General features: G+C 60.7%; 45 protein-coding genes, 1 tRNA gene and 1 pseudogene (2 of these 47 running past the window's edge). 27 read left to right on the forward strand and 20 right to left on the reverse strand.

Annotated elements, in window-relative coordinates; genetic code table 11:
- The 5 genes from WDM86_02820 to WDM86_02840 all read left to right on the forward strand — a co-directional run.
- Positions 1 to 52, forward strand: the 3' portion of a protein-coding gene (locus tag WDM86_02820; protein ID MEI9988949.1) for a hypothetical protein. The gene continues 404 nt to the left of window position 1, outside the view; 52 of the gene's 456 nt are visible here — the last part of the coding sequence; its start codon lies beyond the left edge, outside the window; its stop codon occupies positions 50 to 52.
- A 491-nt stretch (positions 53 to 543) separates the two neighbouring features.
- Positions 544 to 1818 carry an RHS repeat-associated core domain-containing protein gene (locus WDM86_02825; GenBank protein ID MEI9988950.1) on the forward strand — a complete coding sequence of 425 codons (1275 nt, stop codon included), beginning with the start codon at positions 544 to 546 and terminating at the stop codon, positions 1816 to 1818.
- A gap of 787 nt (positions 1819 to 2605) precedes the next feature.
- Positions 2606 to 5665 carry an RHS repeat-associated core domain-containing protein gene (locus WDM86_02830; GenBank protein ID MEI9988951.1) on the forward strand — a complete coding sequence of 1020 codons (3060 nt, stop codon included), beginning with the start codon at positions 2606 to 2608 and terminating at the stop codon, positions 5663 to 5665.
- A gap of 283 nt (positions 5666 to 5948) precedes the next feature.
- On the forward strand, positions 5949 to 7844 hold the full coding sequence (locus tag WDM86_02835) for an RHS repeat-associated core domain-containing protein (GenBank protein ID MEI9988952.1): 1896 nt from the start codon (positions 5949 to 5951) through the stop codon (positions 7842 to 7844).
- 9 nt (positions 7845 to 7853) lie between these two features.
- Positions 7854 to 8324, forward strand: a complete 471-nt coding sequence (locus tag WDM86_02840; GenBank protein MEI9988953.1) for a hypothetical protein — start codon at positions 7854 to 7856, stop codon at positions 8322 to 8324.
- Positions 8325 to 9082: 758 nt separating this feature from the next.
- Here the strand turns inward: WDM86_02840 and WDM86_02845 are convergent.
- Positions 9083 to 9924, reverse strand: a protein-coding gene (locus WDM86_02845; protein ID MEI9988954.1) for an IS5 family transposase whose coding sequence is annotated in 2 segments (ribosomal slippage) — positions 9083 to 9537 and positions 9537 to 9924 — 843 coding nt in all. Because the reading frame shifts where the segments join, the coding sequence is not laid out codon by codon here.
- Positions 9925 to 11172: 1248 nt separating this feature from the next.
- Here WDM86_02845 and WDM86_02850 point away from each other — a divergent pair.
- Positions 11173 to 11622, forward strand: a complete 450-nt coding sequence (locus tag WDM86_02850; GenBank protein ID MEI9988955.1) for a hypothetical protein — start codon at positions 11173 to 11175, stop codon at positions 11620 to 11622.
- A gap of 151 nt (positions 11623 to 11773) precedes the next feature.
- Here the strand turns inward: WDM86_02850 and WDM86_02855 are convergent, their stop codons facing one another.
- Together WDM86_02855 and WDM86_02860 are read right to left on the reverse strand one after the other, a co-directional pair.
- Positions 11774 to 12637: a serine protease gene (locus WDM86_02855; GenBank protein MEI9988956.1), complete on the reverse strand. Its 864-nt coding sequence runs from the start codon at positions 12635 to 12637 to the stop codon at positions 11774 to 11776.
- A gap of 137 nt (positions 12638 to 12774) precedes the next feature.
- Positions 12775 to 13767, reverse strand: coding sequence for an IS1595 family transposase (locus WDM86_02860; GenBank protein MEI9988957.1), 993 nt, complete (start codon positions 13765 to 13767; stop codon positions 12775 to 12777).
- Between the two features lie 116 nt (positions 13768 to 13883).
- On the opposite strand from WDM86_02860, the gene WDM86_02865 reads away from it, so the two are divergent.
- Positions 13884 to 14105, forward strand: coding sequence for a DUF6471 domain-containing protein (locus WDM86_02865; protein ID MEI9988958.1), 222 nt, complete (start codon positions 13884 to 13886; stop codon positions 14103 to 14105).
- A gap of 7 nt (positions 14106 to 14112) precedes the next feature.
- On the opposite strand, the gene WDM86_02870 is transcribed toward WDM86_02865, so the two are convergent.
- The 9 genes and pseudogenes from WDM86_02870 to WDM86_02910 all read right to left on the reverse strand — a co-directional run bounded on the left by WDM86_02870 (position 14113) and on the right by WDM86_02910 (position 20183).
- The gene (locus tag WDM86_02870; GenBank protein ID MEI9988959.1) at positions 14113 to 14940 is read right to left on the reverse strand and encodes a hypothetical protein; all 828 of its coding nucleotides are present in this window, start codon (positions 14938 to 14940) and stop codon (positions 14113 to 14115) included.
- 141 nt (positions 14941 to 15081) lie between these two features.
- A tRNA-Arg gene (locus WDM86_02875) sits at positions 15082 to 15158 on the reverse strand.
- A gap of 28 nt (positions 15159 to 15186) precedes the next feature.
- The gene (locus WDM86_02880) at positions 15187 to 15900 is read right to left on the reverse strand and encodes a hypothetical protein (GenBank protein MEI9988960.1); all 714 of its coding nucleotides are present in this window, start codon (positions 15898 to 15900) and stop codon (positions 15187 to 15189) included.
- Between the two features lie 85 nt (positions 15901 to 15985).
- Positions 15986 to 17232, reverse strand: a pseudogene (locus WDM86_02885) (IS256 family transposase).
- 39 nt (positions 17233 to 17271) lie between these two features.
- On the reverse strand, positions 17272 to 17628 hold the full coding sequence (locus tag WDM86_02890) for a hypothetical protein (GenBank protein MEI9988961.1): 357 nt from the start codon (positions 17626 to 17628) through the stop codon (positions 17272 to 17274).
- On the reverse strand, positions 17609 to 17905 hold the full coding sequence (locus WDM86_02895) for a hypothetical protein (protein ID MEI9988962.1): 297 nt from the start codon (positions 17903 to 17905) through the stop codon (positions 17609 to 17611). Before WDM86_02895 ends, WDM86_02890 begins: the two co-directional genes overlap by 20 nt.
- 52 nt (positions 17906 to 17957) lie before the next feature.
- The gene (locus WDM86_02900; GenBank protein ID MEI9988963.1) at positions 17958 to 18479 is read right to left on the reverse strand and encodes a hypothetical protein; all 522 of its coding nucleotides are present in this window, start codon (positions 18477 to 18479) and stop codon (positions 17958 to 17960) included.
- 544 nt (positions 18480 to 19023) lie between these two features.
- Entirely contained in the window at positions 19024 to 19383 is a 360-nt protein-coding gene (locus WDM86_02905; GenBank protein MEI9988964.1) for a lecithin retinol acyltransferase family protein, read from the reverse strand.
- 39 nt (positions 19384 to 19422) lie between these two features.
- A protein-coding gene (locus WDM86_02910; protein ID MEI9988965.1) for an IS5 family transposase occupies positions 19423 to 20183 on the reverse strand; the annotation gives its coding sequence in 2 pieces (ribosomal slippage) (positions 19423 to 19856 and positions 19856 to 20183; 762 coding nt in all).
- Between the two features lie 144 nt (positions 20184 to 20327).
- Between WDM86_02910 and WDM86_02915 the strand changes: the two genes are divergently transcribed.
- On the forward strand, positions 20328 to 20900 hold the full coding sequence (locus tag WDM86_02915; protein ID MEI9988966.1) for a GIY-YIG nuclease family protein: 573 nt from the start codon (positions 20328 to 20330) through the stop codon (positions 20898 to 20900).
- On the opposite strand, the gene WDM86_02920 is transcribed toward WDM86_02915, so the two are convergent.
- A complete protein-coding gene (locus WDM86_02920) occupies positions 20893 to 21507 on the reverse strand; it encodes a hypothetical protein (protein MEI9988967.1) in 615 nt (204 codons plus the stop codon). The two genes, WDM86_02915 and WDM86_02920, sit on opposite strands and share 8 nt — an antisense overlap.
- Positions 21508 to 21610: 103 nt before the next feature.
- Here WDM86_02920 and WDM86_02925 point away from each other — a divergent pair, with 103 nt between their 5' ends.
- The 5 genes from WDM86_02925 to WDM86_02945 all read left to right on the forward strand — a co-directional run bounded on the left by WDM86_02925 (position 21611) and on the right by WDM86_02945 (position 28435).
- Entirely contained in the window at positions 21611 to 21901 is a 291-nt protein-coding gene (locus WDM86_02925) for a hypothetical protein (protein MEI9988968.1), read from the forward strand.
- A gap of 134 nt (positions 21902 to 22035) precedes the next feature.
- Positions 22036 to 22569 carry a sigma-70 family RNA polymerase sigma factor gene (locus WDM86_02930; protein MEI9988969.1) on the forward strand — a complete coding sequence of 178 codons (534 nt, stop codon included), beginning with the start codon at positions 22036 to 22038 and terminating at the stop codon, positions 22567 to 22569.
- Positions 22566 to 23579: a FecR domain-containing protein gene (locus WDM86_02935; GenBank protein MEI9988970.1), complete on the forward strand. Its 1014-nt coding sequence runs from the start codon at positions 22566 to 22568 to the stop codon at positions 23577 to 23579. Before WDM86_02930 ends, WDM86_02935 begins: the two co-directional genes overlap by 4 nt.
- Before the next feature lie 145 nt (positions 23580 to 23724).
- Positions 23725 to 26280 (forward strand): TonB-dependent receptor, encoded by a 2556-nt coding sequence (locus WDM86_02940; protein ID MEI9988971.1) that lies wholly within the window; start codon positions 23725 to 23727, stop codon positions 26278 to 26280.
- Between the two features lie 28 nt (positions 26281 to 26308).
- Positions 26309 to 28435 (forward strand): Atxe2 family lasso peptide isopeptidase, encoded by a 2127-nt coding sequence (locus tag WDM86_02945; protein ID MEI9988972.1) that lies wholly within the window; start codon positions 26309 to 26311, stop codon positions 28433 to 28435.
- Positions 28436 to 28528: 93 nt separating this feature from the next.
- On the opposite strand, the gene WDM86_02950 is transcribed toward WDM86_02945, so the two are convergent.
- Together WDM86_02950 and WDM86_02955 are read right to left on the reverse strand one after the other, a co-directional pair.
- Complete coding sequence (locus WDM86_02950; protein MEI9988973.1) at positions 28529 to 29101, reverse strand: Lrp/AsnC family transcriptional regulator; 573 nt, start codon at positions 29099 to 29101, stop codon at positions 28529 to 28531.
- 62 nt (positions 29102 to 29163) lie between these two features.
- Positions 29164 to 30432 (reverse strand): threonine ammonia-lyase, encoded by a 1269-nt coding sequence (locus WDM86_02955; GenBank protein MEI9988974.1) that lies wholly within the window; start codon positions 30430 to 30432, stop codon positions 29164 to 29166.
- Between the two features lie 384 nt (positions 30433 to 30816).
- Between WDM86_02955 and WDM86_02960 the strand changes: the two genes are divergently transcribed.
- The 8 genes from WDM86_02960 (at position 30817) to WDM86_02995 (ending at position 44240) form a co-directional block, all read left to right on the forward strand.
- Positions 30817 to 31365, forward strand: a complete 549-nt coding sequence (locus WDM86_02960) for a sigma-70 family RNA polymerase sigma factor (protein ID MEI9988975.1) — start codon at positions 30817 to 30819, stop codon at positions 31363 to 31365.
- A complete protein-coding gene (locus WDM86_02965) occupies positions 31362 to 32393 on the forward strand; it encodes a FecR domain-containing protein (GenBank protein MEI9988976.1) in 1032 nt (343 codons plus the stop codon). The genes WDM86_02960 and WDM86_02965 overlap by 4 nt, the downstream gene beginning before the upstream one ends.
- A gap of 104 nt (positions 32394 to 32497) precedes the next feature.
- The gene (locus tag WDM86_02970) at positions 32498 to 35122 is read left to right on the forward strand and encodes a TonB-dependent receptor (GenBank protein ID MEI9988977.1); all 2625 of its coding nucleotides are present in this window, start codon (positions 32498 to 32500) and stop codon (positions 35120 to 35122) included.
- 79 nt (positions 35123 to 35201) lie between these two features.
- Positions 35202 to 37478, forward strand: a complete 2277-nt coding sequence (locus WDM86_02975) for a hypothetical protein (protein ID MEI9988978.1) — start codon at positions 35202 to 35204, stop codon at positions 37476 to 37478.
- A gap of 200 nt (positions 37479 to 37678) precedes the next feature.
- On the forward strand, positions 37679 to 38221 hold the full coding sequence (locus WDM86_02980; GenBank protein ID MEI9988979.1) for a sigma-70 family RNA polymerase sigma factor: 543 nt from the start codon (positions 37679 to 37681) through the stop codon (positions 38219 to 38221).
- Positions 38218 to 39252 (forward strand): FecR domain-containing protein, encoded by a 1035-nt coding sequence (locus WDM86_02985; GenBank protein MEI9988980.1) that lies wholly within the window; start codon positions 38218 to 38220, stop codon positions 39250 to 39252. The genes WDM86_02980 and WDM86_02985 overlap by 4 nt, the downstream gene beginning before the upstream one ends.
- Positions 39253 to 39340: 88 nt before the next feature.
- Positions 39341 to 41884, forward strand: a complete 2544-nt coding sequence (locus tag WDM86_02990) for a TonB-dependent receptor (GenBank protein MEI9988981.1) — start codon at positions 39341 to 39343, stop codon at positions 41882 to 41884.
- A 103-nt stretch (positions 41885 to 41987) separates the two neighbouring features.
- Entirely contained in the window at positions 41988 to 44240 is a 2253-nt protein-coding gene (locus WDM86_02995) for an Atxe2 family lasso peptide isopeptidase (protein ID MEI9988982.1), read from the forward strand.
- Positions 44241 to 44281: 41 nt separating this feature from the next.
- Here the strand turns inward: WDM86_02995 and WDM86_03000 are convergent, their stop codons facing one another.
- Genes WDM86_03000 through hutI form a run of 5 tightly spaced genes read right to left on the reverse strand, consistent with a single transcriptional unit; the run spans position 44282 to position 50050 of the window.
- Positions 44282 to 44860 (reverse strand): HutD family protein, encoded by a 579-nt coding sequence (locus WDM86_03000; GenBank protein ID MEI9988983.1) that lies wholly within the window; start codon positions 44858 to 44860, stop codon positions 44282 to 44284.
- Positions 44857 to 46527 (reverse strand): urocanate hydratase, encoded by a 1671-nt coding sequence (hutU, locus tag WDM86_03005; protein ID MEI9988984.1) that lies wholly within the window; start codon positions 46525 to 46527, stop codon positions 44857 to 44859. The genes WDM86_03000 and hutU overlap by 4 nt, the downstream gene beginning before the upstream one ends.
- Before the next feature lie 15 nt (positions 46528 to 46542).
- Complete coding sequence (hutG, locus tag WDM86_03010) at positions 46543 to 47352, reverse strand: N-formylglutamate deformylase (protein ID MEI9988985.1); 810 nt, start codon at positions 47350 to 47352, stop codon at positions 46543 to 46545.
- Entirely contained in the window at positions 47349 to 48893 is a 1545-nt protein-coding gene (gene hutH / locus WDM86_03015; protein MEI9988986.1) for a histidine ammonia-lyase, read from the reverse strand. The genes hutG and hutH overlap by 4 nt, the downstream gene beginning before the upstream one ends.
- Complete coding sequence (gene hutI, locus WDM86_03020; protein MEI9988987.1) at positions 48890 to 50050, reverse strand: imidazolonepropionase; 1161 nt, start codon at positions 50048 to 50050, stop codon at positions 48890 to 48892. Before hutI ends, hutH begins: the two co-directional genes overlap by 4 nt.
- A 130-nt stretch (positions 50051 to 50180) precedes the next feature.
- Between hutI and WDM86_03025 the strand changes: the two genes are divergently transcribed.
- The 6 genes from WDM86_03025 to WDM86_03050 all read left to right on the forward strand — a co-directional run.
- Complete coding sequence (locus tag WDM86_03025; protein ID MEI9988988.1) at positions 50181 to 51536, forward strand: formimidoylglutamate deiminase; 1356 nt, start codon at positions 50181 to 50183, stop codon at positions 51534 to 51536.
- Complete coding sequence (hutC, locus tag WDM86_03030; GenBank protein ID MEI9988989.1) at positions 51533 to 52252, forward strand: histidine utilization repressor; 720 nt, start codon at positions 51533 to 51535, stop codon at positions 52250 to 52252. Before WDM86_03025 ends, hutC begins: the two co-directional genes overlap by 4 nt.
- Positions 52253 to 52374: 122 nt before the next feature.
- Positions 52375 to 52923, forward strand: a complete 549-nt coding sequence (locus tag WDM86_03035; GenBank protein MEI9988990.1) for a sigma-70 family RNA polymerase sigma factor — start codon at positions 52375 to 52377, stop codon at positions 52921 to 52923.
- A complete protein-coding gene (locus WDM86_03040) occupies positions 52920 to 53927 on the forward strand; it encodes a FecR domain-containing protein (protein MEI9988991.1) in 1008 nt (335 codons plus the stop codon). The genes WDM86_03035 and WDM86_03040 overlap by 4 nt, the downstream gene beginning before the upstream one ends.
- A gap of 156 nt (positions 53928 to 54083) precedes the next feature.
- Positions 54084 to 56636: a TonB-dependent receptor gene (locus WDM86_03045; GenBank protein MEI9988992.1), complete on the forward strand. Its 2553-nt coding sequence runs from the start codon at positions 54084 to 54086 to the stop codon at positions 56634 to 56636.
- A gap of 77 nt (positions 56637 to 56713) precedes the next feature.
- Positions 56714 to 57671: the 5' portion of a prolyl oligopeptidase family serine peptidase gene (locus WDM86_03050; GenBank protein ID MEI9988993.1), read on the forward strand. 854 nt of this gene lie beyond the right edge of the window; only the first 958 of its 1812 coding nucleotides appear in the window; its start codon is at positions 56714 to 56716; its stop codon lies beyond the right edge, outside the window.

A 57671-nucleotide genomic window follows, 5' to 3' on the forward strand; every position in this document is an offset into this window, starting at 1 on the left:
CGTTCCGCAGACAATCGCGTTCGGCCTTGCTGCGATGAATCAGATGCACTGACGACCTCAGAATCGCTGCTGGCGCGCGCAGAATCTGTGTGTCTGGCGATGTGAATCCGGTCGTGAATCGACGTGTCGCCCGCCCGCTTTTTGCCTCTGATCGACGCCGGAATCGCCGCTCGCGTGTCGTCACGACATCGCTCCGGCTGCATGTTTTGCGCGGGGATTTTGCTTCGCGGCGGCATGGTGTTCGCTGGCCGGGAGGGGGTGCGGGGTTGAGGGCCGGGTTTGTGGGTTGAATACAAGATAAAAGGCTCGGCCCACGGTTTGAGCCAAGTGGTTGTCTGCACATCGTTTTTTACGGCACCAAAGGGGTTTGCGATGGTGCCATTGCCAGCCCGCGACGGCTTAAGCGATTGATTTTGTTGGCCTTGAGTGGGTGGCAGGTGTGGGCCGGGTAGCGCCACCCCTCGTTTAAGCCGCTGAATCGTTGATGTCCAGGGCAGCACGGCCGATTGCCTGACCTATGATTCCGACCACGCCCGCGTCGCGATGGCGGTCTATGCCGGCACCGCCTGCGGCGGCACGCTGAGCTCGACCACCACCTACCTCAACGACCCCGCCTCCGGCGCCATGAGCGAACAGCTCGTCGCCGGCGGAACCACCACCTGGCACGATTATCTCAAGGTCGGCGGCGCCATCCTGGGCGAGCGGTTCTACACGGTCGGCGGCGCGACGAGCTGGAAGTACTTCGTGCTGGATCATCTGGGCTCGGTCGCGGTGATGACCGACGACGCCGGCGGCGTGGCCGAGCGCCTCAGCTACGACGCCTGGGGTCGGCGCCGCAACAGCGACGGCACCGACAACGCGGCATGCAGCATCACCTCAACCACGACACGCGGCTACACCGGCCACGAGATGCTGGACAGCATCTGCGAGATCAACGCCAACGCGCGCATCTACGATCCCACGCTCGGAAGGTTCATGAGCCCGGATTCGACGATCCCCGATCCGTTCAACGGCCAGAGCTTCAACCGATACAGCTATGTCATGAACAATCCGCTGTCGATGACCGATCCGAGCGGCTTGGTGGACCAATCACCAAAGGTGAGTCCCAAGCACTGGATCGATCTATGCGGACATGGAGTGTGCGGCACCGGCTCCCTCATAGCCGGCGGCTGTTCCAGTTGCGATATTCGACCGGAGTGGATTCAGGTAGCCGACAAGCCAGTGACTTCCGCATCGCCCAGCGGCGCGCCCGGCGACGTTGGACAATATTCTAATAGCGGCAGTTCATCGGTCGGCATCGGGAGTACAGCGTCTGGAGACGACACAGATGGAGGGTGTGTAGCTGAAATTGAATGTGCCGTCGTCACTGCCCAGAGAAACACAAATAAAGCTGGCTCTCAGTTTGGCAATTATGGGCCTTGGACCTACGGCAGCTCCGGTCCCTTTGTGTGGAAAATGGCCAACTATCGCGGGGTCGAAGGTAGAATCGGCGAAGGTCTCGTAGTTAATTTCAAGGGCTCTGGGCAAGTTCAGTGGAAGCAGAACTACCGTATACAGAGCCCTTATGGAGATACTGGCTGGCAGCACGACGGCGACTATCCCTACTACGACTCCTCAAATTCTCTGGACCTACCTTCGAGCACATTCTGGGATACACCAACGTTGGGAGCTGGCACTGGCTTGGATAATGTGGATTGGTCAGCACAAGACCAAGTTATTGACCTCGCGACAGGTCGTGTCATCTACACCTTCACGTGGGGGTTTTCCACGGATGCTAATGGCATGATTACCCCTAAGGCACCGGAGTTTTCCAAATGAAGAGTCCAGCCGGCTTGCTTGTAGCTACTGTGTTGGCTGCTCTTTGCATCGCCGTCTCATGTGCAAAGGCGGTAGATCGTGCACTGATAATGCCGAACCCCAGCGGCACGCCTGCGCCTGAAAGTGTCCATGAATGGGTACGGCTGCTGAATCTTGGCGGGCGCAATAGCCTTGCGCCCGTGATTTGGGTGTCACCATTTGAGTTCAAAAGAACTGGGATCGAAAGGCTGATCTTGCTCTCACATTCAAATTACCATGGATTTTTGCGCTTCGTAGATAGGTATCGCTGTTCCACTCAAGCAGGCTCGCTGCCCGTAGACGGATCGATTCAGATCGCCCAATTCTCTGAGAGCAGTCGATTCGAAGTGGTTTGCACAATGCCACCTCGAAAAGCCTGCGAATTCTTTGCTAGGTCTCTACAACAGAGATATTTTCTCTCATCCGACTCTGCAATCTCTGATCTGCGCTTTCTCGCAAAAAGTGTGGGATGCTAACGATCAAGAGACACAAATCGGTTTGTTCCAGCAAGCTATTCGAACGGAACGGACATCTACTTCGATTATACACATACGCCGCTTGGGTTGCCCCGAAACGGAGTGTGGTCTGGAACGCCGCGAGAACGAGAAGGAAAGAGAGGGTGGGCCCCTCGGCGGATTTTCGCCGAACAATTATATTGCCAAAGGGCAGCGCTCTTCCGGTCCGCAGAAAACTCTCCCACTCGGACACGCTATCAGGTTGTATAAAATCGGGAGGTGATGCGTATCTCCAAACTCAAAAACAATACGATGTGGCTTCAAGCTCTCGCAGCCTACTACATCCGCAACGGCGTGGACCCTCGACGCGCTGGAGCCGTGCGGCCTGCAACCCGTGTCGTCGGCTTACGCGTGTCGGCGTCAATGGCGGGGCGGCGAGCTGCCCGACCTATGGCGCCTATCTGAAGCAGACCGAGGCCTTCGCGTCGGACGGCGTCACCCAGATCGGCCCCGTCGCCACGGCCTATTACGACGCGCTCGGCCGCGTCATCGCCCAGGACGTGCAGGGCTATGGCGGCGGCGCCAGCCGCACCGCCACGGTCTACGACGCCAACGGCCGGGTCTACGAGACCAGCCGGCCCTATTTCGTGTCGGGCGGCACGCCCAGATGGACGGTCGACACCTATGACGACCTCGGCCGCCTGACGCGCCAGGACCTGCCCAATGGCGGCTATGCCACCGTCGCCTATAACGGCCTGACCGTCTCCACCGCCAACGACCAGGGCCAGACGACCGCCGTCACGCGCAACGCCCAGGGCCTGAACGCCTCGGTGACCGACGCGGCCAGCCACGCGACGTCCTATGTCTACGACGCCTTCGGCGATCCTCTGACGGTGACCGACCCTTCCGGCAACGTCATCGCCAACAGCTTCGACATCCGCGGCAACAAGACCGCCTCCGCCGATCCCGACATGGGCTCCTGGAGCTATGTCCCCGACGTTCTGGGCGAGATCCGGTCGCAGACCGACGCCAGGAGCCAGACCACGACGCTGTCCTACGACCTGCTCGGCCGGGTGCTGGAGCGCAACGAGGCCGGAAGCTACACCGACTGGGTCTATGACGGCGCCGTCCATGGCGTGGGGATGGTGCAGGCAAGCTGCACCTCCGCGTCGAGCAATCCGAGCTGCGCGTCGGCCACCACGGCCAAGACCTTCACCTATGATGGCCTGGGCCGGCCCACGGGCACGACGATCGCCGTCGGCGGCACGAACTATGCCTATGCCACGGCCTATAACGCCACCAACGGGGCCGTCGACACCGTGAGCTATCCCTCCGGCCTGGTGGTGAAGGACCTCTACAACGCCTATGGCTATCTGTGCCGCGTCACCGATAATGGCGGCAGCCACACCTGCGCCACGGGCTCCGACAGCCATGTGCTGTGGACGCTGTCGGGCGCCGACGCCGAGCTGCATCCGACCGTCCAGACCGCCGGCAACGCCGCCTTCTCGACCACCCAGACCTACGACGCCAACACCGGCCTGCTCACCAATGTCCGGGCCGGGGCGTCCGACGCGGTGGCGGCGTTCGACTACGGCTACGACACGCTGGGCAACCTGACCTATCGCTCCGACAACCACCAGGGCATCTTCGAGAAGTTCTGCTACGACGCGCTGAACCGGCTGCAATACTCGGCCACCGGATCCTCCGGCCCCGCCTCCTGCACCAGCGGCGCCATCACCAAGTCGGTCGGCTATGACGCGCTGGGCAACATCACCGCCAAGTCCGATGTCGGAACCTACTCCTATCCCGGCGCCGGCACGGCCCACCCGCACGCCGTGTCGTCCATCGCCGGCACCGTCAACGGCGTGACCAATCCGGGTTACACCTACGACGCCGACGGCAACATGACGGCCGGCGCCGGCCGAACGGTCACCTACACCGCGTTCAACATGGCGGCCTCCATCGTCCAGGGCAGCACGGCCGATTGCCTGACCTATGATTCCGACCACGCCCGCGTCGCGATGGCGGTCTATGCCGGCACCGCCTGCGGCGGCACGCTGAGCTCGACCACCACCTACCTCAACGACCCCGCCTCCGGCGCCATGAGCGAACAGCTCGTCGCCGGCGGAACCACCACCTGGCACGATTATCTCAAGGTCGGCGGCGCCATCCTGGGCGAGCGGTTCTACACGGTCGGCGGCGCGACGAGCTGGAAGTACTTCGTGCTGGATCATCTGGGCTCGGTCGCGGTGATGACCGACGACGCCGGCGGCGTGGCCGAGCGCCTCAGCTACGACGCCTGGGGTCGGCGCCGCAACAGCGACGGCACCGACAACGCGGCATGCAGCATCACCTCAACCACGACACGCGGCTACACCGGCCATGAGATGCTGGACAGCATCTGCGAGATCAACGCCAACGCGCGCATCTACGATCCCACGCTCGGAAGGTTCATGAGTCCGGATTCGACGATCCCCGATCCGTTCAACGGCCAGAGCTTCAACCGCTATAGCTATGTCATGAACAATCCTCTCTCCCATTACGACCCGTCCGGATATGCGCCACAGACACGGACCGTCATCACCAATTGCGAGAAAGACGTGTGCACCGGATCGAAGGTTCCGGGAGGATGCGGCGGCTGCTATATCGGCTTTGGCGCGCAATTTCTCGCGTTCACTTCCGGAGCCTCGGGTGCGGGTCTCGGAGATGCGTGGACCGGAAGCAGCACCGCGACCGGAAGCAGCACCAGCGGCGTTTGGGTGCAAACGTCCGAAACCCTCGTCGGCACGCCGATCGAGACGGTGGTGGTAACCTGCTGCTTCTGGGTGTCGTTCAACTACAGCTTCCCCACGGTGCAGGGATCCGGTGGAAATGAAACCGCGGGCGTAGATGGAGGAATCTTCGGGGTCGCAGGTGGCGCAACAGGACACTGGCCAGGACATGGTGCAACTGGACACTGGGAAGGAGAGCCGCCTCTGGAGAATGGGGGTGAAGGCGTCCTGTTCAACATCGGACTTGCGATTGCCACTTTCGGCGCAAGTATTCCCGAGCAAATTGGAATAAGGGGCGCAGAGGAAACCGGTCTGGAGACGGTGACGCACTTCACCAGTGCAGCAGGTGCGGCGGCAATTGGTGAAGGGGGCACTCTAAATGCAGGCTCCTTCGTAACGACAAGCAATTTGTCGGGAATGAGCGCATCTCAGGTGGAAGGCGCGCTCGAAATCGACGCTGGGAAAGGTGCGTTCTCGACCACGTTTCAAACTCCTGCGTCCAACCTAGGGCCTGCGTTCAACGGGCCGCTCACAAGCGGAGGTGCACCACAGTTCCAGTTGGTGAACCCCACGCAAGTAACGACGTTTGTGCCAACACCATAACTGTGGGACCATATTAGCGATGGGAAAAACAAAGGGTCTTTACAAAGAGGAGTTTCCAAAGGGTTCTAGGGTCCGCATAGCAGGCCGCTCCTTTTTGGAAGAGTTTTCGAGAACTTGGAAGCTCCACAACAAATTGAACCCAGAGCAATTGAATTATGCTGGTCAGATAGCTGTGGTGGAGGATGTGGGATTCTACCATGGAGGTGACGAGCTTTATCGCTTACACGGTGTTCCGGGTATTTGGCACGAGCAATGTTTGGAGGCGATGCCCTAGGGCACTTCCTTGGACCTCTTCATCAGCCGTGGTCGGCATCGTCCACCATATCCGCGACGACGCGGATACGGCTACGACACGCTGGGCAACCTGACCTATCGCTCCGACAACCATCAGGGCGTCTTCGAGAAGTTCTGCTACGACGCGCTGAACCGGCTGACCAACGCGGCCACCGGATCCTCGGGCCCGGCCTCGTGCACCAGCGGCGCCATCACCAAGTCGGTCGGCTATGACGCGCTGGGCAACATCACGTCCAAATCCGATGTCGGGACCTACAGCTACCCAGCCGCCGGCACGGCCCACCCGCATGCGGTGTCGTCCATCGCCGGCACCGTCAACGGCGTGACCAATCCGGGTTACACTTACGACGCCGACGGCAACATGACGGCCGGCGCCGGCCGAACGGTCACCTACACCGCGTTCAACATGGCGGCCTCCATCGTCCAGGGCAGCACGGCCGATTGCCTGACCTATGATTCCGGCCACGCCCGCGTCGCGATGGCGGTCTATGCCGGCACCGCCTGCGGCGGCACGCTCACTTCCACCACCACCTACCTCAACGACCCCGCCTCCGGCGCCATGAGCGAACAGCTCGTCGCCGGCGGAACCACCACCTGGCACGACTACCTGAAGGTCGGCGGCGCCATCCTGGGCGAGCGGTTCTCTGTCGTGGGCGGCGCGACGAGCTGGAAGTACTTCGTGCTGGATCATCTGGGCTCGGTCGCGGTGATGACCGACGACGCCGGCGGCGTGGCCGAGCGCCTCAGCTACGACGCCTGGGGAAGACGCCGCAACAGCGACGGCACCGACAACGCGGCATGCGGCATCACCTCAACCACGACCCGGGGCTTCACCGGCCACGAGATGCTGGACAACATCTGCGAGGTCAACGCCAACGCGCGCATCTACGATCCGACGCTCGGAAGGTTCATGAGTCCGGACCCGACGATCCCCGATCCGTTCAACGGCCAGAGCTTCAACCGCTATAGCTATGTCATGAACAATCCTCTCTCCCATTACGACCCGTCCGGATATGCGCCACAGACACGGACCGTCATCACCAATTGCGAGAAAGACGTGTGCACCGGATCGAAGGTTCCGGGAGGATGCGGCGGCTGCTATATCGGCTTTGGCGCGCAATTTCTCGCGTTCACTTCCGGAGCCTCGGGTGCGGGTCTCGGAGATGCGTGGACCGGAAGCAGCACCGCGACCGGAAGCAGCACCGGCGGCGTTTGGGTGGAAACGTCCGAAACCCTCGTCGGCACGCCGATCGAGACGGTGGTGGTAACCTGCTGCTTCTGGGTGTCGTTCAACTTTGAAAGCTTCAATCAATTCGGCCTCGCCAATTACGGCGCCTCGAACCGCGACCCGACCCCAATAGGTGGCGGTGATACAAATGGCACAAATAGGGTGAATTGGAACGGCATTGGTGAAGCATTTGGGGCAACGGGGTATGCTGTCGACGGGCAAGCAGTGTTCACGAGTGGAGTAGGTCTTTTTGCAAGGGGCGAAGGCGCCGCGGAGGCTTTTGAGCGCGTGGGAACCGTGTTCAAAACTTTCAGCGGAGCGGCTGTAGTCGGGGAGCAGACTTTCGAAGGAATATCAGCAATCAGTAAAGGGGCGCCCGTGGGTGCCACTGCGATTGGCGTTACCGCGAACAGCGTAGCCATTGTCGGAACGTCTATCGGCGCAGATGCACTTATTGGCGCTGGTGTTGGTTCGTTCGCTCCTGGAGTCGGAAACTTAGCTGGCGCAATTGGCGGGACGGCGGTAGGGGCATTGGTCGGTTTTGGCATGCCCAGCCCTTCCGCCACCGGGCAAGCGATATTGCAAGGCTATTCGACCGCAGCGCAAGCCGAACGGTTCAATGAAGAAAATGGCATCCCAATGTATTATCCATTTTGACAGGAAAATATGACAGCGATTGCACATTATCGAAAGTTGAAGGTGTGGTCTCAGATCGGATTCGTGTTGCTGGTACTTATGCTTGTGCCCTATGCAACCTTTTGGAGCTATGGCGGGCATCTTGTAAGTCGTGCCTTGGCCTCCCCGCGCGGCGTATTCGTAATCCCCGCAATTGCGTTTGGCTGGATCGCCGGCTTTTTTGTTTTTCTCGTAATCGCCGCCGTGCTGAAACAACTTTTATATTGTGAAGGCAGGGCTGTCTGGATTGAACAAGGAATGTTGATCTTTGTCCGCAGATGGATCTTCTCGGTGCGATGCGAAGAGATTGCAAAGGTGTCTAACAGCGCCAATGGTCAAGCAGTAGTAGTCCATTTGCGCGATGGCGGAGAAAAGACCTTCCCCGTTGGCTCCTTGAAGGAATCCCCCGCTGAGATAATTGATCGGCTAGCCGATGTGCTGAAATTACCTCCTCGCCAATAGACACAAATGGTTGGCTTAGGCGCGAGCCTTGGCGGTGGATATAATGCAGTCGTCAACGGCGAAAGTGTTGGATATCCCGCGTTGAACTGGCAGTCCCAGACCGGCAATAGCGTTCTGGTAGCAGACGCCGGTCATGTGGCCGGATTTTGGTTTAGCAACGCTACCAGCATGAACCAAACGCGGGGATGATTTTCTTGTGCAGAATCTCACGCTCGGTGTCATCAATTTCCAGTTTGCGCAAAGCGGTAACATTTGTGTGTTCAGTGTCGGGCCTGGGGTGGGCTCGCAACAAGCGAATATCACACAACCCGACGATCCCCGATCCGTTCGACGGCCAGTCGTTCAATCGCTACAGCTATGTCCTCAACAACCCGCTGTCGCTGACCGATCCCAGCGGCTTGGTGGACGAGAGCCAGGAGAGGCACTTCAACAAGTACTGGATCAACGCGTGCGCTCATGCGGTGTGTACGGGCTCGCACGTACCCGGCGGCTGCGTCACCTGCACCGAAATGGTCCTGGTATCCACAAGCAGCATACAAGTGAGTTCCAGCTCGCCCAACGGCGCGGGCCCAAACACGGGCGGCGAAGCGGGGAAATTCGTCGTCGGCGGCGACTTCGGCGTTTCATCGGTCGGCATCGGGAGTACAGCGTCTGGAAATGATCCAAATAGCGCCGGCCCTCCTCCCAATTCTCCGCGTGTGGGTAGATCTGTCTCGGGGGAGGTTGGGCCACTTAGAGCCGATCCGGAAAGAACTGAATCATTTTGAGGGATTTGCGGCAAGTCGCCTGAGCATGATGCGGATCATGGCGAGGCGGATGAAGGCCGCGACGGTTGTGGCGTAGCGCTCGAAGTCGCGCGCCAGGCGTCGGTTGCGGCTGATCCAGGCCAGGGTGCGTTCGACGATCCAGCGTTTTGGCATGACCACGAAGCGGTGGGCATCGCTGCGCTTGACGATCTCGATGACCCAGGTTCCGGTGGCGGCGACGGCATCGGCGGTCTTTTTGGCGTTGTAACCGCCGTCGGCGAAGATACGTTCGATGAAGGGAAACGATCGCCGCGTCCGCTTGTCGAGGACCAGCGCTGCGCCGTCGCGATCCTGGATGTCGGCGCTGTGGACGGCGACGCTCAGCAACAGGCCGAGCGTATCGACGAGGATGTGCCTCTTGCGGCCCTTGACCTTCTTGCCCGCGTCGTAGCCTGAAGGATCGAGCAGAGCCCCCCTTTGAGCGCTCCCTTGGCGCTCTGGCTGTCGATGATGGCGGCGGTGGGGCTGGCCTCGCGGCCTTGGCTCTCGCGCACTGCCACATAGAGCGCGTGATGGATGCGCTCCAACGTCCCGTCCCAGTTCCACAGTTCGAGATAGTCGTGAACCGTGCTCTTGGGCGGAAAATCCTTCGGCAGCGCCTGCCATTGGCAGCCCGTCCAAAGCACATAGAAAATGGCGTTCAAGACTTCACGCACATCCGTCGTGCGCTTGCGCCCGCCGCGCTTGGCCGGGGGTATCAACGGCGCCGCAAGTGACCATTCCTCATCCGTCATGTCGCTGGAATAGCGAAGACCATTGCGTCTCGCCGACAGCCGGTGCTCCGGCTTCCACATCGGGTGCTCCTGTTGCGAATCAGCACCCACAACGGAATCACAACCGATTCACCCGACTCAACTTCTTTCCGGATCGGCTCTAAGCTACACGATGACGCAGCTTTGCAATGAAGCTTTTTGCGGTGCCGACCTGACTCTTCACTACAACGGAAAGGCGCAGAATTTAGACTGGATTCAGACATACAGTGTTCGGAGCGCTTTTCTCGGAGAAGACGGCACTTGGAAATCCGATAGTGACAACCCACCCTTTTTCCCGAACGACTACTCCTCGGGCCCGAACTTCATGGATTGGCCCTCTTGGAGGGGCGACAGAAGCTTCCAGGCTCAAACATCCCTTGTAAGCATGAACGCCGACGGTTCCTACAGTGTTATCACCACCATACAGTGGGGTTACGCTTACACTAATGCGAACGGTTTCGGCCCTAGCGGAGTGACTCTTTATACTCCAGTCATGGCAATCTCCAATGCTACCCAACAGCATTGGCTGAATTCGGTGAAGGCGAAATGAAGAAGGCTCGCATTTCCATTTTTGTCTTGCTGCTTTCGCTGCCAGTCGGGCGGCTGGATGATGCTGATGCGAAGGTATTCTCGGGATTGCCCTCATCTGTGAAAGATCTTCTCCATGGAGAGACTCCTAACAGGGGCGCCAGAAACTGGATTAGGATAATTACGCTGACACCCCGAAGTCGCCCTTCACCAATTATCTTTATCTCTCCAACAAAATTTGACGTACGCAGGCCGCAAGAGTTGATTTTACTGTCACGTCCACAATATCGATCCTTCTCTCGAATCTCGTGGGAGAATCGCTGCAAATTTGTTTCGGACTACGAACCGTCACAGGTTCTTGAGGTCACACAGCGCGCAACCGGGAGAAGCCGCATTCTATGTAGAATGTCCCTCGAAAGCGCCTGCCGGTATCTGAACGAGATAGCGACGATCAAATCATTCGATTGGAATAGTCGTAAGTGGAAACCCCTCCGAAAGGTGCGCTCAATCTTTAGATGCAGGTGACACAAATGAGGCGACCAACGGCGTCTATTTCCGGGCAAAACGACGTTGGGCTGACGGACGTTGCGTCAAAGCCTGGGTTCGGCCCTCACGTAGTTGGACTATCGTTACACCGCACAAGACCTTGCAACCCTGAACCCACACCCGTATCTCAACTTTCTATCCAAAATACCGAAAACCTGCGGTATGTTGGCGCAAACGCCACAAGCAAAATGGCGAGTGCCGCCATAGCTTTAGGCGATGGGCGATGCGTTCATTATCTCGGGTCTGAAAGAGCGCCGGTCTGCCATCGCTGGTGAGATCGCAGACCTCTACAAGCGCCTGGACAAGCTACAGGCAGACCTGGTTCACGTTGACGGCGTGCTGTCCCTGTACGGCCTAGAGCCGTCCGAAATTCCCACCAAGGGCCGGATGCCCGCCCGGTCAACCTACTTTGGCCGGAACGAGATAAGCCGTCGCTGCCGGGACATGCTCCGGCAGAAGGGGGCCATCCGGGCCGATGACGTGGCGGTGCAAGCCATGCTGGATAAGCGGCTAGACCCCGACAAGAACCGCAAAATCCGGACGGACTTCATCCGACGCATCCTTGTATCGCTCCACGACCTGCGGAAGGCAGATACGGTCGAGAAAGTCGGTCATGGGCGCGGGGTGAAATGGATAGCGAAGGAAATGCCCAGTCAAGACGACTAGGCCACCACTCCGCTTTGAGTTAGATTCTGATTTGGCGATCCGCGTGGAGGTGCAAACTCCACGCCTGGATGCATACGCCGCGCCTTGCGAAGCAATCGGCTAGAGCAATCTAACCGAGGGAAGGCGTATTGTCATGCACAAATCTCCGCAGCTACGGATCGACGCCGCAATCTGTGAGAAAGGTGCGCAAGTCTCCCAGCATGACAGCGTGGCCGATAACAAGCTGCACCTGTTGCCGAAGCTCTTCCAATACCATCGCGACGACCTGTGCCTCCGAGAAAGTTCGCGTTTTGCCGTCAGGCGACGTTGCGGTGAAAGTAAATCCAGATGGCTGATTTTGGAGCGCATTGAGCGCCGACAACGCCACGTCGGACAGCGGAGCAATCTTGTTATCTGCAACACCAATTACCTCGCCGGTCTCTACAAGAAGGACCGGGCCGCCAGAATTGCCATGATTGATTGCGGCATTAACAACGAGTTGAGGCACAATTTTATTGGTCTTCGTTCTCACTCCATCGATGCCAGCGATATAGCCAACACTCAGCATCGGCGGAACACCCACGTAGCCAGATGGAAATCCCCAGAATGCAATCTCTGCGCCGTACGCCAAATCAGGGGTATTCGAAATTGGAAGCGGGTTCCCAGAAATTGGAGTCTCTGGCTTCAACAACGCAAGGTCTTTGTCATAATCAGCTCGCATTACCTTTGCGGCCACAAGGGTCTTGTTGTCGGGAAGCGCTATCACGGGGTTCGCGCACCCATCGATAACGTGGGCAGCTGTGATGACATTTCCGCTCTTGTGCAAAAACCCGGTCCCAAACGTCCCATTTTCTTTGCAGATAACTCGGAAGACAGAAGTTACCGCCGCTTGTCCGGTGTGACCGGCAGAATCCGTCTCCAACGGCGCCGCAGTCCCAATCGTCTGCGTCCCTTGCGCATACGCACCTTGCTGCAACGAGCCTAGGAATACTGCGATGACAAATATCGTTGTGGTAGTCATGTTGCATTGCTGCATGGTCCCCTCCCAGAGCGCTCATCTAGCCCAGCCCAGCACCACTTCTGAAACCGTCGCGCAAAGTGCTGTGCTGCCGCCTGTTGATACAAGGCCGATATTCACGACTGGCCGCAATCATCGTTCCAAGTCGAACCGAGTTACGCTGCCTTATGCCGTTGATAGTACCCGCTGAAATCCACCGAAGGCCCACGCTTCAACGCCAATTCCGTCACGCGGCGAACCTGCGTCCCGTTATCGACCCGGCGCGCATCTTCGCGGAATGCGGACTCTTGTGCGTAGCGCAGAAGGTACGGCCCGGCGACGTGATGGAAGTGACCGGCTTCCGCGCGACGGATGCGGGAGAAATAGCTTTCGGCTTGGTTCGTGCAAGCCTCGCCGTCGCTGTAGGCTTCCTGATGGTTGATCCGCTTCATTTCATATTTCGAAGAGAGGCTATCCCAACTTGACGCTTCATCAGCGTTGACAACGGTCCCCATTTCAATGCGCGACTTGATCCAAGACACGGCGGCGCTTTCCGACTTGAACACGGCGGGGAGCGAACGACCGTTGCGCTCGCGAACGATGATAAGGGACTGGCGCTTGCCGTTCTGGTTCGCGGCAAGGCGACGGTCGACGCGATCCTCTTTGCGATTGGCCGGACGGATATAGCCTCCGAAATACGCGCCATCGGTCTCAGCAACCTTGCCAGCGCCGCCGATCTTGCGACCCTTGAACTCTTCCGCCATCGCCTCGCGGACCTTGTGCATCAGAACCCAGCAAGCCTTGTGGGACATGCCGAGATCGCGCGACAGCGCCAGCGCGTTCTTGCCTTTGACTTCGTTCATGGCCACGGCAATCGCGGCCAGGTACGTCCGCAGCGGGGCCTTGTGCGAGGCGAACAGCGTGCCGGACGTGATCGTGAAGTCCTTGCGGCATTCCTTGGCCTTGCACCGAAAGCGGGGTGAGCCCGTGACGCGGCGCGAAGGATAGGCCCCGATGCAGCCGCAGGACGGGCACACTGGCTCGCCGTCCGTATCGGACCAGCGGATTTTGCGGAACGTGGCCTCAGCTTCCGTTTCCGACATCCGAAAGACATCGGCCAGACGGAGCGTCCGGGCGGCTTTCGTTTGGAGGAAATGGGTTTTGGGCACTTGTCACTGTATCCGTTACTTGTGTAACGGATATGGCGGCAATAGGTAGCCTTGTCAATGGCGAATGTAACGGATATGGTGATATTTACGACGTGGCAAAACCGTTAGGATTTCCAATGGCTTCCAAGGTGGATTGGACAGAAAAAACCAAGAATCTCCTGAAATCGGAGATGAAGCGCCACGGCGTGACCTATGACGGGCTGGTGGAACGGCTTAGCAAGATCGGCATAGACGATACCGCCGTGAATATCCGCAACAAGGTCGCGCGTGGCGGGTTTACAGCGGTGTTTCTGGTGCAATGCCTAGAGGCGATGGGCGTGCGGGAGTTACGACTCTAGAGATGCGTTATCTCCATTGCTGGCCATCATATACAAATCGCTTTGAATCGCTTGGCATCGGAAGAACGCCCGCGAGATTTGAATCAGTTATTGGCTCGCTCGTGTAAATAGCTACCGGCTGACCGTTCGTGGTCATGTGCAAGCTCCATACAAATCTCACTTCAACGATCGCGTCCTTAATTGGATTAGCCGGAAGAAAGATATCGGTCTCTTTCGTCGCCTTTCCTGGGATGACATTTACGATGCAATATTGAACTGCTGGTACTGAAAATGAATCTCCCTCATTGACAGAAAATACTTCTGGCTGTCCCTGATTGATTATCGTGTTGATGCTGTTGCCGCTCGGCGCGATGATGCTCCCCGGTGAATTGGTCACTGACAACGAAGGTGTGACGTGCCTTCTTGTAGTTCCGGTATCTGGCTTTGGCTTCGGTTTAGGAGGCGGAGCAGAACTGTTCGCTTGTGGTGAAATAGGTGTGGGACGCGCTGGCGGGATAGGAGAATGAAATTGCTTTTTCTGGCCAAGCGGAGGCATCGAAATCGAGATGGGATGAGTATGTCGATAAATTACCGCTCCATTCACAACTGAGGCGATAGCGAATGCTAATGCCCAAATGATCTTCCATGTCTTTGACAGACTGGAAGTTGCCAATCCCAGCCAACCAATCAACGTCCCAAAAACTAGGGCTGGAATGATGATCAAAGGATCACCGTTTGAAAACCAAACAGTGATCCAAATTGCGAGAACTGCGGCACCGATGCCGCCCTCGATAGCGACGCGCACGGCCCGCGCTTGCTCACCGAGCCATGTTGCAATTGACCTAGCGACGCCCATCCCCGACTCCTACCGCAACCAGCGGTAAGAGGGCGAATCCTCCGAAACGGGTAGCGGGCGCTCATCCCACTTCATCCCGCGATATCTCGCCAGTCCCGGGTTCGCTGGGTTTGTGGCGCTTGCGCCAAGATACCGAAAACCTGGCGACCCCGGCCCGATTCGAACGGGCGGCCTACGGTTTAGGAAACCGTTGCTCTATCCTGCTGAGCTACGGGGTCTGCAGGTTTTCCAACATTCGAAAATCCGTCATCCAACTTTTGCCCCATGTTTGTTCCGGTGGGCAAGCCTTTTCGCTTGGATCGATTCCACAAACCGCTCGTCGGGATGAACGTAGTGCTCCCCAGCCGACCGGGTGGAGTGGCGTGCCAAGCCGCGCGATTCATCGACGGTACCGCCGGCCGCGCCACCCTCCGTCAGCGCGGTCGTCCTGAAGTCTTGGAACTGGAGCTTCGTAGGCAGGCCCGCGGCGGTCCGGATCTTCGCATGGACTTTGATGAGTGTGCTCTGGTTCCACATGCCCCCGATACGGTCGTTGGTGAACAGCGGGGCGTCAGGAAGTTTCGCGGGTTGCGAAGCGAGATACTCATCCAGCGCAGCCTTGGCGATCGGAAAGAGCGGGATGGGCGCACCCTCCATGCCGGTCTTGGCACGGGATACATCGATACAGCGACCGTCATAGGATTTGCGCAGCAGGGTTCTGACATCAATGGGCGACTGTCCAATGCTGTCGAAGACGTGTGCCATCGCGACGATCGACGCCCACTTTAGCTCGCGAGCCTTGTCGATGTAGAGCGCGGCTTGATCGGGATGCCAGACAACCGTGCGCTTCGGCGGCGATTTGATCGTCACGTCGAGTGCGGGATTTTGGGGGATCCAATCTTCCGACACCGCCCAGGTCAGCGCCGCACGAAAGGTTCCGAGGATGTGATAGGCCCAAGTGAGAGTCTTCTCGCGTCTCACGCGCTTGTAATGGGAGTGTCAGAAGTTTTGTGTAAGATCGGCCTCTGTGATTGGGTTGCGGGGTCAGCGGACTGACCCCATGGGGTCAGTCCGCTGACCCCGCGAAACGGTCGCCGAACTGGATGGCAAACTGGCTCATCGCAGCGGTCCATTCAATAGCCCTTCGCCAATGGACGGATGCGTTCCTGATGGCGAGATAGAGCAGCTTCAGCGCCGCCTCGTCATTGGGGAAGCTGCCGCGGGTCTTGATGATCTTGCGAAGCGAGCGGTTCAACGCCTCCACCGCATTGGTGGTGTAGATCATTTTGCGAATCTCCGGCGCGAAGGCGAAGAACGGAATGACGTGCTGCCAGCTGCGCCGCCAAGCCTGGCCGATCGCGGGATAGCGCTTGCCCCACTCGGCCTCGAAGTCTTCCAACCGCTGCAGGGCGGCGTCCGCGTTCTCGGCGCGATAGATCGCCTTGATCGACGGCAGGATCGTCTTGCGATCCTTCCAGGAGACGAAGGACAGGCTGCTGCGGATCAGGTGCACGATGCAGGTCTGGACCAGCGTCTGCGGGAAGACGCTGTTGATCGCTTCGGGAAAGCCCTTCAGCCCGTCGACGACGGCGATCAGGATATCGGCGACGCCACGGACCTTCAGATCGTTCATCACCCCCGCCTTCGCGGGGGCAGGCTCTTGAGCCAGAACTTGGCGCCTTCCGTCTGTTCGATCCAAAGCCCCAGTACATCCTTGTCGCCGCACGGTTTTAATCCGAGCGCGACGTAGATCGCCTTGTTCTTGACCGTGCCTTCGTCGCGGATTTTGACCCGCAGGGCGTCAAAGAAGACGACCGGATAGACCGGTTCGAGCGGCCGGCTCTGCCACTCGCGGACCTCGTCCAGCACCGCGTCGGTGACCTTGCTGATCAGATCGGGCGAGACCTCGGTGCCGTAGAGCTCGGCCAAATGGCCCTGGATCTCGCGCACCGTCATGCCGCGCGCATTCAGACTGATGATCTTGTCGTCGAAGCCGTCGAAGCGGGTCTGGCCCTTGGCGATCAGCTGTGGCTCGAACGTGCCGGCGCGGTCGCGCGGCACCTCGATCTGCACTTCGCCGTCCTCCGTCAGCACCGTCTTGCCGCTCGTCCCATTGCGGCTGTTGCCGCTGCCCCGGCCGGCCGGGTCGCCCTTGGCGTAACCCAGGTGATCGGTCAGCTCGGCGCCAAGCGCCCGTTCGATCAGCGCCTTCTTCAGGCGCACGAATAGGCCATCCGCGCCGGTAAGGTCCGCGGGCTTGAGCCCACCAGACAGCAATTGATCCAGAATCTCAGGGGAAAAATCCGTAGCCATGTGAGTCTCCTCTCAAAAGGTAAACTCACAGAAACCATCTTACACCGAGTTACTGACACCCTCCTTGGCGTCCGCGCCGTGCCCGGCCGTGATGACGATCTCGTCGGAGTAGTCGGTCTCATCGAAGGGGGTAACGCAGGCCGCGTCGGCATAGCACGTGGGTGGGCTATCATCACTCGCTTCGCTCGCCCCTTCGGGGCCGTCGGTCGGCTCATCCGCGTACGCGGCCAACAACTCGTCGAGCGTGTAGAACACCTCATGATCAGCGTGGACCAATTGCCATCCATCTGTATCCGGCACCGGCACAAGGTGGCTGAGCCCTTCCATTCCCGTGGCGTCCACAATCTGCTGTGCCTCGGTCAGGCTGGCCAGCTTATTAAAACTCCAGAAGAGCATCAGTTTGCGATCCTTGTGGATCGCAGCGGTGGGCGGCAAACGGGCAGCGCCTCCAATCGTCCACCTCTGCTTCCTCCAAGATTCCAACAATGAACGCCACGCCGTCGTCGGTCAGGGCGCTTGCGTAGAGGCGACCGACATTCTCGGTGATGAAAGCCGGATCAACGATGTGATGGATCTCGTCATCGACGCAAACCGGGACAGGTGTATCGACGGCGGATGCGAAGATGGCTGAAATAAAATTGATCGACGGGCTGCGATGTTCTGTAAGGGACATTGGAATTCCGATTGGTGATGTTGTGGACGCGAGAGAGTTCAGGGAGCGTTCGTTACGACGGGAGGTTAAGTTGCCTCTCCACCTCGCCGACGAGTGCAGCGGCGACCTCGGCAAGGTGCTCATTGAGGTAGATGCCCTCAAACAGCACGGCGTCGCCTTCAAAGCCCAAAAGGTAGGGTTCGGCGCGGCCGTCTCCCGTCGCCAAAATACTGCTCGACTGTCCGTCGGGCGCGGTAGTGGTGAAGAGACCGTACGCCCAACATACACCATCGGGGCGGCACTCGAAATCACCGAAGTGGAAATCGGTCTTGAACTTCACACCATGCTTTGTCTCAAGAACGCCGTCCAAGTAGTATGTCAGAGGATCAAACTCTGACTCGAGCTTAGTGAGGAACCGTTCCGTGCAAAGCGCGTGGAATTCCGCTTCGATGGCGTCCTTCGGGTCGGCGACGGTAGGAGTGCCGCTTGCGAGCATGCGGGCAGCAGCGACTTCGTGGTGATTTTGATTTGGTGACAAGTCTGACATTACGTTTATCTCTTTCGTTTTCAGGCGCAGACCATCCGCGCCTGCCAAGCGTTGTTTGCTTGGTAGGGTTGACACAAGGCGCATGCGTGCGCGCTCATACTCCTGAGCAGCGCCGCCGTGCGATCAAAGGATTGCCGTCTAAGCGACCGAGATATTCCCATTTCTTGGGGTCGGCGCGGTCGTCACAAGAATCCTTGTGACGACCGCTCTCGGGCTGATCCGAACTGTCTCGGACCGGATGACGACTGCCGGGATTCTTCGTCGTCGCTGCGGGATCAGTTACGGACTGTCTCGCTCGCGCCTCCCAGCACCACTGTTATTTACAAATTCAACGGCCATCGGCGTCGAATGGCGAGCACCCTGCGCCAGCCATGGCCGAAGTCAAGGATTGCGTAACGGTCCATCGATCGAATTGCGGACGTTGAAGATTCTTTCGCGGTCTTTTGGAGGGCTGATCTTCGCAATCCGATCAGGCATAGGTGCAGTCGAAGGTGCGCCGGCTTACAACCTTGCCGAGTTGCTGCAGAGCTGGCTGGCCAAGCCATCCACGATGTAGAGCGGCCCGATCCGAATGGCGCAGATCAGATCACGCTCAGGCTCTGGCCGCCGCGCCGAAAACCACAGCGCCCAACGCGGCAATGACCAGCGTCGCCACGACCTGGCCGCTGGTCTCCGGCAGGGCATGACAATAATTGACGAAATTCTCGCAATTCCATGTCAGCGCGTCATAGGAGCGGCGCTGGCAAGCATGGGCGCGAGCTATCACTTGCCAAGGGTGCAGCGGGCCAGGGTATCCGTCAATGCGCCAAGGCTGATCGCCGGCAAAAACACCAAGGGGTTCTTCGACCAATTCGCCTGCGCGCGTCGAGTTGGAGATGACGAACGGCAAGCCGTCGAGCGTCCGTCTGTCCGAGATCAGGCCGACATGGCGGTAAAAGATGTGCGTTGGCACAGAAATCTTCGTGCCTGGCACGGCGGCTAGGGTCCAGACTCATAAAGTCCACCACACGATAGCAGCGACGAGGCATACGGAGGCGAGGAAGTTTCTTGCCAGCCTGTCATAGCGGGTGGCTATGCGCCTGAAGTCCTTGAGGCGGCAGAAGGCGTTCTCGATCTTGTGTCGCTGCTTGTAGGATTTTCTGTCGAAGCTGAAGGGCTGCTTGCGGTTCGATCTGTTGGGCACGACGGGCTTGGTGCCGCGCGCCGTCAGCCATAATCGCAGTTCTTCGCTGTCGTAGGCTTTGTCGCCGAGCAGCTTCTTGGCGATCTTGCTTCGGCGGATGAGACGCTGGGCTGGCGGGCAATCGTGCGCCTGGCCGCCGGTCAGGAGGATGGAAAGAAGACGGCCCTTAGCATCTGCGATTGCGTGGATTTTCGTGTTGCGCCCGCCGCGCGAGCGGCCGATCGCCAGCTTAAGCTCCCCCTTTTTGCGCCCGAGGCCGAGCGGTGGGCTTTGACATGCGTCGAGTCGATCATCTGGGTATCGGTGGATCGTCCGCGCTCCGCCAATTTGCGGAACAGCCGCTCCCAGATGCCGCGCTCGGCCCAGCGCACGAAGCGATTGTAGATTGTCGTATGGGGGCCGTATTCCGGCGGGCAGTCGCACCACCGGCAGCCGCTCTTCAAGACATGTAGGATGCCGCTGATTACGCGACGGTCGTCCACACGATCTTTGCCGCGCACGTCCGTCGGCAAGTGCGGCGCGATCCGAAGCCATTGCTCGTCGCTCAGCCAAAACAGGTTGTTCCGCATCCCAATGCCTCCGAATCACGAAGCAACGGAATCATCAACCGATTCAACCGACAATGACTTTTTTGGGTTTCGGCCCTAGCATATGGCCTGCAAGATACCACAAGAAATGTAAACAACTGGTTGAAAATGGCACAAGGAATCAAAATGGAAATGGACTTCGACTGGTCGGAATTTGCGCTCATTCGCGCCGACGAATGGATCGGCGATCAGGCGCTAGTGCCCGAGGCCGCGACTGGCGTCTATGCGATCCTGATGCGGAACGCCGAACCGATCCTCGAGGTCTCGGGGCATTTCGAGCTTGGCGGTCGGCCGCCGGCGCGGATCGATAACTACGTGCACATGTATTCGGGTGCGTCGTTCGATCTGCGCAAGCGCCTGAAGTCACACATCCTCGGGACTGTGCGAACTTCCACGCTGCGCAAGTCGTTGCTCGCGATTGACTCGTACTACTCCGGTTGGGAACCGTTCGTCATCGGATGCGATGGCCAATGGGACGACATGACGCTCGACAACTGGATCGCCGCGCACTCGCTCATTGCGTTTCGACCTGCCGACGACGCACTCATGGCAGAGCAGTGCCTGCTTCGCGCGACGGCCTCACCGCTGAACATCTCATTGCGCCGTACCGATGCTTATGCACGCCGACTAACCGCGTTGCGCTGCATGTTGGACAGAAAACCAATCCCGCTATGCTGTGCCGATGCAGCGTTCAAGTGACCCAAATAGATTTCAGGCGAAGCAGGAAAATATCAAAATGAAAGATTTCGATACAGTCAAAGTTCGCGAGCGTCGTCCCATGAACCGGATTGGAAGACCGGTGGACGTTGCAGCATCCGGGCCAGCTACGCTCGGTCAACGCATGGCCGCGCGGCGGCTCGAACTCGGGTTGACGCAGAGCCATGTGGCCAAGCAGGTCAGGTTCAAGCCGAAGACAGGGCGTAGACGTGACGCGGAGACTGTCTTGTCGAGGAATGCCTATTGCATGTACGAGATCGACGGGGCTGAGCCGGATCTGCAGAAGATTTTGGCCATTGCGATGGCGCTTGAGGTCGGCCCGGCGTGGCTCGCGTTTGGTTTGCCGGCGTCCGATGCGGGCAGCCACGCCGCTGACCGAGTTCGCGCCAAAATCCTTGCGGCGTAAGAAAGTCGGCAGGGCGACTGCAAGATGCCGAAGTAGTTCACCGTGCCCGCAATCGACGATTACGCTGCGACGGCGGGTGCCTCCCACAGCCGGACGCGCGCCCTTTCCGGCAAACAGTGAGGTGATCCGGTGCGCGCTGCCCGCGCCATCGTCGAGACGGTCGAATCTCAGAACCCGCCACATCGCCTTCTCCTCGGCAACGATGCCTTCGACGCCGCCACGGTAAGGCTTGAAGAACTGCGCAAGGCGTTCTCGGCATGGGAATCGGTTTCGCGCGGAGTCGACTTTGTTCCTTCGCACCTACACCGACAGATTGTCTCTCCTTCTCATGACGACGGAGACCGCACCGCTTTCACAAGATACCCAGCGAGCATTGCAAGCAGCGGGAATCAGCCCGGCCCATATGGTCATCGGCTCGGTCGGCGTGGGCAATGACGGGGTGACGGTATTGAGCGTCGGGGATGCCAAGACCCACCGGTTTGACGCCATCTATTCCGCTTTTGGCACGACATCCCAGATGATGCTGGCGACGGGACCTGGCGCAAGGTACGCGCCCTTTGGCGGGAACGCGAAGTGAGGGCCTTTCAACCAGTACGAACGAGCAGCGCTTTTCCACAGGCGGCGGCCAAAAATAATTTCGGACGGCCCGGCTGAACAGCACCGCGGCCGTACCTTATAATGGCACATTCAGGAGGATTTCTTGTGCCGCCCTTGGAACAGCCGGATCTTGCCGCCGCGCGCTTTCGCACCGAGCTCGACCGCAATTTCCGTCTGCCCCTGATTGCCTATTTTCTCAAACGCGTCGGCAACCGCGCCGAGGCGGAGGACATGACTCAGGAAGTCTTCCTGCGGGTCCTACGCCAGGGCGACGCCATCGATATCGAGCGCGCAAAATCCTATGTCTTTACCGCGGCCGCCAATCTCTTGCGCGATCGCGCCCGACTGAGCGCCATCCGCAAGACCGAGACGCGCGCCGATTTTGGCGACCCAGCCGACGCCGTGATCCCACAACTAATTGAGGAAATCAGCCCCGAACGCGTACTAGCTGGTAGGCAGACCTTGAAGAGCGTCTTGACCGCGCTGGACGGCCTCAGCCAAAGGACCCGCGACATCTTCGTTCTCTACCGGATCGAGAAGATGAAGCAACATGAAATTGCAGGTCTTTACGGCCTGTCCCACAGCGCGGTCGAGAAACACCTTGCCAAGGCCGTCGCTTATCTCACCGAAAGGTTCGAACGGCCGTGACACGGATCGTCTCCATACCCGACACGAAGTCGGCGCGCCTCGAAGCGGCCGGCGCCTGGCGCGTGCGTATCGAGGCCGATGAGCAAGTCTCGCAGACAGGCGATTTCCTTGCATGGCTCGGCGAACCGGCAAACCTGGAGGCCTATGCCAGCGTCTGTACAACTTGGGACGAATTCGAAGATCACCAAGCGGCCGCCGAACTGATCGCCATCCGCCGCGACGCGCTTGACCGCGCACGCCGCGCCTCGCTGCAGCGCTTCGTGCCGCGCAACCGTCGCTTCGGCGCCATCGCCGCCATGCTGTTCGTCTGCCTGTTCGCCGGCATCGGGTTGTCTTGGTACTGGTTCACGTCCACAGACTATCAAACCGGCGTGGGCGAGCGCCGTGTGGTGACGTTGGACGACGGCTCACGGCTGTCGCTGGACTCCGACACCGCCGTGTCGGTCGACTATAGCAAGGCCGCTCGCACCTTGGTGCTGGTGCGGGGCAGGGCGCGGTTCGATGTCGCCCATGACATCAACCGGCCCTTTACCGTCACTGCGGGAAAGGAAACCGTCGTCGCCGTCGGTACCTCGTTCAATATCGAACGGCTCGGTGAGAAGGTTCTGGTGACTCTGATCGAGGGTCATGTCGTCGTGAAGACCGCCGCGGGGATGGTTGCGTCCGTCGCGGCGGCACCGCCGAGGCCGATCGCGCTTGCCGCGGGTCAGGAATTGGTCGTGGCGCATAATGCCAAGCCCATGATAGCGCCTGCCAGCCTTCCGGTGGCAACGGCCTGGGAGAGCGGCCGTCTTATCTTGGACAATGAACCGCTCGGCGAGGCCGTCGAGCGCATGAACCGCTATACCAACAAGCCGCTGATCGTCGATCCGGCTGTGGCCGCGCTACGGGTCAGCGGTGTTTTCAACGCGGGCGATGTCGGCTCCTTTGTGGATGCCATTACCAGTTATTTCCCCGTTCAGGCGACAACGTCGGCGGACGATCAGATCGTTTTGCAGAAGCGCTCGTGACGCACATGAAGGAAATGCGAAAATCCCGCTGAGGATTTTTAGAGGTCGGTCGTACTCCCCTATGTGGGCTGAGCGCGCATCGCGCCGGTGGGATCACGTTGGGGGCTGTTATATGCGTACTCGAGAATGCCGCGGGGCATTGCTGTTGTCGTCTGCGCTGGCAAGTGCGCTGCTGTTGGCTGGTGCAAGCGGTGCGCTGGCTCAGTCGGCACCAGTCTATCAGTTCGATATTCCGGCAGAAAAGCTCGGCCAGGCGTTGAAAGATTTCTCCGCCGCATCCTCGCAGCAGATCGTGTTCTCCGACGATGTCGTCGGCGAACGCAGCGCGCCGGCCTTGCGTGGCAGCTATACACGCGACCAGGCGTTGGCCCTTCTTCTGCAAGGAACAGACCTGCGCGCCGACGTCAGCCGATCCGGCGTTCTGATGGTCCGCTCAAAAAACGTCGAAGCCGCCTCAAATGAGGCGGGAGGCACCAACGATGTCGAAACGGTCGTCGTGACCGGCACGCATCTTCGCGACGCAAACGCTCAGTCCTCGCCAATAACCGTCCTCGACAGGGGTACACTTCAGGCGCAAGGGACAAATACTTTGCAGGGAGCCTTGGCGGCCCTCCCGTCGAATTTTGAAGGCGATATCAATGTCGAGGCCGTAAACCAGGCTGGCGGGCTGGGAAATTCACAGCAAAACCGAGGCGGCGCCTCCAGTGCCAATATTCACGCTCTGGGCGCATCGTCCACCCTCACCGTCCTTGACGGCAATCATCTTCCGATGGGTTCGCAAGGGGTGTCGGTCGATATTTCGATGATCCCGGTCATCGCGATCGATCGCATTGACGTCCTGCGAGACGGTGCGTCGCCAATTTACGGCGCAGATGCCGTTGCCGGCGTCGTGAACATCGTGACCAGAAGAGACTTCGATGGCGCGGAAACAACCGCCCGATATGGCCAAGCGACATCCGGGGGGCTGGATCAGGTGCAGCTCGCCCAAGCATTCGGGAAGACGTTCGATGGCGGAAGCTTTTTCACGGCGTACCAATACGACGACAATACCGCGATCAAGGCGAGCGATCGTGAAGCAACAGCCGCGCTATCAACGGGACCCGCGACAGCCTACCCGAGCGGGAGGGCGCATTCGGGATATGCAAATGTCTATTTCGACATCGTACCGGACACGGAGCTGTTTGCGGAGGCCCTCTACACGGACCGACTATTGGTGGCGACAAGCTCCGCCGGTTACGGAGCCGTGGTGGACCGTGCTGCGCGCGAGAACCGGCAGTTCGTCGGCAATGCGGGTTTCAATGCGGCGTTGGAAGGGGACTGGCATGTCAAAGGCGTCGGCCAGTTCGCATTCAACAGTTTGGATGACGCGGTAACGCGCAGCGACCATTCGGAACAATATCAAATTCCGTATCGGGAAACGGATTATGCGGCGAACATAACCGCCGACGGAAGTTTGTTCGACGTGCCAGCCGGCGCCGTTAAGGCGGCATTTGGGCTTGATTATCGGGCCGAAACCGGTGTTTCAAACGGAAGCCCTATCGGAATAGGCTCGTATCGCCTCTCTCGCACAATATATGCGGCGTTCGGCGAGCTCGCGATCCCTCTTCTTTCGAGCGCTCAGCATATCCCGTTTGTTCAATCACTCGAATTGAGCGCTGCCGCGCGTTACGACCATTATAGCGACTTTGGCGGCACCACGAATCCAAAAATTGGAGTCGTCTGGCAAGTCGACAGCGTTCTGAAATTCAGAGGTAACTATTCAACGTCGTTCAGAGCGCCGTCTTTTGCGGAACTGAACCAGGTGGAAGCCTACTATATCGGAGTCACCGTACCCGACCCCGCCGTGCCGTCAGGCATGTCGAATATCATCGATTTGGGCGGCGGAAATCCCGACCTCAAACCGGAGAAAGCAAGAAGCTTATCGTTCGGCGCCGACCTGGTGACGGGCTCATTTTTTGGCTTTCAGGCGCACGTCGAATACTTCGATGTGGATTTCACCGACAGGATTTCTTCACCGGATCCCGCGGCTGAAGTGTATGGCGGTCTCAATTATCCGCCAATTCAGCCATTCCTGACTCGAAATCCCTCGCCTGCCTATGTCGCGAGCCTTACATCATCGCCAAAATATTACCCTTTCTATTCGATGGCATTCGATCCGAGCACTGTGGTCGTTGTCGATGATCGGCTGACCAACTTGGCAAGCAACAAGGTATCGGGCTTCGATTTCAACACATCGATCAACCCGGATATCGGTGACGCCGGAGCCTTGCAGGTTACACTCGAGGGCACCTATTTCACCAAGTTCGACATCAGTGTGCAAAAGGGCGCGCCGGAAATCGACGAAGCGGGAACCGTCTTCTTCCCGCCAAGCTACCGGCTGCGCGGGGGTGCGCTGTATTCATACGGCCCCTGGCGAGCGAATGCGTTCATAAATTACACCGACAGCTTCAAGGATGGCCGCTTCGTGCCGACGGTCGATGTCAGTTCGCTCACGACGGTTGACCTTGTGCTGGCCTACAAGATCGAAACCGGGAGCGGACTTCTCTCGAACACGACGATCGGAGTCGTCGCCAATAATTTGTTCGATCAATCGCCGCCTTTTGTCCGGGCCACAGTCGGCCAAGGCTATCCCACCTACGACCCCACAAATGCCAGCATCGTAGGCCGGACTCTGGCGATTCAATTCCAGAAGAATTGGTGAGCGTATGGCAACCCGGCACGGATTCGCTGTGGCGCTGGCGGTGATTTTGTCGGCAGCGTCGATGTTCTCCAGCGTGCGACCAAGCCACGCCGCGGACGCCGCGATGGACGCGGCAAACGGTCTTGAGGTCACGGTCCGAGACATCATTCAAGTCGCCGATCTGTCGGGACTGTCCGCCTCGGCCGATGGAAGGTTCGCGGCCGTCAGAGTCGATCGTCCGGATGTCGCAACGAACAGCGCGTCGGCGACGTGGCATCTGATTTCTCTTGATGATGTATCTCGTCCGATTACCGTCGATGGGGGCAACCCCATGTGGGACACATACGGTCCAAATCCGACCCGGGCCGTCTGGTGCGGAAGTTCCGTCTATTTCCGCGCGCTGCATGGCGAGGAATTGGCTGTGTGGACAGCCGACCGAAACGGTCGTCTCAGGAAAGTCACGCACGATGACGCCAACGTCCTCTCGTTTCGATTAGACCCTGGCTGCACGCAGCTCTTTTATTTGGCTGGTTCGAGCCGGGCGGAGATTAAAGCAGCCGAGCATAGCGAGTATGCGAATGGCGTGCTGATCACCCAGAATGTCAATGTCGCGTCGCAATTGGAAGGCAATTTGCCCTATCTGGGTCGAATGACGACGATGCGCGACTCCTTGGCCGGAGAGCGTCCGCTGCTGAACGGCAAGGCGAACACGAAGTGTCGCGTCGTCGATATGGCCGACGGAAAAGTCCGTGTTCCCACCTCCGAAGAGGTGTCCGCTTATTGCCCGCCTCCGGGATCCGGCTACGCGCCGGACAATGCGATAGAGCCGGCCGCGGTCTCCGGCGACCGGCGTATAGTGGAATTCCCGCTTCCAAACGCGCATTCGGCGAAAGCATTAAGGCTCGCCCTGAGGTCTGTGGGCTCAAACCGCAACATAGCGATTTGCGACAAAACGGAATGTGCGTTCTCCGATGACGTGATGCTCGCGACCCAGAGCGTCGCTTGGCAGCCGCATTCGAACAACGTGCTTTTCGTGACGGAAACGCCAGGCGGCTCAACCACACTGCAGTCGTGGGACACACGCTCCGGCAACGTGCATGCCATATTCCAATCTCCTGGCCTGATAGGGGCCGAGGGCGGGTCCGATAGATTTCACGCCGTCGGCTGCGCGATCACGGCCCGGCAGGCGCTCTGCACATACGCAGCGGCGGCCGAGCCGCCACGCCTGATTTCGATAGATCTGATCAGCGGGCAATGGCGAACGGTGCTCGACCCGAACCAGGCTCTCCGGGCGAAGAGATTTGGTTCAATACGCTATCTGCGCTGGCTCGATCGCTGGAAGCGTCAGCAGACCGGGGTCCTCGTTCTTCCGCAAGGCAAATCGGATACAACCCGCCCCCTTGTGATTACGAGTTATCGTTGCGCAGGATTTCTGCGAGGCGGTATCGGCGCGAACGTTCCGGAGCACGTGCTTGCACGATATGGAATTGCGTCTCTCTGCGTGAATGCTGATAAGCGGTATGTGGAGCAGCCGCACCCCTCTGGAACCATCCCGAGGGGCCAAGCGGCCAACCTGCAAACGGCCTTGGATGCTTGGGAGAGCGCATCGGACCTTCTGGTTGCGCAGAAGCTGATCGATCCCAAGCGCATTGGCGTGAGCGGGCTCAGTTTCACAGGGGAGGCCGTTCAATATGCGTTGACACATTCAACGCATTTTTTGGTCGGCGGTGCAGGACATGGGAGCTTCACCGATCCATTCACCTATTACTTCCCGAGCGGCGCGATAGGCGACTACCTCCACAATCTTTATGGCGTTCCGTTGCCCGGACCCGATAGCAAGGCTTTCTACGACCTTGTGTCTCCGGCCTTGAATGCTTCTCGAATGAACTCGGCCTTGCTCATCCAGACCGACGAGAGCGAGTTCCGCTTCTCCATTGAGTATCTCTATCGGCTTCGGATGCTTCACAAGCCCGTAGAAATGTACGCGTTTGCGGACGAAGGTCATCAATTTTGGCAACCGCTGCACCGCCTTGTGCGGAATACGAGATTTGTCGATTGGTTTCGGTTCTGGCTCACCGGATATGTCGATCCAGATCCGGAAAAGCGCGCGCAATTCGCACGGTGGAGCGCACTTCGCACGGAACGCGCTCGCGCCAACTTCTCGATAGAACATTGAGGCTTTGCCGAGACGGTGTCGGATCGCCGAGAGGCGCGGCGCGCGCCCGCATGGTGGTCAGCGACAGCAGTGCCGTGCTGAATATGCCAAGGTTCAGGACGCTGCGCCTCGTCGCGGCAGCGGCGGCAACTGCAACTGGCGCGGTGTCGCGCGTGAAGCAGGCGACTGCGCCGGGGCCAGCGGCACGGAGGGTTCGTTCTTGCTGATATGGATGGCAAAAGCGGTTTTGACGGTCTCGACATTGGGGGTGGTCATGAGGGATTGGGTGACGAAGGCCTGAAGTTGGGTGATATTCCGAGCCACGCATTTGAGTAGGAAGTCGGTCTCGCCCGAGAGCGCACAGCATTCGCGCACCAGCGGCCAGCTTTGTACCTTTTGCTCGAACGCCTTGATCCCGCGATCGGATTGGGAGGCGAGGCCGACGAACACGAAGGCCAGGACGTTGTAGCCCAGCTTCTTGGCATCGAGCACCGCGTGATAGCCGCGGATGAATCCGCGTTCTTCCAGCGCATGTGTACGCCGCAGGGACGGCGGTGGCGTGACGCCGGCGAATTCGGCCAACTGCACATTGCTCGTCCGGCCGTTCGCCTGCAGCGCTTGCAGGATCCGCGCATCGATGGTGTCGAGGTCGTGGCACCTGTTGGTGGTGTCATGGGATTTGGACATGGGTGCTCCGCGCCGATGGGTAGATCGTTGGAAGCGTCGCGCCGGCAGGATCCACGTCGAACTTAGTCACGGTAGAGCCGCGCCGTTGTGCGCTCGCCGGGCGTCTTGCCTTGAATCACGTAGCCGGCATGTTCCAGGCGACCGCGAATGTCGACCGCATGCGCCGCGTCACGGGCTTCGAAGCTGAGCCCGAGCGTGGCCGATTTGGCGGAAAGTTCGGCCGACATCCGGTCATGATGAACATCGATGATGTTTCCGCCGGCCTCGCTGACGACGGCCGCTATCTTGGCCAGGAAGCCCGGGCGGTCTTCGATGGCGATTTGGATCGATTGGATGCGGCCTTCGCGGGTGAGTTCGCGCAGGATCACATTGATAAGCAGGCGCATGTCGATATTGCCGCCGGTCAGGATCAACCCCACCTTCTTGCCGGCGAACAGCTTGGGATGGGCGAGAACGGCCGCCAATCCGGCGGCGGCAGCGCCCTCCACCACGACCTTCTCGACCTCGAGAATCCGGACGAGGGCGGATTCGATTTGAGGCTCATCGACCAGCAGGATGTCCTTCACCAGAGCACGCACGATTTGCTGCGCGAGGACGCCGGGAGTCTTGACCGCAATGCCTTCCGCGATGGTTTGGCCACCGAATTGCGGGCTCGTGTCCAGAACGGCATGAGTCATGGAGGGGTAAGCCCGCGTTTGCACGCCGTAGATCTCGATCTCGGGCTTCAAGGCCTTGGCCGCGATCGCCACGCCGGAAATAAGGCCGCCGCCGCCGACGGGCACGACCAGCGCGTCCAGATGCGGCAGGTCGCCCAGAAATTCGAGCGCCAGCGTGCCCTGGCCGGCGATCACCAGCGGATCGTCATAGGGATGAACGAAGGTCATCCCGTCCCGCGCCGCGAAGTGTTGCGCGACCTTCGCAGCTTCGCTCAGCGTGGCGCCTTCGATGATAACGTCGGCGCCGAAATCCTTGGTGTGCTTGATCTTGTTGAAGGGCGTACCTTCGGGCATGACGATGGTGGCCCGGATGCCGAGCCGGCCTGCGTGGTAGGCTAACCCCTGGGCGTGATTGCCCGCGCTCATCGCGACGACGCCAAGGGCGCGCCGGCTCAAGTTCAAGGCCAGCAGTTTGTTGAGCGCGCCGCGTTCCTTGAACGAGGCGGTGAATTGAAAGTTCTCGAATTTGAGGTACAGATCCGCGCCGGCGGTAGTAGATAGCGTCAGCGAATACTTGGCTGGTGTCCGCTCGACCGCACCCTGGATAGCGGCGGCCGCGCGGCGGATGTCTTCGATCGTGACCGGCAGCCCGGCGCCGCCGTGTGAACTGCCCAACATCACCCCCAATTATGCCGCGCGTCGCCGCAGTGACGTGTTCGCAACTCTCGGACCCCGGCTCCAATGGCGCAGGGGCCGTCGTCAATGCGCGCCGACGGCCCCTGTCCAAGGGAGTAGTCTTGCGGGCCGTGTTTCAAGCAACCCGCCTCCTTAAGACGAAGCAGGGGCGTAATTCCCTATGCGAACAAGCACTGAGGAATTGTCAGGACGGGCCACAGTTCGAGTCCGCCCCAGACCTGTCGAACCGGTGGGAGTTTACCGTCCGCTGCGCAGCCACAAGACGTCTGGCGTGCCAAAACCCTCCAAGGTCCGCACGAAATTTCCCGCGCGAGGAAGGCAGGGCTGTCATGTTAAATTGCCGGCCGGTCCAAAGTCCCAGCGATGTCAGCAAACGGTCAAACCCAAGATCCCAAGGCGCTTCTGGCGGAGCTGGATGCACGATTTCGCGCGCCCCTGATGGCGTTTTTCCTGCGGCGCGTCGGCAATCGCAGCGAAGCCGAGGACCTGACCCAGGAGACCTTTGTTCGGCTGATTGGGTCGCACTCCTTCGAGCAGGCCGAACAGGCCAACGCCTATGTCTTTCGGGTCGCGAGCAATCTGCTGCGCGACCGAGCGCGGACGGCGGTTCGTTGGAAGAAACATCCCCATTCTCCCGTCGATCCGCAAACAATCGATCAATTCGCCCGCCAATTCGTGGAGGATCGCGGTCCCGAACGCGTCTTGATAGGCAGGGAAAGCTTGGTCGAGGTGCTCAGAAACCTTGATGAACTCGGCGAGCGCACCAAATCCATCTTCATCCTGTTTCGGCTTGAAGGCATGAAGCAAAAGGACATTGCAGCCTTGTACGGCATCGGCGTCTCGACCGTGGAGAAGCATGTCATGCAGGCGATGTTGCATCTGGCGAAACGCTTCGGGTCGAGAGCGCCATGAGCGACGCGGGCGAGATTCCAGACATCGACAGCGTGCGGCTCGCAGAGGCCGCGGCCTGGCGGATGCATCTCGCAGAGATCGACGCGGAGACGACGGCCGATTTCGAGGCTTGGTTGGCCGAACCGGGCTGCTCCGAAGCTTGGGCTCGCATCATCGCTTCCTGGGACTATTTCGGCGAGCAGGCGAGCGCACCGGAGCTGGTCCGGGCGCGCCAAGCCGCGCTGGGCGATGCCCGCCGCGCAAATGCGCAGCGCCGGCCGCCGCGAAAATGGCGAAGTCTAAACGGTGGCATCGCTGCCGTGTTGGTTTTGGGCATGATCGCCTGGGGTGCCGTCCACTGGCTGCAGAGCCCGGATGACTATGCCACGGCCTTCGGCGAGCGCCGCGTACTCACGCTGGCCGACGGATCGCGTGTGTCGCTCGATTCCAACAGCGAAGTAACCGTGCGCTATTCGAAGAACGCCCGAGAGCTGCAACTGCTGCGCGGCCAGGCGCGCTTCGACGTCACCCACGATGTGGAGCGGCCGTTCTCGGTGCTGGCGGGTGAGCAGAAGGTCATTGCCACCGGGACGGCGTTCAACATCGACGTCGGCGGGAAGAAGGTCGTTGTCACTCTCATCGAGGGGCACGTCGTTGTTCTGGACGAGGACAAGCCGGCGAACCCGATGGTGGCTTCCACGATGTCTTCATCGCGCCGGCTTTCTGTCGAACTAAAGGCCGGCCAACAATTGGCGGCTCTTCCCGATAAACCGCCTGAGATCGCCCGGGCGAACATCCAGCGTGTTACCGCCTGGACCACCGGTCAGCTGATGTTCGACAACGAGCCCTTGTCAGCCGTGGTTGCACGCATCAACCGGTATACCGACACGCCAATTGTGATCGACGACCCTAAGGTGGCCGCCCTCAAGATAAGCGGCGTGTTCAATACAGGCGACATCAACGGCTTTGTGGACGTCGTGACGCACTACCTTCCGGTGCAGGCCGTGTCCGAGGATGGCGGCACCATCGCGCTCAAGACAAAGGGGTGATCGTTCGATGACGATTCCGCGGAGGGTTTGCAAAGCCTGAACGTCTTCCTTCCTGACGGGTCTTGCGCAGGGGCGCTGTTTGGCCCGTTCAAAGAGGGCTTTGAATGTCGAAGAATCGTATACGCGGATCACTGCTGCGAAGCACGGCACTGGTGGGCACTCTTTGCGTCGCGTTGTGGACCGGGCAGGCCCTCGCGCAGGCGCAGACCTATGCCTTCGATATTCCGGCCGAGCCATTGTCGACGGCGCTGCGCGAATATGCCCGCGTGTCGGGCCAGCAGATCATTTTCACGAACGACCTTGTGGCCGGCAAGAGCGCGGCGGCGCTGCACGGCAGCTATTCGGCGGACGAAGCTCTCTCGCATCTGCTCGCCGGAACGATGCTCGTCATCGAGCGCTCGCCGACGGGTGCGATCATGGTCCAACCAAAAAACGCCCAAGCCGCCTCAAATGATGGGGCGGCCTTCAATTCCGGCGTCGAAACGGTCGTCGTTACCGGGACAAACATCCGCGGCGTGATCAACGCCACGTCCCCCATCATGATCATCGACAGCAAGGACATCGCCAGAACCGGCTACACGGATACGGCACAACTTGTCGCGAGCTTGCCGCAGAACTTCGGCGGTGGGCAGTTCGGCGCCACGGCGGACGGACAATTGGGCGCCGGAAGCAGGGCCAATCTCAATGTGTCGGGCGCCACGGGATTCAATCTAAGAGGGTTGGGCGCGGACTCGACGCTTGTCCTGTTGGACGGCAACAGAATTGCCGGGAGCGCTCGCGGCGAAGCTGTCGACGTGTCCATCATCCCCTTGGCCGCGATTGACCGGGTCGAGATCGTTTCGGATGGAGCATCAGCGATCTATGGTTCCGATGCGATCGGCGGTGTCGTCAATTTTAAGCTTCGGAAGGATTATGACGGCGCCGAGACGAGCGTTCGCTATGGAACCGTCACGGACGGATCACTGAACGAAACGACCATCGATCAGACCGTGGGAAGGTCATGGTCTACAGGCGGCGTTCTGGTCGGCATCGAATATGAAAACCAGACGGCGCTACCGTCGAGCGAAAGGGCCTTTACGGCGACCGCCTTCCGCCCGACCGACATTCTTCCCGCGTTTGGCCAGTTTTCCGGCATCGTCAGCGCCCATCAGGACATTCTGGACAATGTCGATGTCTCGATCGACGCGCTTGTCACGCACAAGATCACGACGACGGCGATCAGCACCGCCACGGGTTTTCCGGGCTTGCCGGTCCAAGGCACCACATCCAAAGACGATCACGATTCGCTCAATATCGGCGGGACCATCGGATATCGGCCATTTGGCGATTGGCGGGTGGAGCTATCGGGCTCCTTCAGTCAGCTGCACGACGGCATTTCGTATTCGCGGTTTGATCCGTTGCCGGGCGTTCCAACCCTGGCCGACACGGGCGAAACGGACACCGACGGGATCGGGCTGGCGACGATCAAGGCCGATGGGACGCTCTTCAGCCTCCCAGGTGGCGACGTCAAGGCCGCGTTCGGCGCCACCTATAGTTCCGAAACTCTGCGATATAATTCTTTCGCCTCAGGACCTGGGGACATCCCACGCGAAGTGGCCTCGGGCTTTGCCGAGTTTTACATTCCCCTCATCGGCGAAGCGAATGCGCTTCCTTTTGCCAGGAAACTCGAACTGTCCGCAGCGGTCCGGTACGATCACTATTCGGATTTCGGGGGAACGACGAATCCGAAAGTGGGACTGCTCTGGCAACCGGTGCAAGCCGTCAACATTCGCGGCTCTTACGGCACCTCCTTCCGCGCCCCCAATCCGCAGGATTTGATCGAGAACAATTATTCGCTCGCCTTGTTCAACTACGACTTTGTGGCTCCCAATGGCGTCGGCACGGTGCCGGTTTTCGTGCTGCAAGGCGGCGATCCGAACCTCGGCCCGGAAAAGGCCAATACGCTGAATGTCGGCTTCGACGTCACGCCCGATTTCCTTCCGGGCGCCAAACTGTCCATGGACTATTACAACATCCACTTTGTCGATCGGATTATCACTCCGCCGTTTGACGTAACGGCACTGACGCGGCTTGGGGTGTATGGATCGCTTATCACGCAAATTCCGAGCGACGCGGCCGCTGCGGCCTTCTTGGCGAACGAACAAAGCGCCGGCGTGCCCTACTACGAAATAACGGGCACGGGGGCAGCGGGTGTGCGGTACTTTTACAACGCGATCACGCAGAACGCCGCGTCGGTCTTTCAATCAGGCTTCGATATAAGCGGACAATACCAATTCACTCTGGGCGGCGGCGATGTGATAGCCCACGCCAATGCAGCGATCATCAATCAGATTTCGACGGCGTTCGCCAAAGGGTCCACGGCGACCGACCTGGCAAATACCTACTCCAATCCGCTCCATGTCAGGGCGAGGGCGGATCTCAGTTGGGCGAATCAGAACTGGGCGCTGACGACGGCTCTCAACTATTCCAACAGCTATGAGGACACGTCCGCAGTTCCGCAAGACACAATCGGCGCATGGACGACGGTCGATTTGAACATCCAATACAGCCTCGACGATCGGTCCGGTTTCGCAAGCGGCATCGTGTTGGACGCGAGCGTTCAAAATCTCTTCGACACGCCGCCTCCCTTCGCGCAGGGCGCCGGCCTGGTCGGCGGAATCCACTACGACGTGGGCAATGCCAGTCCGCTCGGGCGGTTCGTCACCTTCGGGATCAAGAAGGCGTATTGACAACATGGCAAGCGGGCGGTTGAGGGCGATATTCGTATTTGCCGTTGGGATTTGGGTCGCATCCGGACAAGGGTACGGCATGGCGGTGTCGCCGCTGACGCCGGAGGCCGCCGTGGAGACGTCGCGGATCATCGAGGACGACACCGGTCTAACGGCCGGGCCAAGCGCTGTTTCGGTGTCGCCGAACCGGCGCCGGATTCTCGTAAGACTGGTGCGCGGAGACCTGAGGACCAACAGCCTCATCATGACGATGTTCAGCGCCACAATCGGAGCGGACGGAACGCTTTCGCCGTTGCGCGCGGTTGCTGCGCTTCGCTCGAGTGGATTGGGGGCGAAGGACACGATCAGCGGGCCGCACCAGAATTCCCAATCCTATTACGCGCGGCTGACTTGGCTTGGCGACGACAAGGTCGCTTTCATATGGTCCGATCCGGCCGGCATCAACCAGGTGCTGGCCGTCGATCTCCGGACTGGGCGGCAGCGGTTTCTGACGCACCATCCGAGCCAGGTCAAAAGCTTCTCGATCGGCGGCCGCGGCCAGATCCTCTATACGGCCCAGGCGCGGCAGGACGTGGCGTCCTCCCGGCGTCTTCTTGCCAGCGGTTTTGCCGTCTCCCGCACGTCGGACATCTTTGGCCTTGTTCACGGCAGCTTGGCGGGCGCAAACACGTTTGACTGGTTTTGGAACAGCAGCTGGTTCTTCCAGTGCTCCGCCACGTGCAAGCCTCGATCGCTGAATATCGACGGACGCGCCCAGGATGTTGCACCTGTCGGGCTGGTCAAGCTGTCCCCCGACGGCCGCTACGCGATCGTGAGCGTCGCTGGAATCGATGCGCCGTCCTCCTGGTCGAAATATGGCGGCGAATATCAGCCATTCTTCCGGGACGCGATCGACAAGCGACAGACTTCGGCGTCACGCGAGGTCGGAGTATTCTATGTTCTGGACATGAACACGTTTGCGGCAAGGCCGCTGTGGAACGCGCCGCGCAGACCGCCCCGCGACACGGATGAGGTGACGTGGGCACCGGACAGCAAGCATGTCCTGATCAGCGGTACCTACCTGCCCATCGAGGATGCCGACCCTGCCGGCCGTTCGGGCGAAGCCGCGGCTGTCGTCGATGCAATCAGCGGCACGTATCAAAGACTCCCGATTGCGATTCCCGATGAAAATGTACAAGCGAAATGGCTGTCGCAGGGCCTCATCGAACTCGACACCCGGGATTACGCCAGAGGCCCTTTGAAAGTGAATTACTTTCGCAGGGATATTGCATGGACGCGCGTCAGTGCTCCACCGGACGGACACGCCGCGCCCGGGATCGGCTTTGACGTGCGCCAGTCCGTGGTTCGTCCGCCCGAAATTCATACGCGCGACCGCCAGGGATCGGAAAGCTTGCTGCTGGCCACCAATCCCGACTTGGTCAGCCGGTTCAGATTGGGGAAGGTCCGCTACTTGACGGGTCAGACGACGGACAATGCATGGCAGGCCACGGTCTATTATCCGACAGACTATAAGAATGGACAACGCTATCCGCTGGTCATCCAGAGCGACTATGGAACCTATCCGACAAACATATTCAGTCTCTATGGATTGCGGGATGCCGGAACGGGGCCTTCACCCATTGCGCCCAGCGTGGCCCAGATGCTCGCCAATCTGCAGTTCGTCGTGGTCGAGGCGTCCGTTCACTCCAAAGACCGTCAGATGCATCCTGAACGGGAAGCCGAGCGGAACCAGGCGACTTGGGAGACGGTCATTGGACTGCTCGACAAGAGCGGCCTGATCGACAAAACGCGCGTGGGCATCAGCGGCTTCAGCAGAAATGGGTATTACGTCGAGTATGCCCTGACACATTCGCGGTTTCCCTATGCCGCGGCGATTGCCGCCGACAATTACGACCCCAGCTATATAAACGATGGCTTTTTCGGCTGGGACAGCACCTATGGCGATTCCAACGGAGCGCCGCCGTTCGGAGCCGGTCTGCAGACTTGGCTTAAATCGGCGCCTGGATTCAATGTCGAGAAAATTCAGTCGCCCTTGATGATCGATGCGCAGACCGGCGGCATTCTGTCCCTCATGGGTTATTGGGAGATGTTCAGCCGGTTGAACTATCTGCGCTATCCGGTGGAGCTTTGGGCGATCCCCGATTATGAGCACGCCATACACAACACGCAAAACCCTCGGCAGATTGTGGCAGTCGAGCATCGTGTGATCGACTGGTTCCAATTCTGGCTCAACGGACTTGAAGATCCCGACGCTGCGAAAAGATCGCAATACGCGCAATGGGAGAGCCTCTGCGACGAGCAGCGTAATGCGCACCCCTCCCTGACGCGCCATTGCATCCCCACCAAGCAAAGATAGCTTGCCGTAGGGCGCGCGACCGTCCCTGATGGAGCGTCGTGACGAGCGGGCGTCTGTCACGCCGCGAACCGTGTGGTTGCGGAATGTCCGCCCACGCCACAATACGAAAGAGATCTCCAAACCCCTACGGATCGGCGCAAAATATCGGCTCTTCGTCTGCCCCGTGCCAATGATACAAATCCCGTGGAAGGGAAGGGCGAATGTCCGCGGAAGCCAGGCCGAACAAGGAACTGATTCAGGAGCTGGACGCTCGCTTCCGCGCCCCCCTGATGGCTTTCTTCATCAGACGGGTCGGAAACAGGAGCGACGCAGAGGATCTGACCCAGGAGACCTTCGAGCGTCTTGTCCGGTCGGAGAATTTTTCCGGTTCGGGCAGGGTCTCAGGTTACGTTTTTCGCGTCGCGGTCAATCTTCTCAGAGATCGCAGGCGCAGCGCCGGCTACCGCAAGATGCAGACCTTTTCGGCGTTCGAACCCGAACTTCTGGAAATGATTTCAAACGAGCTCCTGGAGGATCGCGAGCCCGAGCGCGTATTGATTGGCAGAGAGGGCCTGCTGGAGGTCCTCAAATGTCTCGACGAACTCGGGGAGCGGACCAAGACCGTGTTCATTCTCTATCGCCTGGAAGGCATGAAGCAACGCGAGATTGCGGACGTCTTGGGGATGGGCCTCTCCACGGTCGAGAAATACTGCATGCAGGCGATGACCCTTCTGGTCGCGCGGTTCGGGCGCAAACCGCTATGAGCCAAACCCGCGCGGACATCGCCCTGCAAGCCCAACGGATCGCGGAAGCGGCGGCCTGGCAAATGCGCCTGAGAGAAGCGGACCTACAATCGACGTCCGAATTCGAGGGCTGGCTCAAGGACGCCGATAACGCGGCGGCCTGGGCGCAAGCCATTGCGATGTGGGATTTTCTGGGTGACCAGGCTCGCGAGCCCGAAATCGTCGCGGCGCGCGAGGGCGCTCTTGGCCGGGTCAGACGCACCATGATCCGGCGTCGGGCCAGATTCGACTGGCGCCGCTTCGCTGCGGCGGCAGCCGTGGCGATTCTGGCGCTTGCCGGCGGATGGGGTGGTTTGCGTTGGCTGAGCGCCCCGGACGACTACACGACCGCCTTCGGCGAACGGCGGGTCGTAACCCTTGCCGACGGATCGCATGTCTCGCTGGATTCGGACAGCGAAGTCACGGTGCGGTACTCGCGGACGGCCCGCGAACTCAATCTCGTCAAAGGGCAGGCGCGGTTCGACGTGGCGCATGACGTACAGCGACCCTTTTCGGTGTTGGCCGGAAACCAGAAAATCGTCGCAACCGGAACGGCCTTTAATATCGATTTGACTCAGCCGAAAGTGCTCGTGACCCTGATAGAGGGGCATGTCGTGATATTCGATGAAGACCGAAATGCCATCGTGACAGACTCGCTTGCCGTTTCTCCATCTCGCGCGCCGGCCTCCATCGAGTTGCACGCCGGTCAACAATTGATCGCCACAAGGGCTCATCCCCCAAGGATTGAAGCCGCGAATGTGCAGCGCGCCACGGCTTGGACCGCCGGGCAGCTGATCTTCAGCGACGAGCCGCTGGCGGAAGTGGTCGCCCGCGTCAGTCACTATAGTGCAACCCCGATCGTGATTTCCGATCCCGGCCTCGGCGAGGAGCGCGTGACGGGCGTTTTCAACACGGGCGACGTCGCCGGATTCCTGGATATCGTGACGCAGGGATTGCCGATACGGGCAACGACCGACGCACAAGGTGAAATCGTCCTGAAAAGAAGATCGTGAAGAAAATTCGACACTTTCATAAGGGTTTTCTTGCGCGTCTCGTATGTACCTCTTGAGGGCCGCTTGTGGGCGGGCAAGGGGGAATGCAATGAAGATCGACTTGGTGCGGCGGCGGCTTCTGCGCACGTCGGCAATTGCGGCGGCGATGGCGGCGAGCGTTGGCGCATCGGTTGCGCAGAGCGCGAGCTACAGCTTCGACATTCCGTCCGAGTCGCTTTCGGCGGCGCTCCAGGACGTCGCGCGTGTTTCGGGAAAGCAGATCATCTTCAGCGAAACCCTCACGTCGGGAAAATCCGCGCCGAACCTGCACGGTACGTATACTGTCGAGCAGGCGATGGGCCGGCTTTTGACGGGCTCCGATCTCGTGGCGACCGAAACTGCGTCGGACGGCATCGTGATCCACCCAAAAAACGCCGAAGCCGCCTCCACTGAGGGGGCGGCGGCGATCCCTGAAACCGTTGTCGTTACCGGCACGAGCATTCGCGGCGTCAGCCCGGCGGCGCCTTTGATCGTGATCGATCGCAAGAGCATCGATGCATCCGGTTATTCGTCCGTCGGCGCCGTGCTGCAGACGCTGCCCGAAAACTTTGCGGGCGGACAGAACCCCGGTGTTGTGGGCGTGGGCGGCATCAACGGGGGGGCAAGCAATGTATCCGAAGCGTCGTCGGCCAATCTGCGGGGCATCGGCAGCGATTCGACGCTGACATTGGTGGACGGTCACCGCCTGGGATTCGACGGCTATGGCGAGAATGTCGATCTGTCCATCATTCCATTGGTCGCCGTGGACCATATCGAAATCGTCACGGACGGTTCGTCTGCGATTTACGGCTCGGATGCCGTCGCCGGCGTCGTGAACGTCGTGCTGCGGAAAGACTACGATGGCGCCGACTCGGAGGTTACGGTCGGCGGTCCCACGGGCGGCGGCGCATTTCAGCAGCAATACAGCCAGATCGTGGGGAAAAATTTCGACAACGCCAATTTGGTCGCAGCATACGAGTATTCGAACAACGATCCGTTGCTCGCCAGCCAACGGTCCTTTTCGTCGGGAGCGGCGGCGCCGCTTCGTCTCTTCCCCGCAATTCAGCGAAATTCCGGCTTTCTGTCGGGAAGTTACGAGCCGATCTCCAATCTGTCGCTCAGCTTCGAAGGGCTGTATTCGAAAAAAACGACCGATGACATGAGCAATCAATATGACGACATCCTGAACATCGCGTCCAACATCGAGCAATTCAGCACAAACAGCGAAATCGCCTACACGTTCGGAGTCGGCGGTCGCGTCGCGGTGAATCTCGGTGTTGCCGGCTACGACGAACACCATATCGAGACCGACACCATTCTGGGCTCAACCCCAACGACGATCGACGAAGGCGTGCAGAATACCGAGTTGTCGGCCGACGTCGAAATCCAGCTGCCCGACATCGATATCCCGACCGGCGTTCTTCGCATCGCCGGCGGCTTCGGATACCGGCACGAGCATCTCGTCGAGGATTCTCAAAGCCCCTTTTCCCGGGGTATCTTCGACGCGTTCGCCGAGGCGAATGTGCCGCTCGTGCGCAAATCGTCGGATCGGGACGGCTTAAACAGCCTCGATCTCGACATGTCCGTCCGCTATGAGCACTACGATCAAATCGGGGGCACCACGAATCCCAAGGTCGGTTTGGCCTATGCTCCCGTGAACGACCTGGTCCTCAAAGGCACCTGGGGAACATCCTTCAGAGCCCCTTCCTTGGACCAGCTCCATACGCCCGACGGTTATGGTCTCTACCCCGGCTCCATATTTCAAGCCCCGCCGGGGTCGACGGTCTTGTTTGGGGTGGGGCCGAGCCCAACGCTGGCGTCGGAAACGTCGGAGTCCTGGACCGCCACCGCCGAGTATCATCCCGGCAGCATCCCGGGCCTCTCCACAACGCTCACTTATTATTCGATCCAATATCGCGATCGCATCGCCAATCCACTGGCGTCGCCGTTGACCGCCTTCGTCAATCCGCTGGCTGCGCCCTTTGTGACGCTGCATCCGAGCGCCGCCCTCCAGCAAGCGTTGCTGGCAAATGCCATATTCGTGAACAATTCCGGCGGCCCCTACGATCCTGCGAACGTCTATGCGATCGTTCAAGATGGTCTTGCCAATGTTTCCGGTCAGAACATTGGCGGGGTCGATGCCGCGGTGTCCTATGCCTGGTCGTCGCCATTCGGGGACTGGTCGAGTTCGGTCGACGCGTCGTGGCTGCACTTCCGGCAAACGGTAATTCCGGGCGCGCCCAGCGAACAAATAGACGGCACGGCATTCAATCCGCCGTCGTTCAAGATGCGGGCGTCGCTGGGCTGGAACATGGGACCGTGGGGCGCCACGCTGGTGGTGAACCACAATTCCGGCGAGATCAACAATATCTCCAGTCCCGCCGAGCAAGTCAATTCGTGGACCACGTTCGATGCTCAGATAGCCTACCGTATCACGGATATGGCGGGGCCGTTGCGGGGGTTCGGCATACGCGTTTCGGCGCAGAACATTCTGGACCAGGATCCTCCGAGCTTGAATACGGACTCGACCCTGCCGCCGGGGATGAGGTTCGATGCCGCGAACGCTTCGGCTCTCGGGCGCACGCTGGTGGTATCCCTTTCGAAATCGTGGTGACGACAAGGCCGCCGCTCGGTCTCGCGGTCACGCGCGATGGCCACCGGCGGTCTTCCATTCGGTCTGGCTGTCGAACGCGCCGCGAGGCGTGTCAGGAGTTGCAATGACTTTCTTTGTCCGTCTTGCTCGCAGCATCGTACCTGCGCTGGTCGCATGCGCCATCTGTGCACTGGTGCCTGCGCGCGCGGCCGCGCCGGTGCAAATCTCAATGGCCGATATCATAAATGCGAAGCTCATCACAAATCTGGCCATCTCTCCGGATCATCATTATCTGGCCTTTGCGCTCTATTGCCCCGACACGGCGTCCAACACCACACGCATGGAATGGTGGGTTCTTCCGCTAAGAGAGGGGGCGCACGCCATGAAGATCGCAGACGGTGGGGAATCCTTTGGGCCGGATGGCGCCCATTCCGAAAAGCCGGTGTGGTCCGCGCTTTCCGATAAGATCTACTATCGCAAGCTCGATCACGGCGAGGTGCAGATCTGGGTGTCCACGGTCGATGGGTCGAAGACGCAGCAAGTCACGCATGACGACGCAGACATCAGCAGCTTCTCCGGCGCCGGCACCGACCGCCAGTTCACGCTGGACGACAGGAACAATCGCTTGTTTTACAGGGTGGGGGCGACGCGAAAGCAGATCCTCGATGCTGAAGATGCCGAAGATCGCGACAGCGTCCACATCGACCCGTTGATGCAGCTGTATACGCCGCTCGTGCACAACGCTTGGTACAACGGGCGCTTGGCGACGATACGCCGGGATTTTTCAAATCTGATGTACGGTCTTCGGCCGGATGTTCCGCTTGTCCCGAAGGTCTTGGATCTTCGGACAGGTGCGGTCCATCTGCCGAACGCGCAGGAGGCCGCGGACTATGCGCGCCTGACGGAACGGGAAACGCCGTTCGGCAGGGACGCGTTGCAGCGGATGTGCTATCGTCCGGCCGAGAAAGTCGTCTGCGGCGGAACGACCCAAACCACCCCATGGGCCGCCTCGGCCGACGGCAAGCGCCTCGCGATACTCGCCACGACGCAGCACAACCCCCTCGTAACCATGCGAAACGTGCAATGGCTGGAGGCCGGCGACCGATCGCGGGTAACCGCCTGCACCGATCCTCGCTGCACGGGGGCGCATCTGATGGCCCTGTCCTGGTGGGATGACGATCGCCAGGTTCTGTTTATGGGGACGGACTCCGACGGATTCACCGACATCCTGTCCTGGAACGTCACGTCGGGGCAGGTCCGCGCATTGCTTCACACAACTGAAGCCGTCAGCGCGCCCGGCGTGCCGGGGCTCGCCGGCGAGTCCGGCGGCAATTATGACGCTTGCCCGGTCCTTGGCGATGAGGCGTTCTGCACGGTCTCCGACGCGAACCAACCGCCGCAGCTGATCGAATTGAATTTGCGCACGGGAGAACGAAGGCCTCTCTTCGACCCCAACGCCATGCTGCGGACAACGGCGAGTGCCGTTCATGTCGAGCACATGTATTGGGCAGACCGGTTCGGCAGAAGATTCCACGGCGTGCTCGCGCTGCCCGCCGTCCCACATGGGCAAAGGGCGCCCCTTGTCATAACAAGCTATTCATGCGGGGGATTTTTGCAGGGCGCGAACGGTGGCGAGATGCCGGAGTTGGTCTTGGCGGCGCATGGGATCGCGGCGCTTTGCGTTCGCGCGGATGGCACCGTGATGAATCAACCCTACCCCGGCGGCGCGCTCCATTCTCCCGTTCTATCATCGCTGCAGACTGCTTTAGATTCTTGGGAAGCGGCCGTCCAAAACCTGACCGCGAGAGCGTTGATAGACCCCAAACGCGTCGGCGTTAGCGGACACAGCTTTGGCGCCAAGTTCGTGTGGTACGCGATCACGCACTCCAAGATGTTCAGCGCGGCGATCGGAAATTCCGGCTATGACGATGATCCGGTCTCGTACTACATGGGCGGCCCCAACACGATATCGCGGTGGTACTACGACGTCGGATCGAAGCTCCCTGCGCCTTCGAACGACCCGACGCATCAGTGGGATCGCATATCGGCTGCCCTAAACGCCGCGAAGATCACGGCGCCGGTTTTGATCCAGGGCTCCGATGCGGAATTTGCGGAAGTGCCCGACGTCTATGTCAGCATGCTGGACGCCAAGAAGCCCGTCGATCTCTATGTATTCTCGGGCGAGGGCCATCAATTTCGCGAGCCTTACCACCGGCTTGTACGCGCACAGCGCAACCTCGACTGGTTCCGGTTCTGGTTTGACCATTACAAGGACCCGAACACGGCCAAAGCCAATCAATACCAAGTCTGGGAACGCTTATGCACGGTTCAAAATGGCGAGAATCCGAACGCCACGCTACCCTGCCTGGAGCATTAGACGGGGCGTGCTGCCTGCGACGACCCCGTAAGCGTCGCCGGTTAGGCCGTATCGATGCCGATCCAGAAAAGGATGGCGACGCCCGCTGCGGCGCAAAATGCAATCCTCTCGGCTGGCTCTTCTTCCATCAACAATCCGTCACGCGCGTTGAGTTTATAGATCCCGTCGGCATGAGTTGCCGTCATCTCTGTCAGAGCGATTGCAACGGCTGCGGCGGAGCGACGCCGTGCCGTGAAGGCGCCTTCAAATGCGCACCGGGTCAGCTTCGAGGCGAAAGCGCTGCGCCGGGTCATGACATTAAGGTCGGTGATCGGCCCGCCAATAAGCGTTGCCTCGCATGCCACATCTCCCGGAAATTCGGCAGGCACGGACGCGGACGACAGGTCGATGCTTTCGCGGCCCGCGATTGCAAGCGACATATGTCCGTCGAGCACCGCCAATTTGCGATCGATGCTCGGGAATATCGAGAACGGCCCGCCCTGGCGAATCTCGGCAATGCTGACCCGCCAGCCGAAATCGTCGAAGCCCGCGCCTGGCGGAGACACCGCGACCGCCGTTGTCGTGCCGCCGCCATTTTTCCACGGCGTGGCGATACGTTCGCTGGCGCGTAGGAGCCTCACCGGCCCAGTATGCCCGGCAAATCCAAGCCCTTGTCGCGTGCCGTTTGGACCGCGATGTCGTAGCCGGCATCGGCATGGCGCATCACGCCGGACGCGGGATCGTTCCACAGCACGCGCGCCAAGCGCCGCGCCGCCGCGTCCGTCCCATCCGCGACGATGACCATGCCGGCATGCTGCGAGAACCCCATACCGACGCCGCCGCCATGATGCAGCGATACCCAGGTCGCGCCTGAGGCGGTATTCAGCAACGCGTTCAGCAGCGGCCAATCCGACACGGCGTCGGAGCCGTCCCGCATCGCCTCGGTTTCCCGGTTGGGAGAGGCGACCGAGCCGGAATCGAGATGATCGCGGCCGATCACGATCGGTGCCTTGAGTTCACCGCTGACGACCATCTCGTTGAACGCCAATCCAAGCCGGTCGCGGTCGCCCAGGCCGACCCAGCAGATTCGCGCGGGCAGCCCCTGAAACTCGATCTTCGCGCGGGCCATGTCGAGCCAGTGATGCAACGGCGCATTGCCGGGCATCAGTTCCTTCACCTTGGCGTCGGTCCGGTAGATATCTTCCGGATCGCCCGACAGCGCGGCCCAGCGGAACGGTCCGATGCCGCGGCAGAACAGTGGGCGGATATAGGCCGGCACGAAGCCGGGGAAATCGAAGGCATGGGCGACGCCTTCCTCGAACGCCATCTGGCGGATGTTGTTGCCGTAGTCGACCGTCGGCACGCCGGCCTTCTGGAAGTCCAGCATCGCGCGTACATGGACCGCCATCGACGCTTTCGCGGCCTTGACGACCGATTTCGGATCGCGCTCCTTGGCGCTCGCCCACTGCTCCAGCGTCCAGCCGAGCGGCAGATAGCCATTGTTGGGATCGTGTGCCGATGTCTGATCGGTCAGCAGATCGGGACGCACGCCGCGCTTGAACAGCGCGGGCAGGATTTCTGCCGCATTGCCCAGAAGGCCCACCGACACGGGCTTCCGGGCCGCGCAGGACCGTTCGATGATCGCCAGCGCCTCATCGATGCTTTCCGTCGCTTGGTCGAGATAGCCGGTGCGGATGCGCATATCGATGCGCGAAGGTTGGCATTCGACGGCCAAACAGGATGCACCCGCCATGACGGCGGCGAGCGGCTGCGCGCCGCCCATGCCGCCAAGCCCTGCGGTCAGGAGCCAGCGCCCCGCGAGATCGCCCGCGTAATGTTGGCGCCCCATCTCCACGAAGGTTTCGTAGGTGCCCTGAACGATGCCCTGCGCGCCGATATAGATCCAGGAACCGGCCGTCATCTGGCCGTACATCGCGAGGCCCTTCTTATCGAGCTCGTTGAAGTGCTCCCAGGTGGCCCAGCGCGGCACCAGATTGGAATTGGCGATCAGCACCCGCGGCGCATCCGCATGCGTGCGAAACACGCCCACCGGCTTGCCGGATTGGACCAGCAGCGTCTGGTCGTCTTCCAGACGCTTCAGCGTGGCGACGATCGCATCGAAGCTCTCCCAGTCGCGCGCGGCGCGGCCGATCCCGCCATAGACGACCAGTTCCTCCGGCCGCTCGGCGACATCGGGATCGAGATTGTTCATCAGCATGCGCATTGGCGCCTCGGTCAGCCAGCTCTTGGCCGAAAGCTCGGGGCCGGTCGCGGCGCGGATGACGCGGGCATTGTCGAGGCGGGTCATGGCAATCTCCCGGAGTCAGGATTGGGCAAAGGCGATACAGGATTTCAGGATCTGAAAGAGAGAGCTGCGCAAAGGCGCGGCGCGATCCGCGTCATAGGGCGATGGCCAGTTCGTTTCGCTCGCTGTGCCGGGCTCATCCATATAGCCGCGACAGGCCAATTCCATCTGGAGGGCGTGAACGCCTTCCGACGGCTGTCCGTAGTGCCGCGTGGTCCAGCCGCCAGTGAAGCGCCCGTTCGTCACCTGGCTGAACTTGGACCGGGCACAAGCCGCTTCGACCGCGTCGGTGAGAGCCTGATCGCAGGTCGCGTCATGGTTGGTGCCGATATTGAAGTGCGGCAGACGGCCCTCGAACAGCCTTGGGATATCCGAGCGGATGGAGTGGGCGTCATAGAGGACGACTTTGTCATGCCGCGCGCGCAGCCGCCCGATTTCAAGCAGGATGGCCGCGTGATAGGGCGCGAAGAACGCCGCGCGGCGCTGTCCGATCTGGTCCGCATCCGGCTCTTCGCCGGGACGATAGAGCGCCTCGCCGTCGAATGTGGTCGTCGGACAAAGCTCCGTCGTCGCCCGACCGGGATAGAGCGATGCGCCGGAGGGATCGCGGTTCACGTCGATGATGCTGCGCGAGATCGTGGTGCGAATGGTCGTCGCGCCGAGATCGCGCGCAAAGTCGTAGAGGCGATCGACCCACCAATCCGCGTCCTTGCGTGCCAGCCAGGGCGAGATCAGCCCTGCACCGAAGGGCGTGGGAAGCTCCGTGCCCGTATGGGGGAAGCTGACGATCAGCGGCGCCTCGCCGCGATGGATGTCGAGAAACGTCATGCCGCCGCCTCGCAGACCGCGGGAAGCGCGATACCGTCGACCGCGCGGCCAAGTGCGCCGGATCGAACGAGCGCGATCGCCTCGTTCATGTCACTGTGCAGATAGCGGTCGTCGATCAGCGGCGGAACGCGCGTCCGCAGAACGGTGCGCACGCTCTCCAGCGCAGGGCTCGAATGCGTCGGCGCGTGGAAGTCGCAGCCTTGCGCCGCCGCGAGCAGTTCGATGCCGATGATGGCGCAGACATTCTCGCCCATGGGCAGAAGACGGCGCGCCCCATGCGCCGCCATGGAGACGTGATCTTCCTGATTCGCCGATGTCGGGATGGAATCGACGCTGGCGGGCATCGCGCGCTGCTTGTTTTCCGAGACCAGTGCGGCCGCGGTGACTTGCGGCATCATGAAGCCGGAATTCAGCCCGGGCTTGGGCGTGAGGAAGGCGGGCAAGCCAGAAAGGGCGGGATCGACCAGCATGGCGACGCGCCGCTCGGCGAGCGAGCCGATCTCGCACAGCGCGATGGCGATCATGTCGGCGGCGAAGGCGACGGGTTCGGCGTGGAAATTTCCGCCGGATAGGGCTTCGTCGGTGTCGGGGAAGATCAGCGGATTGTCCGACACGCCATTGGCCTCGATCGCCAGCGCGCCCGCCGCCTGACGCAGCAGGTCGAGGATGGCACCCATCACCTGCGGCTGGCAGCGCAGGCAATAGGGATCCTGCACGCGCGGATCTCCCGTGAGATGCGACGCGCGGATTGGCGAAGCCGCCATCAAAGCGCGCAATGCGTCGGCGGTCTCGATCTGTCCGCGATGGCGGCGCAGCGCATGGATGCGCGGGTCGAACGGTGTGTCCGATCCCTTCGCCGCCTCGGTCGAGAGCGCCCCGGTTACCAGCGCCGCCTGGAACAGCGTCTCTGCCTCGAACAATCCGGCAAGCGCGAACGCCGTCGAGAATTGCGTGCCGTTCAGCAGCGCGAGTCCTTCCTTGGGACCCAGAGTCACCGGCGAGAGTCCGGCACGTTCCAGCGCAACCGCAGCCGGATGGCGCGCGCCGTCGACGATGATCTCGCCGACCCCGATCAGGGCCGTCGCCATATGCGCCAGCGGTGCGAGATCGCCGGACGCACCGACCGAACCCTGGCCGGGGATCAGCGGCGTCAGTCCGCGCTCGAGCATCGCGCCGAGAAGCGAAACGGTCTGCGGCCTGATGCCGGATGCGCCCTGCGCCAGGCTTGCCAGCTTCAGGGCGATCATCAGCCGCGCGACGGCGACCGGCACCGCTTCGCCCACGCCGACCGCATGCGACAGCACGATGTTGCGCTGAAGAATGGCGAGATCGTCATTGGCGATGCGCACGCTCGCGAGCTTTCCGAAGCCGGTGTTGATGCCGTAGACCGGCTCGCCGCGCGCCAGGATGCGGCCGACCGCAGCGGCGCTGTCTGCAATGCGCGTCGCGCCGGCCGGATCGAGAATGGCTGCCGCGCCGCGATAGATCGCCCGCCAGTCGGCAAGCGGGACGACGCCAGGCGTCATCATGATCGTGCTCAACGGCCCCTCCAAACCCGCGCCTTGAGGGAGTTGAATCCCATGCGGTAGACCAGCTCTGCCGGGCTTTCGATGTTCCAGATCGCGAGATCGCAGAATTTGCCGGCCGTCAGCGTGCCGATGCTCGCGCTTCGGCCAAGCGCGGCCGCGGCCTGCCGCGTCACGCCGGCGAGGCATTCCTCCACCGTCATCCGGAACTGCGTTGCCGCCATGTTCATGGTCAGAAGCAGCGAGGTCAGCGGTGAGGTCCCCGGATTGCAGTCGGTGGCAAGCGCAATGCCGACGCCGTGCCTGCGCAGCAAGTCGACCGGCGGCAGCCTGGTCTCGCGCAGGAAGTAGAACGCGCCGGGCAGCAAGACGGCGGCGATTCCGGCCTTCGCCATCGCGGCGATGCCCGCTTCGTCGGCATATTCGAGATGGTCTGCCGAAAGCGCGCCGAATTCGGCGGCGAGGGCCGCGCCGTGTTGGTTGGACAGCTGCTCGGCATGCAGTTTGACCGGCAGGCCGGCCTTGGCAGCGGCTTCGAATACGCGCCGTGTCTGAGCCGGCGTGAATCCGATGGTTTCGCAGAACGCGTCAACCGCGTCGCACAGACCCTCTGCCGCGAGGGCCGGAATCATGGTTTCGCAGATTTCGCGGATATAGCCATCCGCATCGCCCGCGAATTCCGGCGGCAGAGCATGCGCGCCGAGGAAGGTCGTCATGACGCCGACATCGCGGTGCCGTTCGAGGGCGCGCGCCGCCAGCAGCTGCTTGCGCTCCTGGTCCAGCGACAGCCCATAGCCCGACTTGATCTCGATCGTCGTCACGCCTTCGCCGATCAGCGCGTCGAGGCGGGGCAGGGCGGAGGCGACCAATGCGTCGGCGCTGGCAGCGCGGGTTGCCCGCACGGTCGAGACGATGCCGCCGCCCGCGCGCGCGATCTCTTCATAGGATGCGCCCGCCAGCCGCTGTTCGAACTCCCGCGCGCGGTCGCCGCCATGGACGAGGTGAGTGTGGCAGTCGATCAGGCCCGGCGTAATCCAGCAGCCCTCGCAGTCGACGATATCCGGTGCGTCGAGATTGGCGGGTGCATCGCGCACGGCGCCGGCGAAGCCAATGCGCCCATCGGTGCAGGCGACGAGACCGTCCTCGACAATGCCGAGTCCCGGTCCGTTCATGGTGGCCAGCCTGGCGCGGCGCCAGAGGCGGTCGCAACGCATTGAAACCTCGACTTAAGACGTAAAAGCCGCCTTGGCGGTGGTCCCGAATATGTCTAGACATATGACGGCAGTGCCGAGGACTTGTCCAGTGGAATCCAGTCTGCATTTCACGAGCGCGCTTCTTGCCGAGGGATGGGCACGTGACGTTCGCGTCACCATCGCGTCGGGCCGAATCGCGGGCATGGCGTGCGATGTGCCCGTTCGTGCGGGGGACACGCATTGCGGCATCGGGCTTGCCGGCATGCCGAACCTTCACAGCCATGCCTTTCAACGCGGCATGGCGGGACTGGCGGAGACCCGCAGCGAGGGGGCGGACAGTTTCTGGACCTGGCGCGAAACGATGTACCGCTTCGTGACGGCCCTTGCGCCCGATGATCTCGAAGCGATCGCGGCCCAGGCCTTCGTCGAGATGCTGGAGCAGGGGTTCACCCGCGTCGGCGAATTTCATTATCTGCATCATGACAGGGACGGTCGTCCGTATGGCGATCCGGCGGAAATAGCGGCGCGCATCGCGGCGGCGGCCCAGGCGACAGGTATCGGACTGACATTATTACCGGTGTTCTACGCCCATGGTGGCTTCGGCGGTGCGCCCCTGCAGGCCAAACAGGCCCGCTTCGCGCACACGCTGGACGGCTATGCAAGGCTGCTCGAAGCCAGCCGCCAGGCGGTTGCGGGACTTGCCGACCCTGTCGTCGGGATCGCACCCCACAGCCTGCGCGCCACGACGCCGGAGGAACTGACGGCGCTTCTGCCGCTCGCCTGGGACGGACCGATCCATATCCACATCGCCGAGCAGGAGCGCGAGGTCGAAGACTGTGTCGCTTGGTCCGGGGCGCGCCCTGTCGCCTGGCTGCTGGACCATGCGCCGGTCGATCGACGCTGGTGCCTTGTGCATGCCACCCACATGAACCCGGAGGAGACGGCACGGCTCGCGGCAAGCGGGGCGGTTGCCGGTCTTTGTCCCATCACCGAAGCCAATCTTGGCGATGGGCTGTTCGCAATGCCGGCCTATCTGGCCGCTGGCGGATCGTTCGGAGTCGGCTCGGATTCGAATGTGCGAATCGACATGGCTGAGGAATTGCGTCTGCTGGAATACGGCCAGCGCCTGCGCGATCGCGCGCGCAATATCGTCGCCTCGCCGGCCATGCCGTCGGTCGGCCGGTCGCTGTTCGAAGGCGCGCTGCGCGGCGGCGCGCAGGCATTGGGCGTGTCGGCCGGTCTTGTCGTCGGTGCCTCGGCGGACATTCTGGCGCTCGACGCCGATCATCCCGCATTCGCCGGGCGCGAAGGGGATGCGCTGCTCGACAGCCTGATCTTCGCTGCTGGCGCCATCGCCGACGTATGGCGCGCAGGCGTGCCAGTTGTGACGGGCGGCCGGCACAAGGCACGCGACGCCGTCGCGGCGCGCTTCCGCGCGGCGCTGGAGCGCGTGCTGTCGCAATGAGCGCCACGACGCTCCACGACCGCATCCGCGCCAATATCGAAACGCGGATATTGTCCGGCGCATGGCGGCCGGGCTTTCGCATTCCGTTCGAGCACGAGCTGATGGCGCAATATGGCTGCGCCCGCATGACCGTCAGCAAGGCGCTTGCCAGCCTGGCGGATGCGGGCCTCATCGTGCGCCGGAAGCGCGCCGGCTCATTCGTCGCCCAGCCGCGCGTGCATTCGGTCGTTCTTGATATCCCGGATATCCAGGCCGACATCACCGCACGCGGCGACATCTATGGACTCAAGCTCCTGTCGCGCCAAAGGCGGCGCGCCAGAGTGAAGATTCCGGAAGAAAAAAAACTGCGCTCCTCGGAGCTTCTGGCGCTGCGCTGTCTGCATCTGGCCAATGGCCGGCCCTTTGCGCTCGAGGATCGCCTGATCAGTCTCGACGCGGTGCCGGCCGCGGCGCGAGTCGACTTCGCCACCGTCCCGCCGGGCACATGGCTGCTGGGTCACGTCCCCTGGACCCAGGCCGAGCACAGGATCACGGCCGTCAATGCGGGCAATGCGGTCGCCGCGATCCTTGAAATCGCGTCAAAGACGGCATGCCTCGTGCTCGAGCGGCAAACTTGGCGAGGGGAGCGGCACATCACGCATGTGCGTCAGACGTTCCCGGGGTCCAATTACGATCTTGTGGCGAAGTTCGGGCCGCCGGTACGGCATGGCCGCTGAATTTTGCGGACGGCCCAATCGTATGCCGAGCCCGATATAACGCACCGGTCAATAAGAACCCTCACCGCGCCGAACAAAATTTCTCCGATGGGTTCGGGTACTTCGCATGATAAAAGCGGTCCATGTCCGCCGATCACGACGTCCAGCAAGACGACCAATTCCTCAAAGAGTTGGACTCGCGATTCCGGATACCTCTCATGGCCTTCTTCATCCGGAGAACCGGCAACCGCCAGGACGCCGAGGACCTGACCCAGGAGACCTTCAGCCGCTTAATCGCATCCCAATCGTTCAACGCCGACGTCAGGGTCACGGGCTTTGTGTTCCGGGTGGCCGCAAATCTTTTGCGAGACCAGCGACGCAAACAGGCTGTCCGCAAGCAGAAGCCTTTCTCCGCCTTTGAGGGCGATCTAATCGAGGCGATCTCCGACAAAATGGTGGAGGCCCGTCAGCCCGAGCGCGTTCTGATAGGACAGGAAAGCCTGGCCGAGGTCTACAAGGTTCTCGATAGCTTGGGTGAGCGGACCCGCAACGTCTTCATTCTGTATCGGCTGGAGGGCATGAAGCAGAGAGAAATTGCGGCACTTCTGGGCCTTGGTCTGTCGACGGTCGAACGCCATTGCATGGTGGCGATGGCGACCTTGGCCGCGCATTTTCCGGGGCGAACGTCATGAGCGATCGCTCCAATGCCCAGCGCCTGATCGAAGCTACCCGCTGGCAGATGCAGCTAGACGGCGAGACCGCGGAAACCAGAGCCGATTTCGAGGCATGGCTGGACCAGCCCGATAATGCAGCGGCCTGGGCACGTCTCAAACAGCCCTGGGATCTGATCGGCGAACATGCGAGTGATTCCAAGATGGTGACTTATCGCCAGGCGGCGCTTAGCGACGCCAAGCGGACCAGCGCGCGCCTGAACAAGAAACCGACACGGTGGATGGCGGCCGTCGCCGCCGCCCTCGTCGTCTCGCTAGTCGGCACCCTTGCCTACCAATGGATAACCAGCCCCGACGACTACGCGACCGCGTTCGGCGAGCGCCGCACCATAACCTTGGCGGATGGCTCGAAAATCTCGCTCGACTCCGATAGCGAAGTAACGGTGGAATATTCGAAGGATGCGCGCGAGTTGCGCCTCCTCAAAGGTCAGGCGCGGTTCGACGTCGCCCATGACGTCGAACGGCCGTTCTCGGTCCTGGCGCGGACTCAAAAGGTGATCGCCACCGGCACCGCTTTCAACATCGACATCACCCAGCCCAAGGTTCTGGTCACCCTCATCGAGGGGCACGTGGTCGTGCTTGATGAAACCGCGCGCCCGCGCGCGGCAGCCGACACCGCACGGATGCCGCAATTAAGGCCCGGGATCGAACTAAGAGCGGGCCAGCAACTGGCGGCCGCCGTCGATGCCCCGCCCAGCGTCTCGCGTGCCGATCTCCATCAAGCGACCGCCTGGACGGCGGGACAATTGGTATTTGACGACCAGCCGCTCTCCGAGGTGGTGGTCCGGATAAATCGCTATGCCACGACGCCGATCACAATCGCCGACGCCAGCATCGGCAAGCTCAGACTCAGCGGCTCCTTCAACACGGGCGACACGGTCGGTTTCGTCGACATCGTCACCCATTATTTGCCGGTTGAAGCGGCGACAGCCGCAGATGGCTCCATAGCCCTCATAAGAAAATGAGTTTGTGACGGAGCAACCAAGGGGATTTTCGAAGACCCGCGTTTGTATGGACGGGGGACGCGCGAGGGGCGCGTGGGCTCCAGAACCGGGGGACCGATGCAGCCGAGGTCAATGCGTAGCGTATGGGTGCGGAGCACCGCACTGGCGACCGTCTTGATGACACTTTCTCCTGCGGCATGGTCGCAGACGCCGGCCTACAGTTTCGACATCCCTGCAGAACCGCTGGCCACCGCATTGCACGACTTTGCCCGAATTTCGGGCCAGCAGATCATCTTCTCGTCCGATCAGGTTGCGGGCAAATCGGTCGCGGCTCTCAGGGGCGAGTATTCGAGCGAGGACGCCCTCTCACGCCTTCTCGCCGGCACTGACCTTGTTGTCGATCGCGCCGCGTCCGGCGGCATCATGGTCCGCCCAAAAAACGCCGAAGCCGCCTCAAATGACAGGGCGGCAGAAATTCCGGGAGTCGAGACAGTTGTCGTTACGGGCACCAACATTCGGGGCATCGTGAACCCGACGTCGCCGGTGTTCTCGTATAGTCGCGCTGACATCGACAAGACGGGATACGCGACCACTCAGGAATTTACGCGAAGCCTGCCGCAGAATTTCTCAGGCGGCACCTTTGGCGCCACAGAAGATGGTCCTCTGGGCGCCGGTGCCCATGGCCAATCCAACGTCGAAGGCGCGAGCACTGTGAATCTTCGCGGTCTTGGCGAGGATTCGACGCTTATCCTGCTCGACGGGCATCGGATGGCGCCGTCCGTTCTGGGCTCTACGGTCGATATATCCGTCATTCCGTTGTCCGCCATCGACCGCATCGATGTGGTCGCTGACGGCGCGTCTTCGATTTATGGATCGGACGCCGTCGCGGGTGTCGTAAATTTCGTCCTGCGCAAGGACTTCGACGGCGCCGAGTCGGAAGTGCGCTACGGTTCGGTCACGTCCGATTCCTTCGACCAGGTCACTGTCGATCAAATCGTCGGCAAGAGCTGGGAAACCGGCAACATCCTGGCAAACGTTCAGTACGACTACCAAAGCAGTCTGCCGACGACGGACCGATCGTTCACCTCCGGCGCCGGACAGCCGACGGACCTTCTGCCCGCGTCGAACAAGCTTTCGGTGGTGGCCTCGGGACATCAGGAATTGTTGCCGGACCTGGACATATCTGGCGATATTCTATTTTCCGACGACAACACAAAACGCCGCGACACCTTCGATCCGGCCGATGCAAGTTCAATAAAAATACCGCACACCACGGTCAACATCAGCGCCGGCGTCGGATATGAGCCATTTGGAGACTGGCGCGTCGAGTTGACCGGCCTTTATGCGAAAGAAAATACTGACACAGTCTATTTGAGCGTCACGCCGGCAATCTTTGGCTATACGCCCGGCACGGTCGCATATCGCGATGCGGCCCTTCTCGCGTCTGTCGATCTTAAAGCCGATGGGACGCTGCTCGTTCTCCCCGGCGGTGCCGTTAAGGCGTCAATCGGAGGAAGTTTTCGAAGCGAAGATACAACTGACTTTACGACCTATTCCGGCTCGTCGCGCGACAGCGCTCGACATGTCTCGGCAGTGTTCGGCGAGCTCTACATACCCCTGATTGGCGATGACAATCGCTTCGCCTTTGCGCGACATCTGGATATCTCGGCCGCCATTCGATACGACCACTACTCAGACGTCGGCGGCACGACGAATCCCAAGATTGGCATCCTCTGGTCGCCGATCGACGGTCTCAATGTGCGCGCGACACTGGGAACGTCTTTTCGAGCTCCAAACGGCGCCGACCAGCTCAACAGCGCGAGCGGGCTGAGCATTCTCAACTACGCATTTGCTTCGCCGACGGGGCCGGGCACAGTGCCGGTATTTGCCTTGGTTGGCATTGCGCTGCCGCTATTGCCGGAAAAGTCCCGTAACTGGACGGCGGGGTTCGACTATCAGTCACCGCTGGTACCCGGCGCGAAACTGTCGTTCGACTATTACAACGTCGACTTCACGAACAGGATCGTTTCTCCCCTGTTCGACGTCAATGCCTTGCTTCATCCGCAGGTCTATGGCCCGCTCATCACGCCTCTTGCGAACGATGTGGCTTCGGCTGCGTACCTTGCCAGCGCCATCGCCCATGGGGACACGTTCTATGACTTTCTGGGTACTGGGTCCGCCGGCATACGCTATGCTTTCAATACGGCAGAGCAAAACGCGGCAGTCGCCCGTCAGAACGGGTTCGACATTACGGGCGACTACCAGTTCGGTTGGAGCGAGGATCATTTCGACGCCCGGGCGAACGCCGCAATTATCAACGAAATCGACACGCAGTTCGCGCCGGACTCGGCCGTCACCGATCTCGTAAACACCTACAGCAATCCGCTGCATGTAAAATTGCGTGGCGATGTGACCTGGACTCGCGGCCCGCTCAGCGTCAATGGCGCCATCAATTACAGCAATGCCTATGTCGATACGACGGCGACGCCGTACGGAACGATCGCGGCGTCTACGACCTTTGACTTGGCCATGCGGTACGCGCCCACGGATTGGAATGGCTCGACGTTGTTGAGCGGTACGTCGATCGGCGTCGCTGCCGTCAATTTGTTCGACAGCGACCCTCCCTATGTCGTCAGTTCGGGAGGATTTTTTACGGGCATTCACTACGATGTCGGCAATGGCGATCCGCGGGGGCGGTTTGTGTCGATTGATATACGCAAGACATGGTAGGCGCCGTTCTCGACGCGGCCGGTGCCTTTTCTGCGCGCGGTGGCACAACGACGTTGTGGGCGCGCCGGGAGGGGCGTGTGCAAGCCCTCGCGTCTGCGATCACCGTGTGCGCGGGCATCATTTTGGCTATTGGGACGGTCCAGGCCCGGGCGGCCATGCCCGTTACGGTGATGCGCGTGCTGTCCCTCTCAACGGAACGGGCGCGACGGGTTGCGCTGGGAAATAGCGACTTTTCCTGGATTGCCGGCGGACACAGGTTGATTTTTTCCACGACCGCAACGAACGGTTCGCACTCGATCTACGTCTATGATGTCGAAGCGAAGCGAACTTTTCGAATCATAGGCGGCGAAAAGCCCGAGCCTTCGCCCGATGGACGCAAGCTGGCCTTCATCGCCGCCGACAGCCGTAAAAGTCTCGGCACCAAAGATGTGCTGCAGATCTGGATTTGCAATTCCGATGGCAGCAATCCTGTACAAATCACAAAGTCTCCCATCGGGTTCGGCTCTTATGTCGTCTCGAGCTTTCACTGGGCGCCAGACTCGAGGCACCTCCTCTATGGCCGCATCGATTTCACTCCCCCCGCCGCGGTGGCTGGACAGAGTACGGTTGAGGTTTACACGCGCGGCTACAAAGGGCCCCAGCCGCATTCTTCGCTTCATGTATTGGATCCGGCCAATGGCACCGACCGTGAGGTCATTTCGCGATCGGGCTTTATCGGGACCTATGGCTGGCTCAATGCCACAAGCATCTTCTATTCCTTTTCGCAGGTTGTGGCTCCGGGTACCGATGCGAAGGTGATGGCGCGCTCAATCACATCTGGCGATGAACGCGTGCTCATTTCCGGTTACAATCTCGAGGATGTCTACGGCCCCACCGTCAGCCCCTCGGGAGACCGGATCGCCTTCATTGCCGATCCGGGCGAGGCGGTGCGCTACCCGGTGCGTCGCGAACTGGCGGTCTATTCAGTAGCTTCAAAAGACGTTGCGATACTTACGCATTACGCCATCGTATCGCCTTGGCTCGTATGGCGCCCGG

This window comes from Rhizomicrobium sp., assembly GCA_037200045.1.
Taxonomy (GTDB): Bacteria; Pseudomonadota; Alphaproteobacteria; order Micropepsales; family Micropepsaceae; genus Rhizomicrobium.

Bases quoted from the DNA above. Each gene is read 5' to 3' on its own strand.
- WDM86_02920 (MEI9988967.1), bottom strand. From the start codon at position 21,507: ATGTGGCGGGTTCTGAGATTCGACCGTCTCGACGATGGCGCGGGCAGC.
- WDM86_03040 (MEI9988991.1), top strand. From the start codon at position 52,920: ATGAGCGATCGCTCCAATGCCCAGCGCCTGATCGAAGCTACCCGCTGG.
- WDM86_02965 (MEI9988976.1), top strand. From the start codon at position 31,362: ATGAGCGACGCGGGCGAGATTCCAGACATCGACAGCGTGCGGCTCGCA.
- WDM86_02950 (MEI9988973.1), bottom strand. From the start codon at position 29,101: ATGTCCAAATCCCATGACACCACCAACAGGTGCCACGACCTCGACACC.
- WDM86_02895 (MEI9988962.1), bottom strand. From the start codon at position 17,905: ATGTCCCTTACAGAACATCGCAGCCCGTCGATCAATTTTATTTCAGCC.
- WDM86_03035 (MEI9988990.1), top strand. From the start codon at position 52,375: ATGTCCGCCGATCACGACGTCCAGCAAGACGACCAATTCCTCAAAGAG.
- WDM86_02825 (MEI9988950.1), top strand. From the start codon at position 544: ATGGCGGTCTATGCCGGCACCGCCTGCGGCGGCACGCTGAGCTCGACC.
- hutU (MEI9988984.1), bottom strand. From the start codon at position 46,527: ATGACCCGCCTCGACAATGCCCGCGTCATCCGCGCCGCGACCGGCCCC.
- WDM86_02975 (MEI9988978.1), top strand. From the start codon at position 35,202: ATGGCGGTGTCGCCGCTGACGCCGGAGGCCGCCGTGGAGACGTCGCGG.
- WDM86_02990 (MEI9988981.1), top strand. From the start codon at position 39,341: ATGAAGATCGACTTGGTGCGGCGGCGGCTTCTGCGCACGTCGGCAATT.
- WDM86_02960 (MEI9988975.1), top strand. From the start codon at position 30,817: ATGTCAGCAAACGGTCAAACCCAAGATCCCAAGGCGCTTCTGGCGGAG.
- WDM86_02840 (MEI9988953.1), top strand. From the start codon at position 7,854: ATGACAGCGATTGCACATTATCGAAAGTTGAAGGTGTGGTCTCAGATC.
- WDM86_02980 (MEI9988979.1), top strand. From the start codon at position 37,679: ATGTCCGCGGAAGCCAGGCCGAACAAGGAACTGATTCAGGAGCTGGAC.
- WDM86_02865 (MEI9988958.1), top strand. From the start codon at position 13,884: ATGGCTTCCAAGGTGGATTGGACAGAAAAAACCAAGAATCTCCTGAAA.
- hutC (MEI9988989.1), top strand. From the start codon at position 51,533: ATGAGCGCCACGACGCTCCACGACCGCATCCGCGCCAATATCGAAACG.
- WDM86_02855 (MEI9988956.1), bottom strand. From the start codon at position 12,637: ATGCAGCAATGCAACATGACTACCACAACGATATTTGTCATCGCAGTA.
- WDM86_02985 (MEI9988980.1), top strand. From the start codon at position 38,218: ATGAGCCAAACCCGCGCGGACATCGCCCTGCAAGCCCAACGGATCGCG.
- WDM86_02995 (MEI9988982.1), top strand. From the start codon at position 41,988: ATGACTTTCTTTGTCCGTCTTGCTCGCAGCATCGTACCTGCGCTGGTC.
- WDM86_02915 (MEI9988966.1), top strand. From the start codon at position 20,328: ATGGAAATGGACTTCGACTGGTCGGAATTTGCGCTCATTCGCGCCGAC.
- hutG (MEI9988985.1), bottom strand. From the start codon at position 47,352: ATGACGTTTCTCGACATCCATCGCGGCGAGGCGCCGCTGATCGTCAGC.
- WDM86_02850 (MEI9988955.1), top strand. From the start codon at position 11,173: ATGGGCGATGCGTTCATTATCTCGGGTCTGAAAGAGCGCCGGTCTGCC.
- WDM86_02970 (MEI9988977.1), top strand. From the start codon at position 32,498: ATGTCGAAGAATCGTATACGCGGATCACTGCTGCGAAGCACGGCACTG.
- hutI (MEI9988987.1), bottom strand. From the start codon at position 50,050: ATGAACGGACCGGGACTCGGCATTGTCGAGGACGGTCTCGTCGCCTGC.
- WDM86_02890 (MEI9988961.1), bottom strand. From the start codon at position 17,628: ATGCTCTTCTGGAGTTTTAATAAGCTGGCCAGCCTGACCGAGGCACAG.
- WDM86_03045 (MEI9988992.1), top strand. From the start codon at position 54,084: ATGACACTTTCTCCTGCGGCATGGTCGCAGACGCCGGCCTACAGTTTC.
- WDM86_02870 (MEI9988959.1), bottom strand. From the start codon at position 14,940: ATGGGCGTCGCTAGGTCAATTGCAACATGGCTCGGTGAGCAAGCGCGG.